Below are 57,671 nucleotides of genomic sequence, written 5' to 3' on the forward strand. Positions count from 1 at the left end.
GGTTGCCGCTCACCAGGTTGAAGGCGGCTGGAACAAAGGCGGCAAAGGGCCAAGCATTTGCGACGTATTAACCGGCGGCGCACACGGCGTACCGCGCGAAATCACGCAGGACGTGGTGCCGGGGAAATATTATCCCAATCATGAGGCGATTGATTTCCACGGCCATTACAAAGAAGACATCAAGCTGTTTGCCGAGATGGGCTTCAAGTGTTTCCGCACGTCTATTGCCTGGACGCGTATCTTCCCGAACGGTGACGAAACGCAGCCAAACGAAGAAGGGCTGAAGTTTTACGACGACATGTTCGATGAGCTGCTGAAATACAACATCGAACCGGTGATCACCCTCTCCCACTTCGAAATGCCGCTGCACCTGGTGAAGGAGTACGGTAGCTGGACCAACCGTAAAGTGGTCGATTTCTTTGTGCGCTTCGCGGAAGTGGTCTTCGAGCGCTACAAAAACAAGGTCAAATACTGGATGACCTTCAACGAAATCAACAACCAGCGTAACTGGCGCGCGCCGCTGTTCGGCTACTGCTGCTCGGGCGTGGTCTATACCGAACATGAAAATCCGGAAGAGACCATGTATCAGGTCCTGCACCACCAGTTTGTGGCCAGCGCCCTGGCGGTGAAAGCCGCGCGCCGCATCAACCCTGAGATGAAAGTCGGCTGCATGCTGGCGATGGTGGCGCTCTATCCGTTCTCCTGCAAACCGGAAGACGTGATGTTCGCCCAGGAATCAATGCGCGAGCGCTACGTCTTTACCGATGTCCAACTGCGCGGCTACTACCCGTCCTACGTGCTGAACGAATGGGAGCGCCGCGGGTTCTCCATCAAAATGGAAGCGGGCGACGAGCAGATACTGCGTGAAGGCACCTGCGACTACCTGGGCTTCAGCTATTACATGACCAACGCGGTGAAGGCGGAAGGCGGTACCGGCGATGCCATTTCCGGTTTCGAAGGCAGCGTACCGAACCCGCACGTGAAGGCCTCCGACTGGGGCTGGCAGATTGACCCGGTAGGCCTGCGCTATTCCCTGTGCGAACTGTACGAGCGTTACCAAAAGCCGCTGTTTATCGTGGAAAACGGATTCGGCGCCTACGACAAGGTGGAAGAAGACGGCAGCATCAACGATGACTATCGCATCGACTACCTGCGTGCCCATGTGGAAGAGATGATCAAGGCCGTCACCCACGATGGCGTGGATCTGATGGGCTATACGCCATGGGGCTGTATCGACTGCGTGTCGTTTACCACCGGCCAGTACAGCAAGCGCTACGGCTTTATCTACGTGAACAAGCACGACGACGGCACGGGCGACATGTCCCGTTCCCGTAAGAAGAGCTTTAACTGGTATAAGGAAGTGATTGCCAGCAACGGCGAGACGCTGTGATTTTTTGCCCGGTGGCGCTGCGCTTACCGGGCCTACACGAACAGTAGGCCGGGTAAGGCGAAGCCGCCACCCGGCTTTTATTTCCCGCCCGCTAACTCGATAAAACTGCCCGTCACGTACGACGCCTTTTCGCTCAGCAGCCAGACAATCGCCTGGGCGACCTCTTCCGGCTGGCCGCCGCGCTGCATCGGCAGCAACGATTTCACGCGATCCACTCGCCCCGGCTCTCCGCCGGAAGCATGGATATCGGTATAGATCAGACCCGGACGGACGCAGTTAACGCGAATGCCCTGCGCCGCCACCTCCAGCGATAGCCCGGTTGTCAGCGAATCCACCGCCCCCTTGGACGCGGCATAATCCACATATTCACCCGGCGCGCCCAGACGCGACGCCGCAGAGGAGACATTCACTATAGCCCCACCCTTGCCGCCATGTTTGAAGGACATGCGTTTTACCGCTTCCCGGCAGCAGAGGAAGTAGCCCGTGACGTTGGTCGCCAGGACGCGGTTAATGCGCTCGGCGGAGAGATTCTCAATGGTGGACTGCTCAAACAGAATCCCCGCATTATTGACCAGCGCGGTCAACGGCTCGCCTTCACGATCGAGGCTGTCAAACATCGCCAGCACCTGAGCTTCATCACTGATGTCTGCCCGAACGGCAAAGACTTTACCGCCCGCCTCAACAATCTGGTTGATCACATCCGTTGCGGCCTTAATGTTGTGATGATAGTTCACCGCCACGGTGTAGCCTTCGCGAGCCAGCTGCAGCGCGGTGGCTTTCCCGATGCCGCGGCTGGCGCCGGTGACCAGTGCAATTGCCATTATCTTCTCCCAATAAAAAAGCCGGGTGGCGGCTTCGCCTTACCCGGCCTACGTTACTACAGCAGCAATGTTACTGGTATTCGCTCATCGGCACGCAGGAGCAGAACAGGTTACGGTCGCCGTAGACGTCATCGAGACGCTTCACGGTCGGCCAGTATTTGTTCGCCACACCTGCCGGGAAGACCGCCAGCTCGCGGGAATAGCCGTGGTTCCACTCTGCCACCATCTCGTGCTGGGTGTGCGGAGCGTTGACCAGCGGGTTATCTTCCAGCGTCCACTCACCGTCCTGTACGCGGTCGATCTCCATGCGGATGGCCAGCATCGCGTCGATAAAGCGGTCCAGCTCAGCTTTGCTTTCGGACTCCGTTGGCTCCACCATCAGCGTGCCCGCAACCGGGAACGACATGGTAGGCGCGTGGAAGCCGTAGTCGATCAGACGCTTGGCAATGTCCAGCTCGCTAATGCCGGTCTGCTCTTTCAGCGGACGAATATCAAGGATGCACTCGTGCGCCACGCGACCGTCGCGGCCGGTATAGAGCACCGGGAAGGCAGACTTCAGGCGCGTCGCAATGTAGTTGGCGTTCAGAATGGCCACCTGGCTCGCCTGCTTCAGCCCTTCCGCGCCCATCATGCGGATATACATCCAGCTGATTGGCAGGATAGAGGCGCTACCGAACGGTGCCGCAGAAACCGCGCCCTGACGGGTCAGCATGCCTTCAATCTGAACCACGCTGTGGCCCGGCACAAACGGCGCCAGGTGCGCTTTCACGCCGATTGGGCCCATGCCCGGGCCGCCACCGCCGTGCGGAATGCAGAAGGTTTTGTGCAGGTTGAGGTGCGATACGTCCGCGCCGATAAAGCCCGGCGAGGTAATGCCCACCTGCGCGTTCATGTTTGCGCCGTCGAGGTATACCTGACCGCCGAACTGGTGCACCACGTCGCACACTTCACGGATGGTCTCTTCGTACACGCCGTGGGTGGACGGATAGGTCACCATGATGCAGGAGAGTCTGTCGCCCGCCTGCTCGGCTTTCTCGCGCAGGTCAGCCAGGTCGATGTTGCCGTTCTTATCGCACGCCACCACCACCACTTCCATGCCCGCCATCTGGGCAGAGGCCGGGTTGGTGCCGTGGGCTGAGCTTGGGATCAGGCAGATATCGCGATGGCCTTCGTTACGGCTTTCGTGATAGTGACGGATTGCCAGCAGGCCCGCATATTCACCCTGCGCGCCGGAGTTCGGCTGCATGCAGAGCGCGTCGTAACCGGTCAGCTTCACCAGCCAGTCGGAAAGCTGGTTGATCATCACGTGATAACCTTCCGCCTGCTCTGGCGGGCAGAACGGGTGCAGCTCGGAGAATTCAGGCCAGGTGATCGGGATCATCTCTGCCGCGGCGTTCAGCTTCATGGTGCAGGATCCCAGCGGGATCATCGCCTGGTTCAGCGCCAGATCCTTGCGCTCCAGAGAGTGCATGTATCGCATCATCTCGGTTTCGCTGTGGTAGCGATTAAAGACCGGGTGCGTCAGGATGGCGTCGTTACGCAGCATGCTGTCCTGAATGGAGCGGCTGTCGAGCGCAACTTCTTTGTCGAGCGCATCAATGTCCAGACCGTGCGCGTCACCCAGCAGCACGCTGAACAGGTTCAGGATATCGTCGCGGGTGGTGCTTTCATCCAGCGTAATGCCGACGGCGTTGTGGATGTCGCTGCGCAGGTTGATCTTTGCCGCGTCCGCGCGGGCCAGCACGGCGGCTTTGTCCGCCACGTCCACGCACAGGGTGTCGAAGTAGTGGGCATGGCGCAGCTTAAGACCTTTTTGCTGCAGGCCGCAGGCCAGGATATCGGCCAGGCGGTGAATGCGGCTGGCAATGCGTTTCAGACCAGCCGGGCCGTGGAACACGGCGTACAGGCTGGCGATATTCGCCAGCAGCACCTGTGAGGTACAGATGTTGGAGTTCGCTTTCTCGCGGCGGATATGCTGCTCGCGGGTCTGCATCGCCATGCGCAGCGCGGTATTACCGGCAGCATCTTTGGAGACGCCGATAATACGTCCAGGCATGGAACGTTTGAATTCATCTTTCGCGCCGAAGAACGCCGCGTGCGGGCCGCCGTAGCCCATCGGTACGCCGAAGCGCTGTGCTGAGCCGAATACGATATCCGCGCCCTGTTTGCCCGGCGCCGTCAGCAGCACCAGCGCCATAAAATCGGCGGCAACGCTCACAACCACCTTGCGGGATTTCAGCTCGGCAATCAGCGCGCCGTAGTCGTGAACTTCACCGGTGGTGCCCACCTGCTGGAGCAGCACGCCAAAGACATCCTGATGATCCAGCACTTTGTCAGCGTCGTCGACAATCACGTCAAAGCCGAAGGTTTCCGCACGGGTGCGCACCACGTCCAGCGTCTGAGGATGCACGTCCGCCGCCACGAAGAAGCGGTTAGCGTTTTTCAGCTTACTCACGCGCTTAGCCATCGCCATCGCTTCGGCGGCAGCTGTCGCTTCATCCAGCAGAGAAGCGGAGGCGATATCCATGCCGGTCAGGTCCAGCGTCACCTGCTGGAAGTTCAGCAGCGCTTCCAGACGGCCCTGGGAGACTTCTGGCTGATACGGCGTATAGGCGGTGTACCAGCCCGGGTTTTCCAGCATGTTGCGCAGGATCACCGGCGGCAACTGCACGTTGGTGTAGCCCATGCCAATGTAAGACTTATAGCGCTTGTTCAGGCCGGCGATGGCCTTCAGCTCCGCCAGCGCGGCGAATTCCGTAGTGGCTTCCCCCACCTGAGGCGGCGTGGCAAGCTGGATGTCTTTTGGCACAATCTGGCCGATCAGTGCGTTTAATGAATCCGCGCCAACTGTCTTTAGCATCTCCTGCTGTTGCTGAGCATCCGGCCCAATGTGACGTTCGATGAAGGCGCCACGGTTTTCAAGCTGGCTTAAAGTCTGTGTCATGAGCGATGGTTCCTGAAACGTGCAGTGAATGTGTTTTCTCCCTCTCCCTTAGGGAGAGGGCTGGGGTGAGGGTGTCGTCTGTTCCCCTCACCCTACCCTCTCCCCAAAGGGGAGAGGGATAATGGCTTACTCGTCTTCTAACAGTGCTTCGTATGCGGTCGCATCCAGCAGCGCGGCAACCTGGGATTCGTCGCTGGCTTTGATCTTGAAGATCCAGCCGCCTTCATAAGGCTCGCTGTTGACCAGTTCTGGCGAATCGCTCAGCGCGTCGTTGACGGCAACAATTTCACCGCTTACCGGCGCGTAGATATCGGATGCTGCTTTTACGGACTCCGCCACGGCGCAGTCGTCGCCCGCGCTCACGGTCGTGCCCACGTCAGGCAGGTCAACAAACACCATGTCGCCCAGCAGCTCTTGCGCGTGCTCGGTGATCCCTACGGTGTAAGTGCCGTCCGCCTCTTTGCGCAGCCACTCGTGTTCTTTGCTGTATTTCAGTTCTGCTGGCACATTGCTCATTGAAGTTCTCCTAATAAAAATGATTAGGCGACCGGCTTACCGGCGCGAACAAAAATCGGTTTGGTCACGTTGACCGGCATTTCGCGGTTGCGGATTTGCACCACCGCCGTTTCGCCAATTCCCGCCGGCACGCGTGCCAGTGCAATACTGTAGCCCAGCGTCGGTGAGAAGGTTCCGCTGGTGATCACGCCTTCGCGAGGATTGCCGTCAGCATCGGTAAAGCGCACCGGCAGTTCGCCGCGCAGCACGCCCTTCTCGGTCATCACCAGGCCCACCAGTTGTTCAGTGCCCTTCTCGCGCTGCATCTCCAGCGCTTCACGGCCAATAAAGTCACGGTCAGCCGGTTCCCACGCGATGGTCCAGCCCATGTTGGCGGCCAGCGGAGAGACGCCTTCGTCCATCTCCTGACCGTAGAGGTTCATGCCCGCTTCCAGACGCAGCGTATCGCGCGCGCCCAGACCCGCAGGCTTCACGCCCGCTTCTACCAGCGCACGCCAGAAATCAGCGGCCTTCTCGTTTGGCATCGCAATTTCGTAGCCCGCTTCACCGGTGTAGCCGGTGGTGGCGATAAACAGATCGCCCGCCTGCACGCCAAAGAACGGCTTCATGCCAGCGGTGGCGTTGCGCTGCTCGTCGTTAAACAGAGAGGCGGCTTTCGCCTGCGCGTTTGGTCCCTGCACGGCGATCAGCGACAGATCGTCACGGACGGTGATGTCGATGGCATAAGGTTCGGCGTGTTGGGTGATCCAGGAGAGGTCTTTTTCGCGGGTGGCGGAGTTTACAACGAGGCGGAAGAAATCTTCAGTGAAGTAATAGACGATAAGGTCATCAATCACGCCGCCCGAGGCATTCAGCATGCCGGTATAGAGCGCTTTACCCGGCGTCTTCAGTTTGGCGACGTCGTTTGCCAGCAGATAACGCAAAAACTCCCGGGTGCGGCTACCGCGCAGATCGACAATTGTCATGTGGGACACGTCGAACATACCGGCATCGGTGCGCACCGCGTGGTGCTCATCAATCTGCGAGCCGTAGTGCAGCGGCATCATCCAGCCATGGAAGTCCACCATGCGGGCGCCGCATAACACGTGTTGTTCGTACAAAGGAGTCTGTTGAGCCATCTTGTCCTCGTTGAAAAATTCACCGTGAAACCCGGTATCGGCCCCGCGTTCGGGCACCGACGCAAACGTTCTCTTTTACCTGAACTTACCACCGAAACCGGCGGTTAACCATAAGGCAAAATGGGTCATCACATTAGCTTATGACCAAAAAACGCTAAAAAGCCTACAGAGTTATTCACTGGAAAAATGCGATTAACCCCGCACAAAATTAACAATGATCTAACAGGATTTAGCACATGGTGATATTTCATGCGGAAAATCGGGCCGAATTTCCGTAACGAGAAAAACGCGACATTAGATTATCTAATGCGAAAAATGACGTGAAATTAGAATATTTCAAACGAGGGAATTTCCCCGGCGCAGAGGCCGGGAAAATAAAGTGTGACGGGGATCTAAGTTAGCGCAGCCAGTCAGGGAGATCGTTAAGACCCATCGCCTGACGGAGAAGTTGAGGTTTGACGCCAGGAAGCGTATCGGCCAGTTTAAGACCGATATCGCGCAGCAGTTTTTTCGCCGGATTTGCCCCGGCAAACAGCTCGCGGAAGCCCTGCATCCCCGCCAGCATCATCGCCGCACTGTGCTTGCGGCTGCGCTCATAGCGACGCAGATAGAGATGCTGGCCGATGTCTTTTCCTTCGCGATGCAGGCGACGCAGCTCCTCGACCAGCTCCGCCGCGTCCATAAAGCCAAGGTTAACGCCCTGCCCGGCCAGCGGATGAATGGTATGCGCCGCATCCCCCACCAGCGCCAGACGGTGCGCCGCAAACTGACGCGCGTAGCGGCCGGTTAACGGGAACACCTGACGCTCGCTCTCAAGCGTGCACAGGCCAAGGCGGTTATCAAAGGCCACGCACAGCGCCTGGTTAAAGGCCTCCGGCGTCGCCTCATGCATCTGCCGGGCTTTGTCCGGCACCAGGGACCAGACGATCGAGCACAGGTGCGGATCGGCAAGCGGCAGGAACGCCAGTATGCCGTCGTTGTGGAAAATCTGGCGCGCCACGCCGCCGTGCGGCTCTTCGGTGCGGATCGTCGCGACCAGAGCGTGATGACGATAGTCCCAGAAGGTCAGCGGGATATCGGCTCTATTACGCAGCCAGGAGTTGGCACCGTCAGCACCGACCACCAGGCGCGTGGTCAGCATGTCGCCGCTCTGCAGGGTGATAAACGCCTCGTTTTCGCCCCACGCCACCTGCTGGATCTGCGCAGGCGCAATCAGCGTCACGTCGCTGCACTGCTGTGCTTTCTGCCACAGCGCGTGGTGGATCACCGCGTTTTCAACGATGTGGCCCAGATGGCTATAGCCCATGCTTTCATCATCAAAAGCAATATGACCAAAGCTGTCCTTATCCCACACTTCCATGCCGTGATAGCAACTGGCGCGGTTCGCCACAATATCTGACCAGACGCCAAGGTGCGTCAGCAGCTTTTCGCTGGCCGCATTAATGGCCGAGACGCGGAGTTCCGGCGGCGCATCCGGGGCAACGGGCTGGGGCTGTTTTTGCTCCAGCACCGCCACGCGCAGGCCGCTGCCCTGTAATCCACAGGCCAATGCCAGTCCGACCATTCCGCCGCCAACGATGGCGACATCAACATTTTGCACGGTGATAACTCCTTAACGCGCAACCCAACCCAGGGTCCGCTGCGCCAGCACGTCACGTGCCGGAATGAATAGTTCCATCGCCATCAGCCCGAGATTGCGGCCCGCAACCAGCGGTGCCCAGCGATTGGCAAAAAGATGGACCAGGCCATCGGTCACACCGATGGTGGCTTCTTTATCCGCCTGACGGCGCTTCTGGTAATAACTCAGCACCGAATACGCCCCGCAGTCTTTTTGCTCGCCCCATGCCTGCGCCAGTGATTCGGCCAGGCTCATGACGTCGCGTAAGCCAAGGTTAAAGCCTTGCCCCGCGATGGGATGCAGCGTTTGCGCGGCGTTACCGACAAGCGCCAGACGATGGGAGATGGACTGAGAAGCCGTGGTCAGCGAAAGCGGATAGACCGTCCGCTTGCCGGCATGGATAATACGCCCCAGCCGCCAGCCAAAGGCTTTCTGCAGCTCGGTACAAAAACGTTCGTCGGACCAAGCCTTCACCTCTTCAGCCTTATCCTGCGGATGACACCAGACCAGGGAACAGCGCCCGTCCGACATCGGCAGCATCGCCAGTGGGCCATGCTGCGTAAAGCGCTCAAACGCCCTGCCGTTGTGGTCAGCTGCGGTAGCGACGTTCGCAATGACCGCCACCTGGCCGTAAGGCTGCTGGCGCCACTCCACGCCACACTGGGTGCCGAGCGATGAGCGCGAACCGTCCGCAGCGACCAGAAGCTGGCCTTCAAGAACAGAGCCGTTTTCCAGCGTCACGCTGACCGACGCTTCACTTCGGCTTACGCTGGCCACGCGCGCGGGGCAATGCAGCGTGACGCCCGGCGCGTCCTGGAGCAGGCGGAACAGACGCAATCCGACGTCGTGTAGCTCAACAACCTGACCCAGGGCATCAATCCGGTAATCCTGCGCGTCCAGCGTGACAAAGCCCGCATGGCCGCGATCGCTGACGTGAACGGTCCCGATCGCCGTAGCACGGTCGGCAATCGCCTGCCAGATCCCAATGCGGGAAAGCTGCTGGCAGGTGCCCTGCGCCAGCGCGATGGCGCGGGCATCAAAACCGGGATGGTTGGACGCCTCTGGCGCAACGGCTTCCACCAGGTGCACCGGAAGCTGCCCCTGCGTCAAATGCGAAATGGCCAGCGCCAGCGTGGCCCCGGTCATTCCGCCGCCAACGATAATCACGCTCATGCGCGCGCCGCTGCCATCAGCGCCTCGATATCGTCAGCGTTTTTCACGACGCTGGCGGTAAGGTTTTCGTTACCGGTCTCGTTAATCACGATGTCATCTTCAATACGAATACCAATCCCGTGGTACTCTTCAGGCACGTCGGCATCCGGCGCGATATAGAGACCCGGCTCCACGGTTAACACCATGCCCGGCTCCAGCACGCGGGAACGGTCGGTGCCGTAGGCGCCAACGTCATGCACGTCCAGCCCCAGCCAGTGGCTCAGGCCGTGCATAAAGTACGGTCGATGCGCATTTTCAGCAATCAGGGTATCTACGTCCCCTTTAAGGATACCGAGCCTGACCAGACCGGTAATCATGATGCGCACCACTTCACCGGTCACTTCCTGGATGGAGGTACCTGGACGATACAGCCTGAGTGCCGTCTCAAGGGATTCGAGAACAATGTCGTAAATTGCGCGCTGTGCCGGCGAGAATTTACCGTTCACCGGGAAGGTCCGGGTGATGTCCCCCGCATAGCCCTGATATTCGCAACCGGCGTCAATCAGCACCAGATCGCCGTCGCGCAGCGCGCTTTCGTTTTCGGTGTAGTGCAGAATGCAGCCGTTTTCCCCGCCACCGACAATGGTGTTGTAGGAGGGATAGCGCGCGCCGTGGCGGTTAAATTCGTGGTGAATTTCGCCTTCCAGCTGGTATTCGAACATCCCGGGTCGGCATTTCTCCATCGCGCGGGTATGCGCCAGCGCGCTGATTTCGCCCGCGCGGCGCATCACGTTCAGCTCTTCTTCAGACTTGAACAGGCGCATCTCATGCACCACCGGACGCCAGTCCGTCAGCGTGGCCGGTGCGGACAGGTTCTGCCGCGAGCCTTTGCGCAGCTTATCCAGCGCGGTGAAGACAATCTCATCGGCGTAAGCATATTCGCCCTGGGCGTGATAGAGCACGTCGAGGCCGTTAAGCAGCTGGTAGAGCTGCTGGTTGATTTCGCTAAACGCCAGCGCACGGTCGACGCCCAGCTTTTCCGGTGCGGCCTCTTGCCCTAAGCGGCGACCAAACCAGATTTCGGCCGTCAGATCGCGCACGCGGTTGAAAATCACGCTGTGGTTGTGGGTGTCATCACTCTTAATCAACACCAGTACCGCTTCCGGCTCGTTAAAACCGGTGAAGTACCAGAAGTCGCTGCTCTGGCGATAGGGATATTCGCTGTCGGCGCTGCGCGTCACTTCGGGCGCGGCAAAAATCAGCGCGGCGCTGCCCGGCTGCATTTTTGCCAGCAGCGCCTGACGGCGGCGCGAATACTCTTGACTCGAGATAACCATGACACCCTCCTGTGCGTTATTTTTCTTAATGTAAGGTTGGCTTGCGGACTTCCGGCGCAGTCGGCTGTGAGCGCGTAAAGTTGTCGTGGCACAGCAGTGCCGCCACGCGCACGTACTCGATGATCTCTTCGAGAGACATTTCCAGCTCTTCCTGGTCTTCGTCTTCATCGTAGCCAAGCTGGGCGATGTTGCGCAGATCGTCGATCGCTTCACCCGCTTCACCGGTGACTTTATCCAGTTTAGGCTGCGTGACGCCCAGACCCAGCAGATAGTGATTTACCCACCCCGCCAGCGCATCGGCGCGATCGAACACGCTGACGTCGTCGCCTTCAGGCAGATAAAGCTGAAAAAGGAAGCCATCGTCTTCCAGCGAATCACTGATGGCGGCATGCATTTTACGCAGCGCTTCCGCCAGCTCGTGACCAAACGCCAGACCTTCATTCGTGAGGTCGTGGATCAGCGGCTGCCATGAGCTGTCGCTGTTTCCGCCGCACAGCATGCCACTGATCAGACCGTGCATTTCGGCAGGGGTTAAACCGACTCCCTGCTGGTTCAGTAACTGGTTTAAATCCTTGTAACCAGGCATTTCGTTCTGTATAGACATGCGCATTCGTCATCATTGGGGGGAAGTTTCATGATATGCTACCACTTTGGACCCTGGTGATACCAGAAAAGGGCTTGTATCTTCACATCAGGGTAGCTATAGTGTCGCCCCTTCGCAGCCCCCGGGGCATCAGGCGAAGGCAGCGCAGTCAATCAGCAGGAAGGTGGCATGTCTGCACAACCCGTCGATCTCCAGATTTTTGGCCGTTCACTGCGAGTGAATTGTCCGCCTGAACAAAGGGATGCTTTGAATCAGGCTGCGGACGATTTGAATCAGCGGTTGCAAGATCTAAAAGAACGCACTAGAGTCACAAATACTGAGCAGCTGGTTTTCATCGCCGCGTTGAACATCAGCTATGAACTGACTCAGGAAAAAGCGAAGACCCGCGATTACGCGGCAAGCATGGAGCAGCGCATTAAAATGCTCCAGCAGACCATAGAACAGGCATTGCTTGATCAAGGTCGCAATCCCGAAAGACCGGGACCCAAGTTTGAATAACACTTCTCAGTTGACTATGGTAGAGTAACTGTGAAGACAAAATTTCTCTGAGATGTTCGCAAGCGGGCCAGTCCCCTGAGCCGATATTTCATACCACAAGAATGTGGCGCTCCATGGTTGGTGAGCATGCTCGGTCCGTCCGAGAAGCCTTAAAACTATGACGACACATTCACCTTGAACCAAGGGTTCAAGGGTTACAGCCTGCGGCGGCATCTCGGAGATTCCCTCTCTTTTCTTCTACCGACTACCATGACTCAATTCCCTGAAGTTTCGGCTTCACGCCAGGACATTCGTCAGCTCATTCGTCAACGCCGTCGTGCGTTAACCCCCGTTCAGCAAGCGCATTTTGCCCAGCAGGCCGCCGCCCGTATGATGGCGTATCCCCCTGTCGTGATGGCGCGCACGGTTGCCCTGTTTCTGTCATTTGATGGAGAACTGGATACCCAACCGCTAATAGAGCAACTCTGGCGCGCCGGGAAGAAGGTATACCTGCCGGTGCTGCACCCGTTCAGTGAAGGCAATCTGCTGTTTTTACACTATCACCCGCACAGCGAGCTGGTGGTGAATCGTCTGAAAATCACTGAACCGAAACTCGACGTGCGCGACGTGCTCCCGCTGTCACAGCTGGATGTACTGATTACGCCGCTGGTCGCGTTTGATGAGCAAGGACAGCGCCTGGGAATGGGCGGTGGTTTTTACGACCGGACGCTGCAAAACTGGCAGCAATATGGGTTGCAGCCGGTGGGCTACGCGCATGATTGCCAGGGCGTGGAGGCGTTGCCGGTAGAAAAATGGGATGTGCCGTTACCGGCGGTAGTGACGCCCAGTAAAACCTGGACCTGGTAGAATAAAGCCGGGTGGCGGCTACGCCTTACCCGGCCTACATAAATCCTAGAACATTGTAGGTCGGGTAAGCGTAAGCGCCACCCGACACACAGACCGCACGACCATTGTAGGTCGGGTAAGGCGTAGCCGCCACCCGACACCACAGACCGCACCATCAGTACAGCAGACGCGCGCGAATCGTCCCCGGAATGGCCTTCATGCTCAGCAGTGCTTTCTCGGCCACATCGTCATCCGCTTCGATATCAATAACCACATAGCCCATCTGCGAGTTGGTCTGCAGATACTGCGCGGCAATGTTAACGCCCTGCTCGGCAAAGATCTGGTTAATCGCAGTCAGCACGCCTGGACGGTTTTCGTGGATGTGCAGCAGACGACGACCGCCGTGCAGCGGCAGCGACACTTCCGGGAAGTTCACCGCAGAGAGCGTAGAACCGTTGTCGGAGTATTTACTCAGCTTACCCGCCACTTCCAGACCGATATTCTCCTGCGCTTCCTGAGTTGAACCGCCGATGTGTGGCGTCAGGATCACGTTGTCGAACTCGCACAGCGGAGAGGTAAACGGATCGCTGTTGGTCGCAGGCTCCGTCGGGAAGACGTCGATGGCGGCGCCCGCCAGATGCTTACGCTTCAGCGCATCCGCCAGTGCCGGGATATCGACAACCGTACCGCGCGCGGCGTTAATCAACAGTGAGCCCGGCTTCATCAGCGCCAGCTCTTCTGCACCCATCATGTTTTTGGTGGACGCATTTTCCGGCACGTGCAGGCTCACCACGTCACTCATGTTCAGCAGGTCAGACAGGTGTTGAACCTGGGTGGCATTGCCCAGCGGCAGCTTGCTTTCGATATCGTAAAAATAGACATGCATACCGAGAGATTCCGCCAGAATCCCCAGCTGGGTACCGATGTGGCCATAGCCGATGATACCCAGTTTTTTTCCACGGGCTTCGTAGGAGCCCGCCGCCAGTTTGTTCCAGACGCCGCGGTGTGCTTTGGCGTTAGCCTCCGGAATGCCGCGCAGAAGCAGCAGCAGTTCGCCAATCACCAGCTCCGCCACGGAACGGGTGTTGGAGAACGGGGCGTTGAAGACAGGAATACCGCGTTTCGCGGCAGCATTCAGGTCAACCTGGTTGGTACCGATGCAGAAGCAGCCGATAGCCACCAGCTTTTCCGCCGCGGCAATCACATCTTCAGTCAGGTGAGTACGGGATCGCAGGCCAATGAAGTGGGCATCACGGATGGACGCTTTCAGCTCTTCGGTATCGAGCGCGCCTTTGTGAAATTCGATGTTGGTGTAACCTGCCGCACGAAGGCTATCGATTGCTTTTTGATGCACGCCCTCGACCAGCAGGAATTTAATCTTGTCTTTCTCCAGTGATACCTTTGCCATTTACCCGACCCTGTTTTTGTCTGAACTGATGTTGTGCTGGATATAAATCCGCTGTAGCCAACATATCAAAAAAAACTATTGCAGCAATATGAACGTTTGCGTCGGCACGCTGAAGGAAAGTCATACAGCGCAAAATGGCAGAGGAAAATGCTATGGAAATTTACAAACGCGGAAGGATCGGCAAAAGAGGCATAAAAACGTGACACAAGTCACCGAATTTAGCGTATCAAAAATTTTTTAGCGGGGGGAGGACTCCCCCCGTCAGATCATTTTACGATGGTTTTCACGCCGTCAGCGGTGCCGATCAGCGCCACATCCGCGCCACGGTTGGCGAATAGCCCTACGGTTACGACGCCAGGAATGGCGTTGATGGCATTTTCCAGCGCAATCGCGTCGAGAATTTCCAGACCGTGAACGTCGAGGATCACGTTACCGTTGTCGGTCACTACGCCCTGACGATATTCCGGGCGACCGCCCAGCTTCACCAGCTGACGGGCAACCGCGCTGCGGGCCATCGGGATCACTTCAACCGGCAGCGGGAAATTCCCCAGAATGTCTACCTGCTTGGAGGCGTCGGCGATGCAGATAAACTTGTCCGCAACGGAGGCGATGATCTTTTCACGCGTCAGCGCCGCGCCGCCGCCTTTGATCATCTGCATGTGGCCGTTGATTTCATCCGCACCATCAACGTAAATCCCCAGACGATCCACTTCGTTGAGATCGAAAACGGTAATGCCGAGGCTTTTCAGCTTTTCCGTGGAAGCATCAGAGCTGGAAACCGCGCCCTCGATCTGCCCCTTCATCGTGCCCAGCGCATCGATAAAGTGTGCCGCGGTTGATCCCGTACCGACACCGACAATGGTACCCGGCTGTACGTACTGGAGAGCGGCCCATCCTACTGCTTTTTTCAGTTCATCCTGCGTCATGATCGTTTTGCCTGTGGTGTGAAAACTCAGGGCGCATTATAGAACACGTCGAATGGAATTCGTCTGCCACAAAGGGAAAATTGTGTCATAGTGCAGAATAAGCAAAATTAAGGAGCCAGCCAGAGCAATGAAACGTCCGGACTACAGAACACTACAGGCACTTGATGCAGTTATTCGTGAACGAGGTTTTGAGCGCGCGGCGCAAAAGCTTTGCATCACGCAGTCCGCCGTCTCTCAGCGTATCAAACAGCTTGAAAATATGTTCGGCCAGCCGCTGCTGGTGCGTACCGTGCCGCCACGTCCAACCGAGCAAGGACAAAAGCTCCTCGCTCTGCTGCGCCAGGTTGAACTGCTGGAAGACGAGTGGCTGGGTGACGAGCAAACGGGCTCTACGCCGCTGCTGCTCTCTCTGGCGGTCAACGCCGACAGTCTGGCAACCTGGCTTCTGCCGGCCCTGGCGCCGGTTCTCGCGGACTCCCCTATCCGCCTGAATTTGCAGGTTGAAGACGAAACCCGCACCCAGGAGCGCCTGCGTCGCGGTGAGGTAGTTGGGGCGGTCAGTATCCAGCCTCAGGCGCTGCCAAGCTGTCTTGTCGATCAGTTAGGCGCCCTGGATTACCTGTTTGTGGGTTCAAAAGCCTTTGCCGAGCGCTACTTCCCGAACGGCGTCACCCGCGCGGCGCTGCTGAAAGCCCCTGCCGTGGCGTTCGACCATCTGGACGATATGCATCAGGCGTTCCTGCAGCAAAACTTCGACCTGCCGCCGGGCAGCGTGCCGTGCCATATCGTTAACTCGTCTGAAGCCTTCGTGCAGCTTGCGCGCCAGGGCACGACCTGCTGCATGATCCCGCACCTGCAGATTGAGAAAGAGTTGAAAAGCGGTGAGCTGATTGACCTGACGCCGGGGCTGTATCAGCGCCGGATGCTCTACTGGCACCGTTTTGCGCCGGAAAGCCGGATGATGCGCAACGTCACCGACGCGCTACTGGCGTACGGACATAAGGTATTGAGACAGGATTAAAAAGAAAAGCCGGGTGGCGGCTACGCCTTACCCGGCCTACAGATTACTGAGCCGGCTTCGGCTGTGCTGCAACGGGTTCCAGCTGGAACACCACATCCACCTGATCGTCGAACTGAATGGTTGGCTGCTCGTAAGTTTCCTGAGCGGACACCGGGGCGGCATCAGCCTTCATCATACGAACCATCGGGCTTGGCTGGTAGTTAGAGACGTGGTAACGCACGCTGTAAACCGGACCGAGCTTGCTCTTAAAGCCAGAAGCCAGCTGTTCCGCCTGGTGAATGGCATCATCGATCGCCGCTTTACGCGCTTCGTCTTTGTATTTCTCCGGTTGCGCAACGCCCAGCGACACGGAACGGATCTCGTTCAGGCCCGCCTTCAGCGCACCGTCCAGCAGCGAGTTAAGCTTATCCAGCTGACGCACGGTCACTTCAACGGTACGCACGGCACGGTAGCCTTTCAGGATGCTTTTGCCATTCTGGTAGTCGTAATCGGGTTGAGTACGCAGGTTCGCAGAGTTGATATCTTTTTTACCGACACCGTTCTGCTCGAGGAAAGAGAGGTATTGCGCAACGCGATCGTCAGCCTGCTTCTTGGCCGTCGCCGCATCTTTCGCCGCCACATTCACTTCGATTGCCAGGGTTGCAACATCGGGTACCGCGTCCACGCTTGCGGTGCCTGACGTGACGATGTGCGGGCCATCCGGCAATTCGCTTGCCTGCACCGACACCGCACCGAAACTCACTAATGCCGCCAGGGCCATCACTTTAAACTTCACTGTCATTCCTCCATGTTGCGAAGAGTGCCCATTAACAGGGCGCATGCCAGCAAGCTTAGCGGGTCTTGTTCAGTTGTCCATAAGACAAGGATTAGTTGAACAATTCCTGAACGTGATGAATCCCCTCTTTTGCCAGTTGGAAAGCGATAAACCACATCACCAGGCCGACCAGGGTATTAATGATGCGCTGGGCTTTGGCCGTACGCAGACGAGGAGCCAGCCATGCCGCCAGAATGGCGAGACCGAAGAACCACAGGAACGAGGCGCTGACCGTTCCGAGCGCAAACCAGCGTTTCGGTTCAACGTCCAGTTGACCGCCCAGACTGCCCAGCACGACGAAGGTGTCGAGATAGACATGAGGGTTTAGCCAGGTCACCGCCAGCATGGTGACGATAATCTTCCAGCGGCCCTGCTTCATGACCTCCGCGCTCGCCAGTTCGAGGTTGCTGCTCATCGCCGTTTTCAGCGCGCCGAATCCGTACCAGAGCAGAAACGCCACGCCGCCCCAGGTGACCAGCTCCAGCAGCCACGGAGACTGCATCAGCAGCGCGCTGCCGCCAAAAATCCCGGCGCAGATCAGCAGCAAATCGCTTACCGCGCACAGCAGGGCAATCATCAGATGGTACTGGCGGCGGATGCCCTGATTCATCACGAACGCATTTTGCGGTCCGAGCGGAAGGATCATGGCTGCACCTAAGGCAAGCCCTTGAAAATAATAAGATAGCATGACGATTTTCTCGCAGTGTTGTTCTGGAAACCGACTATACTGCGCGAATTACATAAGAGGAAATGGATAATATTAATTGGGTATTAGCGGAGCTTATGAAAGTAAAGCCCGGTGGCGCTAGCGCTTACCGGGCCTACGGGTGACGTTATTCTGCTTCTTTGACTTTTTTGACGTTTACGTCCATCTGCGGGTACGGAAAGCTGATGCCGTTGGCGTCGAAGTCGCGCTTAATGCGTTCCAGCACGTCCCAGTACACGTTTTGCAGATCGCTGCTCTTGCTCCAGATACGCACCACGAAGTTAATCGAGGACGCGCCCAGTTCATTCAGGCGAACCGTCTGCTCTTTGTCTTTCAGGATACGATCGTCTGAAGCAATGATGTTGGTAATCAGCGACTTCACCTGATCGATGTCGGAGTCGTATGCCACGCTGATAATCAGTTCGTTACGACGCACCGGCTCACGGGAGAAGTTAATGATGTTGCCCGCGATAATTTTCCCGTTCGGCACGACCACGATGCGGCCATCGACGGTGCGCATGGTCGTTGAGAAAATTTGCACCTGCAGCACGGTTCCGGCAATGCCGCCAAGGTCAACGTACTCGCCGGAGCGGAACGGACGGAAGGTCACCAGCAGAACGCCTGCCGCCAGGTTTGAAAGCGAGCCCTGCAGCGCCAGACCAATAGCCAGACCGGCGGCACCGAGAACGGCGATGACGGAGGCGGTTTGCACCCCAACACGGCCCAGCGCCGCAATCAGCGTAAAGGCGATAATGCCGTAACGCACCAGTGCGGAGAGGAAGTCAGCCACCGTGGCGTCAATGTGACGGGCCAGCATCACGCGGTTAACCGTATTCGAGACAATACGCGCCACGATCATCCCGACGATGATGATGGCAATCGCCGCGACGATGTTCACGGCATAGCTCAGCAGCAGGGCCTGGTTACGCACCAGCCAGTTACCGGCGTTATTGATGCTGTCTACAACATCGAGTTGTTCCATTTATTCTTCCTTTTGTTAAACCAAAACACAAAATCCATCCCCCATGGAGACAGGCAGGTCTGTAAAGGGTAAACAAAAAGCACCGGTTTTGCCAAACAGATCACAAAAGCAGGTCTGGCAGGGTATTGAAAAAGCATAAAAAAAGGCCCGCATTTGCGGGCCTTCTGATGCTGTTAGCAGCTCAAATTACAGAACGTCGATCGCGTTCAGTTCTTTGAAAGCCTGCTCCAGACGGGTCACCATGGACGTCTGCGCTGCGCGCAGCCATACGCGTGGATCGTAGTATTTCTTGTTCGGCTGGTCTTCGCCTTTCGGGTTGCCCAGCTGGCCCTGCAGGTAAGCTTCGTTCGCTTTGTAGTACTGCAGGATACCGTCCCAGGTTGCCCACTGGGTGTCGGTATCGATGTTCATTTTCACAACGCCGTAGCTTACGGAGTCTTTGATTTCCTGAGCAGAAGAACCGGAACCGCCGTGGAAGACGAAGTTCAGGCTGTTGTGCGGCAGGTTGTGTTTCTTGGAAACGTATTCCTGAGAATCACGCAGGATGGTTGGGGTCAGAACCACGTTGCCTGGTTTGTAAACGCCGTGTACGTTACCGAAGGACGCTGCAATGGTGAAGCGTGGGCTGATTTTGCTCAGCTCGGTGTAAGCGTAATCAACATCTTCTGGCTGGGTGTACAGTGCAGAAGCGTCCATGTGGCTGTTGTCCACGCCGTCTTCTTCACCACCGGTGCAACCCAGTTCGATTTCCAGGGTCATGTCCATTTTGGCCATGCGCGCCAGGTACTTAGAGCAGATTTCGATGTTTTCGTGCAGTGACTCTTCAGACAGGTCGATCATGTGAGAAGAGAACAGTGGCTTACCGGTTGCCGCGAAGTGTTTTTCACCCGCGTCCAGCAGACCGTCGATCCACGGCAGCAGTTTCTTCGCGCAGTGGTCAGTGTGCAGGATAACTGGAACACCGTAATGCTCAGCCATCTGGTGAACGTGGTGCGCACCAGAGATAGCGCCCAGGATTGCAGCACCCTGAGGAATGTCAGTTTTCACGCCTTTACCTGCGATGAACGCAGCGCCACCGTTAGAGAACTGAACGATAACCGGTGCTTTAACTTTTGCAGCGGTTTCCAGTACGGCGTTGATGGAGTCGGTACCCACGCAGTTAACTGCTGGCAGAGCGAAGTTGTTTTCTTTAGCTACCTGGAACACTTTCTGTACGTCATCACCAGTGATAACGCCAGGTTTTACGAAATCAAAAATTTTAGACATGTTGCTTAGTCCTGTATCTTCGGCCGTTAGAAAAGGTGCGAGCTCTTAAAAGCGCGCTGAAAATTGGGCAGGTTTCCCTGCCCTTAAATGGCTTACTTCTTAGCGCGCTCTTCGAGCATTGCTACTGCTGGCAGTACTTTGCCTTCCACGAATTCGAGGAATGCGCCGCCACCAGTGGAGATGTAGGAGATCTTGTCAGCGATACCGAACAGGTCGATTGCTGCCAGGGTGTCACCACCGCCTGCGATAGAGAACGCTTCGCTGTCTGCGATAGCGTTAGCAACGATTTCAGTCCCTTTGCGGAAGTTCGGGAATTCGAACACGCCAACCGGACCGTTCCACAGGATAGTTTTTGCGTTTTTGAGGATTTCAGCCAGTTTCTGTGCAGAAACGTCGCCCAGATCCAGAATCTGCTCTTCGTCTTTAATGTCGTTAACAGACTTCAGAGTCGCGGTTGCGGTTTCGGAGAACTCGGTCGCGACGCGAACGTCAGTTGGAACCGGGATATCACAGGTACCCAGCAGGCGTTTGGCTTCGTCAACCAGGTCTGCTTCGTACAGGGATTTACCCACGTTGTGGCCCTGAGCGGCAACGAAGGTGTTCGCGATACCACCACCAACGATCAGCTGGTCAGCGATTTTAGACAGGGAATCCAGAACGGTCAGTTTGGTGGAAACTTTAGAACCACCAACGATAGCGACCATCGGACGAGCAGGTTCTTTCAGTGCTTTACCCAGCGCTTCCAGTTCGTCAGCCAGCAGAGGACCGGCACACGCAACGTCTGCGAATTTACCGATACCGTGGGTAGACGCCTGAGCACGGTGCGCCGTACCGAAGGCATCCATCACGAACACGTCGCACAGTGCGGCGTATTTTTTGGAAAGGGTTTCGTCGTCTTTCTTCTCGCCTTTGTTGAAGCGAACGTTTTCCAGAACAACCAGTTCACCGGCTGCAACGTCAACGCCGTCCAGGTAATCTTTCACCAGGCGAACCGGGTTGGACAGTTTGTCTTTCAGGTAATTAACCACTGGCAGCAGAGAGAACTCTTCGTTGTACTCGCCTTCAGTTGGACGACCCAGGTGGGAGGTGACCATCACTTTCGCGCCCTGCTTCAGAGCCAGCTCGATGGTTGGCAGAGATGCACGGATACGCGCGTCGCTGGTCACTTTGCCATCTTTAACCGGTACGTTCAGATCGGCACGGATGAAAACGCGTTTACCAGCCAGATCCAGATCGGTCATCTTAATTACAGACATGGTGAATCCTCTCGTTGATTCTTAAAGTTTTGCAGACGCACGATGCGTCTTACCTGAAACCTTGAGCAGCCATTGCTAACGTGGTGTCGAGCATTCGGTTAGCAAAGCCCCATTCGTTATCACACCAGACCAGCGTCTTGATAAGGTGTGCGCCACTGACCCTCGTTTGCGTGCCATCGACGATGGCGCTGTGTGGGTCGTGGTTAAAATCTACTGAGACCAACGGTAATTCCGTATAGTCAACTATACCATGAAATGCCCCCTGTGCCGCTTTTTGCAGCAACAGGTTGACTTCACAGGCTTTTACCGGTTTTTTCACCGTCACGCTAAGGTCGATTGCGGTGACGTTGATCGTTGGGACACGCACGGCAATCGCTTCAAAACGGTCATTGAACTGCGGAAAAATTCGGGTGATCCCTGCCGCCAGTTTCGTATCCACCGGAATGATTGACTGGCTCGCTGCACGCGTGCGCCGTAAATCCGGGTGGTAAGCGTCAATGACCTGCTGATCGTGCATGGCGGAGTGAATCGTGGTCACGGTGCCGGACTCAATGCCATACGCATCGTCTAACAATTTGATGACCGGAATAATGCAGTTGGTGGTACAGGAGGCGTTGGAAACAATGCGGTGTTCGGCCTGCAGCTCATGCTGGTTGACGCCAAACACGACGGTCGCGTCGAGGTCGTTACTGCCGGGATGAGAAAACAGAACTTTTTTCGCGCCGGCTGTCAGATGCGCTTCGCCATGTTCGCGATTGCCATACACACCGGTACAGTCAAGTACGACATCCACACCCAGTTCACGCCAGGGTAGCCCGGAGATGCTGTTCTCATGCAGCACACGAATCGCGTCATCACCCACAAAAAGCTGATCTCTTTCCTGGCGCACATCCCAGGCAAAGCGTCCGTGGCTGGTGTCATACTTCAATAAATGCGCCATGCCCGCAGCATCCGCCAGTTCATTGATTGCCACCACGGTTATTTCCGCCCGACGTCCGGATTCATACAAAGCACGAACCACATTACGCCCGATGCGACCGAAGCCATTAATCGCTACGCGTACGGTCATAGATCTCCTGCAAAGCAATCCCTGAGTGTGAGGTGGCTGAAAGAGTAATCCAGCTACGCCCGAAGGGGAATCCTTGCTGTCACAAACTGCGATTGATTGGTCAATTGTCGAACATTTAATCGACTGAAACGCTTCAGCAAGAATAAGCGAATCGGGGAATAAAAGGAATGTCTGTCCAGATGAATAAGCGAGCTATATGACTTGCGTCACATTTTCGGTGGAATAATGACGCAAAAAAAGCCGGGTGGCGCGCTAGCGCTTACCCGGCCTACTTTCGAGCCATTTGTAGACCCGGTAAGCGTAGCGCCACCGGGCAAAACGGCGATTACAGCAGTTCTTTCGCTTTCGCGACAACGTTCTCAACGGTGAAGCCGAACTCTTCGAACAGCTGCTCTGCCGGAGCAGACTCACCGAAGGTGGTCATACCGACGATAGCGCCGTTCAGACCCACGTATTTGAACCAGTAGTCAGCGATACCCGCTTCCACTGCCACACGCGCGGAAACCGCTTTAGGCAGTACGGATTCACGGTAAGTGGCATCCTGCTTGTCGAACGCGTCGGTAGACGGCATGGAGACCACGCGCGCCTTCACGCCTTCGGCAGTCAGTTTTTCCCATGCGGCAACAGCCAGCTCAACTTCAGAACCGGTAGCGATGAAGATCAGCTCTGGCTGGCCCGCGCAATCTTTCAGCACGTAACCACCGCGAGCGATGTTCGCCAGCTGCTCTGCCGTACGCTCCTGCTGTGCCAGGTTCTGACGGGAGAGGATCAGCGCGGTAGGACCGTCCTGACGCTCAACGCCGTATTTCCACGCTACCGCGGATTCCACCTGGTCACACGGACGCCATGTGCTCATGTTCGGGGTCACGCGCAGGGAAGCCACCTGCTCTACCGGCTGGTGAGTTGGACCGTCTTCGCCCAGACCGATGGAGTCGTGGGTGTAAACCATCACCTGACGCTGTTTCATCAGCGCCGCCATACGCACGGCGTTACGCGCATATTCGACGAACATCAGGAAGGTAGAGGTGTACGGCAGGAAACCACCGTGCAGGGAGATACCGTTGGCAATTGCAGTCATACCGAATTCACGTACACCGTAATGGATGTAGTTACCGGCAGTGTCTTCATTGATTGGCTTAGAACCGGACCACAGGGTCAGGTTAGATGGCGCCAGGTCAGCGGAGCCGCCGAGGAATTCCGGCAACAGAGGACCAAACGCTTCAATGGCATTCTGAGACGCTTTACGGCTCGCGATTTTAGACGGGTTCGCCTGCAGCTTAGCGATGAACTCGTTCGCTTTTGCGTCGAAGTCAGACGGCATGTCACCTTTCATACGACGGGTGAATTCAGCCGCTTCCTGTGGGAAGGCTTTCGCGTAAGCCGCGAACTTCTCGTTCCACGCCGCTTCTTTCGCCTGGCCTACTTCTTTTGCATCCCACTGAGCATAGATCTCAGATGGGATTTCGAATGCAGGGTATTTCCAGCCCAGCGCTTCGCGGGTCAGTGCGATTTCCGCGTCGCCCAGCGGCGCGCCGTGGGAGTCGTGCGTACCCGCTTTGTTCGGAGAACCGAAGCCGATGATGGTTTTGCACATCAGCAGGGACGGTTTGTCCGTCACAGCGCGCGCTTCTTCTACTGCACGTTTAATCGAGTCAGCATCGTGGCCATCAACGCCACGCACAACGTGCCAGCCGTAAGCTTCGAAACGTGCAGCGGTGTCGTCAGTGAACCAGCCTTCAACGTGACCGTCGATGGAGATACCGTTGTCGTCATAGAACGCAACCAGTTTACCCAGCTTCAGGGTACCTGCCAGGGAGCACACTTCGTGAGAAATGCCTTCCATCATGCAGCCATCGCCCATGAACGCGTAGGTGAAGTGGTCAACGATGTCGTGGCCAGGACGGTTGAACTGCGCCGCCAGGGTCTTCTCAGCGATCGCCATACCCACAGCGTTAGCAATACCCTGACCCAGCGGGCCGGTGGTGGTTTCTACGCCAGCGGTGTAGCCCACTTCCGGGTGACCTGGAGTTTTGGAGTGCAGCTGACGGAAGTTTTTCAGCTCTTCGATAGGCAGATCGTAGCCGGTGAGGTGCAGCAGGCTATAGATCAGCATAGAGCCGTGGCCGTTAGACAGTACGAAACGGTCGCGGTCAGCCCATGACGGGTTCTGCGGGTTGTGGTTCAGGAAATCGCGCCACAGGACTTCGGCGATATCAGCCATACCCATAGGGGCCCCTGGGTGGCCGGATTTGGCTTTCTGTACTGCGTCCATGCTCAGCGCACGAATAGCATTAGCAAGCTCTTTACGTGAGGACATTTTAACTCCAGATCGGACTGTTAAAGGCCATGCCCTTGACGACAGCGCGTTTTGGGCTACGCCGGAAAAAAGTGCCAACAATGTAACCCAAGCGGCATGCCATGTACATGGACCATTCTTTTGCAGCTTAAGAAATCTCTGGATCATGCTCGCATGTTGCGCAATCTGCTCGCCCGGCCCTGTAGATATTCCTTATACTTAGCGCGACACCGGCTTCGCTGACGGTGCACTTTTCGGATTTTATTCAGATTAACGAGTACGGAAGCAACCTCATGAAAATGCGTGCAATAGTGCTGGCCCTGGGTACAACGCTCCTGCTGAGCGGCTGTCAGAATATGGATTCTAACGGCCTGATGACCTCAGGCGCAGAGGCCTTTCAGGCCTATTCCCTGAGCGATGCGCAGGTAAAAGCGCTGAGCGACCAGGCCTGTAAAGATATGGACGGAAAAGCCACGCTTGCGCCGGCTAACAGTACCTACACGCAGCGTCTGAATAAGATTGCTTCCGCGCTGGGCGATAACATCAACGGTCAGCCGGTGAACTACAAGGTTTACATGGCGAAAGACGTCAACGCCTTCGCGATGGCGAACGGCTGTATCCGCGTTTACAGCGGCCTGATGGATATGATGACCGACAACGAAGTGGAAGCGGTCATCGGCCATGAAATGGGCCACGTTGCGCTGGGCCACGTGAAGAAAGGGATGCAGGTTGCCTTAGGCACCAATGCCATCCGCGCAGCGGCGGCCTCAGCAGGCGGTATCGTTGGCAGCCTGTCCCAGTCACAGCTTGGCGACGTGGGTGAAAAACTGGTGAACTCCCAGTTCTCCCAGCGTCAGGAGTCCGAAGCGGATGACTACTCCTACGATCTGTTGCGCAAACGCGGCATTAATCCATCCGGTTTAGCCACCAGCTTTGAAAAACTGGCCAAACTGGAAGCAGGACGTCAAAGCTCTATGTTTGACGATCACCCTGCCTCAGAAGAGCGCGCACAGCATATTCGCGACCGTATGGCCGCTGACGGAATTAAATAATTTCAGAAGGAGGCAGTTTTGCCTCCTTTTTATTTCGCATGAATTGTTAACTTAACAGCACGTATCGATAACACCCCTGAAAGCCCCGCCAAATCTACCCTGTCACATTGAAACGTCTGGTCACATAATTATTGCAAAGGTCACTTTTTCCGGTAATTATCACCCCTGCAGTTATTCAATTAATATATCCAGACAGAGACGTTCCCTCCGTGAAAAAAGAATTATCATTAATTGCTTTAAGTTTATTTTCCGCATTACCTGCCGCTGCAAGCCAGCAATCCGACAGCCAGGGTTTTATTGACGACAGCCATCTGGACCTGTTTTTACGCAATGCGTATATCAGCCGTGATTATCATCAGGGCCAGCAGGACAAAGCCGAATGGGGTCAGGGTATCATCGCCACGTTTGCATCCGGCTATACCGAAGGGCTGGTGGGCTTTGGTGTGGACGGTATTGCTCAATACGGCGTGCGCCTGGACGGCGGTCGCGGCAAGAGCGGCGCAGGCGGCATCGACTTCTTTAAGCAGGAAGACGACGGCCGGGCAAAATCCGATCTGGCAAAGTTTGGCGCAACCGCCAAAATGCGCATCTCGAATACCGTACTGAGCTACGGGAATCAGCGTCCTGAGCTGCCCATCGTCAATGCCGACAGCTCTCGCCTGCTCTTTGAAAGCTACACCGGCACCCTGCTGACCTCAAAAGAGATCGACGGTCTGGAAATCAACGCCGGTTATTTCACCGACGAGCAACGTAAAAGTGACGACCGCCACGACAGCGGGCTGAAGAGCCTCTCCTTCGGCGGCGCGAGCTACCAGTTCAACGATCAGTTCAGCGGCGCGTTTTACGCCTCTCACAATGAAGAGGTGATGAACAAGCAGTATCTGGGCCTGAACTTCAAACAGCCGTTCAGCACCGGGCAGCAGCTGGTGCTCGACTTCAACGGCTATAACTCCCGTCTCGATCAGAGTTACGCGGACAGCCTCGATACGGGCCGCAGCAACGCTATCTGGAGCCTGGCGGCGAGCTACATCTGGGATATTCACACGTTCAAAGTGGCGTACCAGCAGAGCAGCGGCAGCACCGGCTACAACTACGGCGGCTACCGCGACCAGGGCGGCGTGGGTGATGGCGGTAACACCATCTGGCTGGCAAACTCCTACTGGTCTGATTTTAACGGCGAAGATGAACGTTCCTGGCAGGCATCCTACGGTCTGGACTTTGGCGGCCTTGGCCTGCCGGGTCTGAGCTGGACCACCGCCTACGTGCGCGGGGACAACATCAAAACCGCGGAAACCAGCAACGGCAAAGAGCACGAGTGGTTTAACCAGATCCAGTACCAGGTGCAGGATGGCCCGGCGAAGGATCTGAAACTGAAACTGCGCTATTCCGTGCTGCGCGTCTCCAGCAACGCCAGCGACTATAACGTGGGCGGGGACGAGATCCGCGCTTACGTGGAATACCCGTTTAACGTGTTCTAAAGGCAATAAAAAACCTCTCCAGCGAGAGGTTTTTTTTACGCCAGAAGAGGCTTATTCGCCTTTTTTGGCTGCCTGGATGTAGAGCATTTCCAGTGCCAGGGTCGCTGCGGCCAGCGCAGTGATCTCGGACTGGTCATACGCAGGCGCCACTTCCACCACGTCCATCCCGACAATGTTGAGATCCTTCAGGCCGCGCACCAGCTTGATGGCGCGGTCTGAGGTCAGGCCGCCGATTACCGGGGTACCGGTACCCGGTGCAAATGCCGGATCGAGGCAGTCGATGTCGAAGGTCAGATACACGGGCATATCACCCACGATCTGCTTCACCTGCGCGAGGATGTCATCCACGCCGCGGTCGTTAACCTGACCCGCATCCAGCACGGTGAAGCCGTTATCTTTGTCGAACTCAGTGCGAATACCGATCTGCACGGAGTGGTTCGGGTCGATCAGACCTTCGTTCGGCGCGGTAAAGAACATGGTGCCGTGGTCAAACTCACAGCCGTTCGCGTAGGTGTCGGTATGCGCATCAAAGTGTACCAGCGCCATTTTACCGAAGTGCTTCGCGTGGGCACGCAGCAGCGGCAGGGTCACGAAGTGGTCGCCGCCGAAGGAGAGCATGCGCTTACCGGCTGCCAGCAACTTCTCGGCGTGGGCCTGCAGCTTTTCGCTCATCTCACGCGCGTCACCAAAGGCATACACCAGGTCACCGCAGTCCACCACGTTCAGGCGCTCGCGCATGTCGAAGTTCCACGGGAAACGGTTGTGCTCCCAGGCCAGGTTAGTGGAAACCTGACGGATCGCCGCCGGGCCATGACGCCCACCCGCACGGCCTGACGTTGCCATGTCGAACGGCACGCCGGTGATCACCCAGTCCGCGTCACTGTCGTACGGCTGGAAGTTCATCGGAAGGCGTAAAAAACCAAACGCGTTAGATACCAGAGAGTTATCGTACTGATGACCTAAAGTGCTCATGTCCTGTCCTCGTATCATAGATAGACGATCGTTGCTAAAGGTGAAAAAAAATCCCTTCCGCGTCGTTAAGCCCGACGAGGAAGGGATCGTTTCATATCGTAATGCTGTTTGGCGCTAAGAATAGCGCCTGAATCCATTAAATTCAAGCAACTCATAAATACAGATTATATAGCAAACCACTACCATTCATCAAATAAAACAATAGCCATAAAAATATTATAACCTTTTCAAACGGGATATTTTCCCAATGAATATTTTAATTCCCGCCCCAGCGGCATCCTCCTTGAAATTCAAGGCCCAAAAGTCCCCATAACACACTCATATATACATAAAAAGCATAAGACAATCCGGATTAGGATTTTATTTAGATTTTGCGTGTGGTTTTCTCTTTTCTTACTCCCTACAATCCCGCCGCTTTATTACAATTTATTTCTAAATGGAATTATTTATGAACAAATATTTAAAAATAGGTCTTTTTACCATTCTGGCGGGAGCAGGTACTGCAGCAGCTGCAGATGATGGCACTATTACCTTTGACGGTACTATCAGTGACGCAACCTGTGCTATTACAGGCGGTGATGCACAGGGTGAATCCACCTCTCCTGATTTCACCGTGCATCTGCCAAGCGTCAGCACCACCGCGCTGGCAACAGCTGGTCAACGCGCGGGTGACACGCCATTCTTCATTAAACTGAGCGGTGCAAATTGCACCAACAACAAAGTCGCCAGCGTCTTCTTCGAACTGGCACAGAGCACCAATATCAACGCCACCACCGGTAACCTGAGAAACACCGTCACGACGGGCGGTGCCGATAAAGTTGAAATCGGCCTGTTAGATTCCAGCAAAGCGGTTATGAACCTGAACACCGCAAACAACAGCCCGAAAACAGCGACCATTACAGGTAATACCGCTCGCTTCGACTACTGGGCGCAATACGTTGCCACCGGCGGTGCGGCAACGGCCGGTAAAGTCACCACTGACGTCGTTTATTCCATTAAGTACCAGTAATACCTCTAAGCAGTGGGATTTATCCCACTGTTTTCCCTGCCACATTTAGGAACGTTGAGCCTGATGGTCAGTAATATTTTCAAAGTGATGTTAATGGTGACATTGACGTGGTTCCCCTGCGCCAACGCCACTATACAAATTTTAACGACTCGCGTGGCATTCAATGCAAACGAGAGTGAACAAACCGTTCGCGTGAATAACCTCAGCAAAAACCCGGAGCTGGTGCAGGTCTGGCTTTCCAGCACCGATAAAACCGATGGATCGGAGAAGGAGAACCTTCCGTTCTTTATCAACCCTCCCGCTGCGCGCGTTAACGGTCAAAAAGGGAAAGTTTTCCGTATTTTCCAGACAGCGGAAGCCGCAGGAAAATATCCGAAAGATCGCGAAACACTGCTCTGGCTAAACGTGCTGGATATTCCACCGGAACTGCCTGAAGAGGCGGATCAGAACCAGATAAAAATGGCGTTCCGCACAATGATCAAATTTTTCTATCGCCCAGCAGGCCTGAAGGGCAATCCCATGCAGGCGGGCGACGATCTGAAGTGGGAATTGCGTAAAGCGGCAAAAGGCTACGACGTGGTGGGAACCAATAACTCACCTTTCCACGTGAGCATGACCAGCGTCTGGCTGACGAATGCCGACAATAAAGACATCGAGATCCCGGGTGACATGATTGTCCCTTATGGAACGCTGGTTTATCACTTTCCGCAGGTCAGCGCAGTGAGCGGACGCGGCATATTTAAATACAACTATATCACTGATTTAGGCGCATATATTAAGCGCACTTATAACTTTTAATATTTTATACGTTCTACCTTTGGGAAGGTTAAATGTCCGCACGCCATAATAAATACAGGCTTCTCAAAAAAGCGAAAAGTACCCTTGGCCAGATCATTATTCTGGCATTGTGCGTTTCAGGCCAGGCTAACGCCGAAGCAGAGAAAAAAGCGGTAAGCTTTTCTCGCGGCTTTATGAATTTCTATAACAGTGGGTTAGACCTTAGCCAGTTCGACGGGGTAGATAAAATCCAGCCCGGAGATTACAAACTGGAAGTATTTAGCAACCTGCGGAAATTAGGCACCTGGCCCATTTCATTTATTCCGGCAAAAAATAAGCAGGGCGTAAATGCCTGCATGACGCCGGAAATGATTATCCGCTTTGACGTCGACACCCGCAAACTGCCGGAAAACTGGAAGACGGGCCGCTGCCTGATCCTTGAAACGCTTGTGCCCGGCGCAACCGTGACCTACAACCAGGATGATGAGCGTCTGGACGTCACCGTCCCTCAGGCGATGCTGCTTAATACGCCGGAGGGATACATCAGCCCTGAGCTATGGGACGACGGTGAACCTACCCTCATGGCCTCCTATGCACTGAGTGGTTCAAGCACGCGCAACCGTGAGTTGGGCGAAACCAGCAACTATCTCTTTGGTAACCTGCAAACGGCGATGACCCTCGGGGCGTGGCGTTTTGTGACCTATGACACCCTGAACCTCGGCAATGATATTGACGATGAGGGGGTCGATCATCTGCAGGCATTTGCCAGCCGGGGGATTGCAGCATTGCAGTCTGAAGTGGTGCTGGGCGATCTCAACACCAGCGGGGAGATGTTTGATACAACGGCCATTCGCGGCGCAAAGCTTGCCACCGACGATCGCATGCTGCCGGACTCCGTGCGCTACTACGCGCCTGTTGTACGGGGTTTTGCCAACAGCAACGCCACGGTCACCATCAAGCAGTCCGGCAGCACCCTCTACGAAAAAGTGGTGCCGCCGGGTGAGTTTGCCATCAGCGATCTCTATGCAACAGGCTACAACGGCGATCTGGAGGTCACCGTCAAAGAGACGGATGGCACCATCAATACCTTTACGGTCCCCTACTCCAGCGTTCCGCAGCTGCTGCGCGAAGGTTACTTCCGCTATTCGCTCTCGTCGGGGGAAATACGTAATACGTATCTTGCCGATGCGCCATGGATGACCGAGGGCACGCTTCAGTACGGTCTGCTGAATAATCTGACGGGTTACGTGGGTGCGCAAACCGCGTTTGATGGCGACTACAACGCCCTGCTGGGTGGTGTGGCCATCAATACCCCGCTCGGGGCATTAGGTCTGGACGTTACCCGCTCTTATACGAACTTTAACACAGGTATGGGGAGCGATGACTGCGGTTCACTGTGTGACATGTCCCTGCGTATCAGTATTGCTAAAAACCTTTCAGAAACCGGGACAAATTTCAGCCTGGTAGGTTACCGCTACTCCAGTAAAGATTACTACTCGCTGGCGGATGCCGTCAGCGTGAAGCAGGCGCTGGAGCACGGTAACGACCGATATTTACCCGAGCGCTACCGTGAACGCCTGGAAGCAAACATCAACCAGATGCTGCCTGCGGGCTGGGGAAGTTTTTACGTCAGTGGTTTCATCGGCAACATCTGGAACGATGAACTGGGCCGCACGGAAAAATCCAACTACGCGCTGGGATACAACAACCGGTTTGGCACGTCGACCTGGGGTATTTCACTTGGCCGAACCAATAATGAAGACGGTGGTCATGACGATACGATCTACCTGAGCGTATCCATGCCGCTTGGCCATCGTTATGAAAAACAGGCCCGACTGGGGGCGAACTTTAGCTACAACAGCGATGAGGCCACCATTCGCACCTCGCTCAGCGGCTCGGCCGGCGAGCGTTCACAGTATGGCTTCAGCGGCTACTTCAGTGAGTCCAGCAGGCCGGAAACCAATTTCGGTACCAACCTTTCTTACGTGGGCGATAGCGCTTCCGGCGGCGTCGCGTTCAGCCAGTCCCTCCACAGCTTCATGGGCGGTCTGAATATGAACGGTGGCGTGGTTGTGCACCGTGGCGGTATCAATTTGACCCCAACGTTAGGCGACACCATTGGCGTAATCGAGGCCAAAGGCGCTGAAGGGGCAAGAGTTTACCCTGATTCAAATGCGGTCATTAAAGATAACGGCTACGGCATTGTCGGCTATCTGACGCCTTACCGATACAACGATGTCTTCATTGATCCAAAAGGTACATCAATGAGCGTCGACGTCGAGGATACGCGTAAGAGCATTGTGCCCACCGCGGGTGCCGCCGTGCATATCAAAATGGAAACGCAGCAGAAGCAACAGACCTTTGTCCGCTTCACACATGCCTCCGGGCAGAAGATCCCCTTCGGCGCATCCATTACCGACGGTAGCGACGCCACGCTCGGTATGGTCGGCCAGGGTGGTCTGGCAATGTTGACCTTGCCTGAATCTGGCAAGCCGATCGTTATTAAATGGAATAGCAATAAGGTGATGAACACGTGCTCAGCAGAGGTCAATCATCTTTCTGATCACAGAAAAAACCGCAACATGAATAAAGCCGCCTCCTTTGATGCAATAGATATTATCTGCAAAGGCCTTTAAGAGAAAATGAATAAATACATTACGACTCTGCTTTATCTCCTTTTATTATCCCTGTTGTGGATATTTAGCCTTGAAGTAAAAGCCTCAGCGTGCAGAATCGACGGTGTGGAAAAGGTGTTAAATATCACAGACAACATTACGCTGAACCCTGCGGATAAAGGCTCCGCAGGAACGGTATTATGGTCTAAAACGTATACTGCACCTAATATCAAATATAGCTGTGATGAATCAACGCAAACGCAGTGGCACACTGCATACAGCCGAAATTATCTCTCTTCCTCGATAGATAAAGTCTATGCAACCGAAATCCCGGGAATTGGTATTCGGATGAAGTGGCCAGCCAATACCGGAAACACCTGGGTGCCGGGTAACTCCGGCTCTCCTGTGACCTGTAGTCCGAGTTGTTCAATCGATAACAGCACGGTGCTGCTGGAGTTTGTTCAGATCGGCACCATTAATCAGGGTGAAACCGAGATCCCTGCCGGAGAAATGGTTAACGTAAAAGTCAAACCTTTGCTCACACCAGAGGATGAGCTTCGTATTCTTACTATCAATTTATCAGTACCGATTAAAGTGAATACGCGTTCATGTTCCATTTATCCCTCGTCAACAAACGTCAATCTGGGGACCTACAGTATTGCCTCATTCCAGAACACGCAAAATTACCAGGGCGATAAAAAAGACTTTTCTATTACCATCACATGCCCGGAACAGGAACAGGTTGGCTTAACAATCTCTTCTATGATCGGGACAAAATTCGCCTCATCGAGTGGTCTGCTGGGCGTTGAGACCGGCGAAGGCTACGCCCAAAACTTCGCGATTATGGTTTACGAAAAATCAAGCCCATATGTCTCAACATCCCTTGTTCTTGGGAAAGAAATTGTTTTCCCGGTTTCATCCCGAGTAACGAAAAACTATCAGGCTCAGATATTCGTTCCTGCAGAAGTTAATCGTGAGAATTCATTAAGTGCTGGCAGGGTGGTCGGCGCAATTCAATACACCATGGCTATAAAATAATTATCAAGGAGAGATTCGTGCTTCAGCGTTTTTCAAAATATGCGCTTTTATTAGTGCCGCTCATGCCTGTGGTTCACGCTACGGCGGCGCTTCCCGGCCAGCAAAATAAACAGGAACTGGATCGTCTCGAAAGACAAACCAGCCAGGCATTAATAGAAGAAGCCAAGCGGACCGAACGGTTAATCCAGCAACAAAAAAAATTGCGTGAAGCCGGAGAAGAAACCCTGACCAGCAGCGACTCGAGCTGGCGATTTCAGATCAATCATATCGTTATTCTTGATGATGTCCTGTTTGACGGTTCGCCACTGCGTCAGGCGATTATCGATCGCTATGAGGGCAAAATGCTCGGCAGAACAGAAATATTTGAACTGGTTAAAGAGCTGACCGATTTTTATATTTCCCGCGGTTATGCCACAACGCTGATTGGTATTGAGCCAGGCAATATCAAAACGGGTACGCTCTCTCTACGGGTGCTGTGGGGGAAAATAAACAATCTTAAGGTTAACGGGCATGAACCGTCTCTCCGTGAACGCACGCGCCTGTTCACTGCCTACCCCTTTGCGAAAGACAAGATTCTGAACATGCAGGATATCGATCAGATGGTCGAAAACCTGCTGCGCGTTTATCCCAAAGACAATATTGATATTCAGCCGTCGATTGTAAACAGCTATTCCGATCTTAATTTGCTGCATGAGCCTGAATTCCCCCTTTCCGTCGCCGCGGGCCTTAACAACTCTGGCATTAAGGCTGACGGCTGGCAGCAGTATTATGGCAGCGTAACCGCTAAAAACATTGCCGGTATCAATGATATTTTCAACGTATATTATTCATGGAATAACCTGAAAAATAACCAGGATAATCAGGATTCGTGGTCAACGAGTTACAGCATCCCGCTGGGTTACTGGTCATTCGACGCGCTTTATTACAAATCCAGCTACGATAAAACCCTTGCCGGCAATAACGCCAGCTACGCGTCTGACGGAGATTCAGACCGCGCTTCACTGCGTATCAGCCGCATGCTGGGCCGTAACGCCACGGGTAAAACCAGCTGGTGGGCAAAAGTCGAAAGACGTAACAGCGACAACAGCATTGAAAACCACCGTATAGACGTGAGCTCTAAAACCTATACCGCGATTTCGTCAGGCGCAACGTGGGTCGGCGCCCTGATGAACGGCTGGTTCTATGGCGATGTGGGCGTGACGGCGGCGGTTCCCTGGTTCGGTTCTGCCTGGAAAAACGATGCCGACCTGAAAGGATTTGACCTTGATTACGTCAAGTACAACGGCATTGCCAGCTGGACGCGTCCGCTTTTTCAGGCTGGCCGTCTGGGTGGCGTCTATGAACTCAACGCCGGGTTCCAGTACACCCCGCACGTCCTGGTCAGCGATGCAAAATTAACGCTGGGCGATGAATTCACCGTGCGCGGATTTAAGGACGATAGCCTGCTGGTTGATAGCGGCGGCTGGATCGCCAATACGCTGCAGTTTCCTTTTGATATTGGCATCGGCGGTATTTATCAGCTTATTCCCTATTTAGGTTATGACCTGGGCTTTGCCAAAGATAATTGCCCTAAAGGTGTCAACGTATGTGACAGCCAATTCATGATGGGTGGCTCGGTCGGAATTAAAGCGACCGGTAGCCATTTCTCAACATATGTCCTCGCGGGCTGGCCTATAAAAAAACCAGATTCACTGGAAGAGAATACCGTCGATAACACGGTCGTTTATTACAAGATGGAAGTAACTTTCTAATTTAAGGAATTTTTATGAGCAATAATAAAACTTCAAAAACGAAGCTAACCGCTGGGAATTTGCATAAACACCTTTGTCCCCTTTTTATTTCGATAGCGGGTATTCTCGCCGCTAATGCCGAAGCCGCGACGGTGCCGGATGCCAGCCAGAGCAAAGGGCCAACCATGGGCCAGGCGGCTAACGGCACGCCAGTCGTGAATATCACCGATCCGAATGCGAAAGGTGTTTCACTGAATAAATTTGACCAGTTTAACGTTGATAAAAATGGTCTGATCTTTAACAACAGCATGCAGGATGGCGTGTCTAAGATCGGGGGCTATACGGTTAAAAACGCCCAGCTTGAGCATGAAGCAAAAGCCATTATCAGTGAAGTAACGGGTGCCCAGGCCTCCTATATTAACGGAACGATGGAAGTCTTTGGCAGAAAAGCGGACGTGATCGTTGCCAACGAAAACGGCATTAGCGTTAACGGCGCCACCACCATTAATGCCAACAGCCTGACGCTGAGTACCGGTAAGGTACAGATGAAAGAGGACGGCAACTATAAACTTGCGGTTGAGAAAGGTAACGTTTCTGTCACGGGACAAGGTATTTCTACCGAAGGGCTGACTTACTTCGACATCGTCAGTCGCAGCGCTCAACTGGAAGGTGAAATTGCGGGTCAGGCCGACCTCAAGGTTGTTGCGGGCCAGAACGACTACGACCTCTCCAGCCGCCTGCATACTGTTCGCAATGCGGGTGACGGACACGCACCGGATGTCGCGATTGATGGTCGGGCAATGGGGTCGATGTACGGCGGTAAAATTCAGCTTATCAGTACCGAGTCCGGCGCGGGCGTCCGTCACCAGGGCAGTATCATCGCCACGGATGATATTGAGATCAGCGCTAACGGCGACGTGACGCTGACGGGCATACGCAGCGACAAAAACGTCACTGTCAGCGGCAACAATATTGCCCTCAATAAAAACAGCAGCGGCGCCGGGAGCACCGAAGCGCAGAATAATATTATCCTGCATGCCCTCTCCGGCCTGACGGTGAATAACGACCTGATCTCCCGTACCGGTACCATCCGCATTGATGCGTCTACCCTGCTGCAAAACACGGCGGCGATCCTCGCGCAAAACAGTGCGACGACAGCGGTTCCCGCGATTCAGATTAATGTTGCCGGGCAGTACACCCTTTCCGGCAATCTCAAGGCGCTGGATGCTAACGGAGCCGTCATTTCCGGTGGCGTCGTTACGTTAAAAAATGGCGATTTTGTCGTCATTCAGAATGGCCAGCAGGTGCCATTCAGCACCCTCGTCTCCGACGCGGAGGTGGTCAGCAACAGTGGTGATATCAACATCACTGCGGGCAGCATGACCAACAATGAAGGCGTTATTCTCGCGAAGAAAGGCACGCTTCAGTTCAACCTGACCGGCGCGTTTGAAAACAAGGGTTCCGTCAGCGCCACAGGGGATATCCGGATTGCATCAGGTTCGATGAAGAACAATGGCATTCTCTATGCCAGCAACGCCCAGACGCTGTCTGTCGGTCATCTTGACAATGCAGGCCGCCTCTACGCGGATAACAATCTGGTCATGACCGCCAGCGCCCTTAATAACAGTGGTCATATCGGTGCGGATAGCGGTGAGGTGCGCATTAACGTCAACGGTGATCTGTCAAACAGCGGTACCCTGAGCGGTAACGATGCGCTGATCTTTATTGATGCCGACGGTAATATCGTCAACGACGGCACCATTGCCAGCAACAAGCATGACGTGACGCTGGCATCCGGCGGTGACACCCTCAGCAATACCGGACGTATTGCAGGGCGTAATATCTCCGCCAGTACCCGTAAGGCCGGTGCAACCGTCAGTAACCGCGGCAACGTCAGCGCGAGCGAGAAGTTGACCATCGCCACCGCGAATCTGAAAAACCAGGGCGGCACGCTGAGTGCGGCCACAGACATGCAGCTTGATGTCAAAAAAGCACTGCTGAACAGTCAAAAAGGCAGCATTGTTGCCGGAAAGAATCTGACCCTAAATGGCGACGGCGCACTGGCTGTAAACAATAACGATGGGCTGCTCCAGGGCGAAAATGTCCATGCCAGCGGAATTTCCACCCTCGCCAACACGCATGACGCGCTGATCGCGGCAAGAGAAAACCTCTCCGTTTCAGCAACATCGTTGCTTAACGACGCCTCAACGATTCAGGCCGGTAGCCTGACGCTCGATCGCGTTAGCGCCGTCGATAACCTGAACGCCGCCACGCTGTATGCCAGCAAGACGCTGCAACTGGCCCATCTCAACACGCTCAATAACACCGGCAGCTTTGTGATTTCTGACGGCACGCTGTCACTGTCCGATGTGCACACCCTCAATAACACTGAAGGTGCAACCCTGTTCGGCGCAGAAAACACCGCGCTGAGAAACGTAGGTACCCTGAATAACAGCGGCGCCTCAATGATTAAATCGGATGCCGCCCTCTCCCTCGCGGGAGCAACCACGCTTAACAACAGCAGCGATGCGGTAATTGCCTCTGCTGGCGATCTGACTATCAGCGGCGTGAAGACGTTAAACAACCGCGCCGTTATGATCGGGAATGGCACCATTGCGATCGACGACATTGACGATCTGAAAAACGAAGGTGTGGTTCAGGCGGGCCTGGATCTGATCATCCGCAACGTTAAAAACCTGACCAACAAAGGCGAAGATCATGTGTTGGTTGCGCTGCGTAATCTGACGATTGAAGACGTTGAGTCCCTCGTCAACAGCGACAGCGCGGTGATCTCCGCCAATATGAAAACGGTCCTGAACGCCATTGGCGTTGTGACAAACCGCACTGCGGGCATCATCCAGGCCGTTAATGGACCGCTGGAGATTGTTGCCGACACGCTGAGCAATCTCGGCAGCATCACCGATGATGATGGACAGCAGTCAGTATCCACTATCGTGGCGGGCGGCGACATTACGATTAACGCGCATAACATGGCCAACACCGAGCAGGCGGTGATTGTGTCGACGCAAAACGATCTGTCAATTAACGTCGATCACAATCTGATCAACGCCGACGCTACTGTGATCTCGGGGGCAAAAAACACCAACCTTAACGTTGCCGAAGGGACAATTACCAATGAAAGAAATGGCCTGATCGCCGGTAATAACGTCACGATCAACGCGTCAAAATTGAATAATTATGACGCTGCCGTAACGGTCGCCAGAAACGACATGAATATCAACATTGACACGCTAAATAACGCCAGCGGCATCCTCGAGGCGGGTCATGATTTAATGCTCAAGGTGAAAGACTCCCTCACCCTGGATGACCTTAACCGCGATATTCGCGCGGGCCATGATATGACGCTGAGCACCGAAGGCTCCTTGTTCAATAACACCATGATGGAAGTCATTGGCAACCTGACCCTGCAGGCGGACGGTAAATTTGTCAACAGCAAATCTGTCGTGACGGGCGGGGATATGCACATCCATGCCGCTGGGATGACGAACAACAGTAATAGCCTGCTTTGGTCACTGGGTCAGATGGATATCGATGTCCGCAATGGCACCTTTGTTAACGACTTTACGGGCAACATTCTGAGCATGGGCGACATGTCGCTCATCGCGAAAAGCCTGATTAACTACGCCGGGATCATTCGCTCCGAGCAAAATATTAATATTGATGCAGCCTATCTGGAAAACCAAAGCACCTATACGGGCGGCACGATCTCGCAAACCCAAACGCAGGACGCAGTGGGCAAATGGTCCGGTGTAGATAACGTGATGACGCAGGTCAGCATCACCACGGAGCTGCACATTCCGGTACTGAGCTCCGATATCGCTATGGACAAACTTGGCGAAATCAGCGCGGGAAAAGATATCAATATCAACCAGCGCGATATCTTCGCGGACAAAGAGATTAAAAATACCGGCGGCCTGATCCAGGCGGGACGTGATATCACCGTCACGGGTAATCTTCTGAACTCGCCAAAATACTCTTCAGAATCGCTGTATGATTATCTGCACCTCACGCTCAATGAACCGATCGTACTCACCGACTTCTGGAAGGTAGCGGTTGATCATTACACTACGCTGACCTTCAGCTCGCTGTATCAATACCTCGACTTCGTCTTTGGCGACGGCCAGCCCGAGACCAAAACCGGCAAAGAGGATCCGAACAGAGACCGTAGCTATAAATCTCTGATCGACGCCGCAAATACCTCAACCCAGCTCAGCTATGTCATGAGCAAAGTGTTTGGCGAAACGTGGAACGCGCAGGAGCACGGCACCCTGAGCGCAGCATGGCACAGTCTGACCGACGGTGATGCCAGCACTAACTCGCTGAAGAAAAATATGATCTACTTTGTGCCGTCTGAAAAAGGCGAAATCACGGCAGGTCGTAACTTCACGCACAATGGCGGCACCCTGGATAACGGCCTGGCCAATGCAGGTACGATCAGAGAGAACGCCACTATCCAGAATATCGATGTGGGTGACTACAGCGTCGATACGGTCATTGCGGGCTATGATGTTGCCGTCAATACCAAAACGCTGGAAGAGCTGGCCATGGGGATCAGCCCGCTGCCGACCATAAAGGATTTGGTCTCCCTGCCGGGCATGTTTGAAGTCACTGATGAATTCAAAAAAGCCTCCGCGGCGGCGAAAAACGGCACTGAGTACAGCGGCCCGGCCAACCACATCATTCCGATTTTCGAAACGCGCCCGGAAATGATCGACCAGAGCCAGTACAGCGGTTCTGACTACTATTTCGACAAGGTGGATTACACCACCACCGAAACCGTTAACGTCATTGGGGATAACTACTTCATCTCCGAATTGATTCGTCGAGAGATCAGCCGCTCCGTGGGCAGCATGTTTGCGATACGAGACGGTCTCGAAGGCGATGCGCTGGTGCAGAATCTGATGGATAACGCCGGTAATGCGGCGAAAAACAGCGATCTGAATCTGGTGGTGGGCCAGCCCCTGAGCGAAGAGCAACGCAATGGGCTGACCCAGGATATCGTCTGGTTCGTGAGCCAGAACATCAAAGGGACGGAAGTGCTGGTGCCGGTGGTCTACCTTTGCCCTGAAACCCTTCGCCAGATGGCTTCCGGTGATATCAGCAATGGCACAGCATCTATCGCGGCCGGGAATAGCCTGTCTGTTGATGCCACCGCCATCAACAACGTGAACGGTACCCTCTCCTCCCGGGGTGACGTTACGCTGGTGGCCGAGGGTGATATCAAAAACATCAGCAACGCGACGAATGCCGGCATCTCTGCGGGTAATAACGTCTCAATGACGTCGGAAAAGGGCAGCATTGCCTCTAACGGTGCGGCAGTGAACGCCGGTGGCGACATTGACATGAAGGCTGAAAAGGGCGACATCACTCTGACCGCGTCGGTCGGCCACGGCGAAGACGGCAAGCAGATGATTCATGCGCACGATGATGGCGTCACCGCTGGCGGCAGTATCAATATGCAGGCGAAAACTATCACCTCCAACGCGGCGGATATTACGGCAGGTCAGGACGTGACCATGAAGGCAAGCGAAGGTGACGTCACCTTCAACGACCTGCATCAGATTGATTCTACCCGTACCATCAATACCGAGATCACCGGTCTGTCCAGCTATACCACCACCGACACCAAAACGGTCAGCGGCGAGGCCATCGGCTCAACCGTCAAGGCTGGCGGTAACGTTCAGATTGATGCCAGCAAGAATGTGGTTATGGAAGGCGGCAGCATTAACGCCAACGGTGGCGCCATCAATGCGGCAGAAAACGTTGAGATAAAAACCTCTGAAAACGTGTCCGTTCAGGAACAAACCACACAGTCTCGCCAGTTTATTGCTGATGCCTCAATCAGCGGCGGCGGTAAATCTGCTTCGATCTCCTACGGTAAAAACGAGGGCACCACAAAAAATACCACCTCAGGCGACTACTCCAGCGCGGGCGGTAGCTCTGAAACCTCCGCGATTGGTGCCAAACCGGGCCGTGCACCGATCACCGATACGGCAGGTTTCAGGGTGGGTATGGAAGACACGACCGATACCGTGTCGACCCAGAGCAAGCAGAACACCAACGCGTCCATTAATTTTGCCGATTCCGGTTCCGTGAATGCGGGAAAAACGGCGGATATTGGCGGCGCTGACCTCTCCGCCGGCGATAAGCTCAGCATTAACGCTCAGGATGTCGCCAGCACCAAATACGAGGATGAAACCAAAACCACCACCACACACAAAGACCGCTTTGTCGGTATTTCAGGTGAGGCCCACAGTGCCGTAGCTGACGCTATCGACAAAACCGGTAATCTGATTGATAAATCGCAGAAAGGCCAGTCGATTAACGGCGGAACCACGACGGCGGAAGTGCTGGGCGATGTGTCCAACATCCTGTTGAACGATCTTGCTGGCGCCTCCGTCACTATCGGCGGTAATACGACAAAAACGACAGAAACGAGCACCGCAACGGCGGAGAACATCACCAATATTAATGCTAAAAACGTTAGCATTAATTCGGCCAACGATACCACGCTCAACGGCGTGAACGTGAACTCGCAGAATACGGACATCAATGCGGGTGGTGACGTGGACATCAACGCGGCGAAATCAACGAGCTCGTTCACCAGTAAAACCGACAAACACAAAGGCGGTATTACCGCAGGCGTGGGCGTGGATATTACCGGCGTAAGCGGCGGCGTTTCGGTTGATTACAACGGCAGTACGGAGCACGGCTCCGGCAACTCAACGTCGTACCAGAATAGCACCCTCAACGGCGAAAATGTGACGGTGAACGCTGGCGGTGATATGAACATGAAGGGGGCTAACATCGATGCTGGAAAGGCCGATGTTAACGTCGCTGGCGATATGAATATCACCTCCGTACAGGATACCGAGCACAGCGAAAGCAGCCGCGGTAACTGGGGCGCCTCGGTGGGCATTTCTGCAGCGGCAACAGGCGTCATCCCTAACGTATCCGTAAACGGGGGCGGTGGCTCTGAAAGTTACGATTCGGCTAAAACAGCGAAGCAGTCCGGTATCAATACCGCGGGCGAACTGAATGTGAAAACCGGCGGCGACCTGAACATGACCGGGGCCAACCTGGTGTCTCAGGACGGCACGGGCTCGGTGAACGTGGCAGGCGATATCAATGCGAAAACGCTGGAAGACCACGTTGAGCAGGATGGTTTGTACGGCGGCGGCGGTATCGGTCTGAGCGTCAAGGATAAAAAGACTGTCGTGCCGTCTGCGAATATCTACGTCGATACCGTGGATGAAATTCACTACAACGAAACGCAGAAATCCACCATCGCAGTGGGTGACACGACCAGCGCAGCGGTAAAAGGTGAGCTCAACGCCGATAAAGAGGCAATGTCGACCGTAACGCGTGATGAGAAAGAAGCCGGAAATAACATCTCCTACACGCTCGCCGATCCGGGCATCCGCAAGAAGAAGAAAAACGGTGCTGACGCAGACAGCGATACGCCAGCGGTGCCGGATGACGGTCATACGGGCGGTGGCGGTTGTCCACACAAGTGTACGCCGACTAAGCCAGGCTCAACGCAGCAGACCACGACAACGACGACGCGAACCACGTCCGATTCTCAGCACATGACGGTTGAGAAAACGACGGCGTCAACGACCTCCACGTCCGCCTCTTCGGTGGTGCATAAAGAAACCGTCGCGTCTGAAACAGCACACAGTGAAGCCGTGCCGAAAGTCGTGCCGTCAGCGTCTCAGCCGTTGACGCCAAAAGCAAAACCAGAGGCCGCAACGGTCACGCCAGTGAAGAAATGGGCCGTACCGGAAACTCGCTATCCGGTGCTTTCTCCGGGCTCCGCGACGGCTAAAACCGGTAAAGACATGCCGAAAACACCGGACCACAGGAAGTGGAATGGCGACATGACCAACGGCGTTGCGCCGTCCAGCAACACCAAAGGCGATGACGTCAAGCTCTCTCCGGGGTCGTCCACCGGCCAAACCGGGATGGATATGCCGAAAACGCCGGAGCACAAGCAGTGGAATGGCGACATGACCAATGGCGTTGCGCCGTCCAGCAACACCAAAGGCGATGACGTTAAGCTCTCTCCGGGATCGTCCACCGGTCAAACCGGGATGGATATGCCGAAAACGCCGGAACACAAGCAGTGGAACGGCGACATGAGCAAAGGTGCGATGAACGCGCGTCCCCAGTGGAAGGCGTTGCAAATCGATCGACCGATTAATATCTATGCCCCGGTGACCATCACCTTCACCGACCAGCAGTACAGCTAAAACAAAAGGGTCTGACTTTCGTCAGACCCTTTTTTTAACGCCCCATTCGTGCGTTATTCGTCTTCCAGGTACGTATAACCGTACAGACCCGCTTCAAACTCTTCCAGGAACTGCTGCTGCAGCGCATCGTCCAGCCCGGTGTTTTTCACCTGGTCGCGGAACTGCGTCAGCAGGGTTTTCGGATCGAGCTGAACGTATTCCAGCATGTCCGCCACGGTATCCCCTTCGTCAGACAGCTCAACTTCCACGCTGCCGTCAGGGAAGACAAACACGTCCACCGCCTCGGTATCACCGAACAGGTTGTGCATGTTGCCGAGGATCTCCTGGTACGCGCCGACCATAAAGAAGCCCAGCATCGGCGGGTTCTCCGGGTCGTACTCCGGCATTGGCATCGTCGTTGCGATACCGTCGCCATCAACGTAGTGGTCGATTGCGCCGTCAGAGTCACAGGTGATGTCCAGCAGCACCGCGCGACGTTCCGGGGCGTGGTTCAGCCCTTCCAGCGGCAGAACCGGGAACAGCTGATCGATACCCCAGGCATCCGGCATCGACTGGAACAGCGAGAAGTTGACGTAGATCTTATCCGCCATTCGCTCCTGCAGCTCGTCGATAATCGGACGGTGCGCACGGTTGCTCGGGTCGAGCTGTTTCTGCACTTCATGGCACATGTTCAGATAGAGCTGCTCCGCCCACGCGCGCTCCTGCAGGCTGAAGGTGCCTGAAGAGTAGCCGACGTGAATGTCGTGCAGGTCCATCTGGCTGTCGTGCAGCCATTCGCGCAGGGAACGACGCGTGCCCGGCTCGTGCATCTCCTGCCAGGTTTCCCACATGCTCTGCAGGGAACGCGGCGCATCGTCTGCCGGCGGCGTCGCTTCGGTGGTTTCGCTGCGCTCAACGCCGATGATGTTCGAGACCAGCACCGTATGGTGCGCGGTGACCGCGCGACCGGATTCGGTGATCACCGTCGGGTGCGGCAGGCCGTTCTCTTCACAGGCATCGCCGATCGCCCAGATAATGTTGTTCGCGTATTCGTTCAGGCCGTAGTTCACGGAGCAGTCAGACTGCGAGCGGGTCCCTTCGTAGTCCACGCCCAGGCCGCCGCCCACGTCGAAGCACTGAATATTCACGCCAAGCTTGTGCAGCTCAACGTAGAAACGCGCTGACTCACGCACGCCGGTCGCAATATCGCGAATGTTGGCCATCTGCGAGCCGAGGTGGAAGTGCAGCAGCTGAATGCTGTCCAGACGCCCGCGCTCGCGCAGAATTTCTACCAACTGCAGCACCTGGTTCGCCGCCAGGCCGAACTTGGATTTTTCGCCGCCGGAGGACTGCCATTTTCCGGAACCCTGTGACGCCAGACGCGCACGCACGCCAAGGCGCGGCACCACGTTCAGACGCTCGGCCTCTTCCAGCACGATGGCGATTTCAGTCATCTTCTCGATAACCAGATAGACCTTGTGGCCCATCTTCTCGCCAATCAGCGCCAGACGAATGTATTCACGGTCTTTATAGCCGTTACAGACGATCACTGAACGGGTCATGCCCGCATGGGCCAGAACCGCCATCAGCTCCGCTTTGGAGCCGGCTTCCAGACCCAGCGGCTCGCCGGAGTGGATCAGAGATTCGATCACGCGGCGGTGCTGGTTAACCTTGATGGGGTAAACCAGGAAGTAGTCGCCTTTATAGCCGTAGGATTCACGCGCGCGCTTGAACGCGGCGTTAATAGAACGCAGGCGATGTTGCAGGATCTGCGGGAAGCAGAACAGTGCAGGCAAACGCTGGCCCTGAGCTTCACGGGCTTTCACCAGTTTGGCGAGATCCACGCGCGCTTCAGGGACGTCCGGATCCGGGCAGACGCTGATGTGGCCCAGTTCGTTGACGTCGTAGTAGTTATTGCCCCACCAGGCAATATTGTAAGTGCGCAGCATCTTGCTGGCTTCCTCGGAGCTCATCGCAACCTCCTGCATAGAACGTAGTACACCCTGTTCGCCCGCTGACGAAGGCGAAAAAGAAGACATGTCGTCAGACATAGCGAACCTCAACTCTTTGTATTAAGTGTAAAACAGTTGACTACTATCGCAGCGTTATACGGCGATAACAACCCATAAACGGCTCCGTTTCCCAGCAGAGTATGCTGAAATCCAGACCGTGCGACCGGTTTCTTATTCATATCATTGTAAAACACGTATCCGAACTCTGTATGACAAGGTTCGGCGAAACCACGAGAAAACTCTTGTATTAACAAGAGCGCCCTTGTTCAGTTTTCACAAAGCGTGACCGGCCCTGGAATCCTGAGAAGCGCCGAGATGGGTATAACATCGGCAGGTTTGCAGACTAGAAATGCGGGTTGCGGGAATCAAATGCACGCCAGAACGGCTGCGCTGAATTAGCGGAAAACGATGGTTCATTATCTCGTATCACCTCCACGGCCGCCTCTGCTGAAACGGACCCCAAGCCAAAGCTAAAAGTTCACTGCTTTACCCGGCTGGAAGTGGCGACACGATGAGTTCATCGAGCGCTTATTTTATATGAGCCGCGCGCCGCGTTTTATACCGAGAAGGGGGCTAAAAAGCAAAACAAAAATGCGCGTGTTGCCGGGGCCGTCAGGAATTATTGCCAGCAGCAATTTCAACTGAGTGAGAGGTTAGTCAAAAAAAACTGGAAATCGGGCGAAGAAGTGACCTAAAATAGCCATCCAGATGTTAATCCATCTATACTGATTAACACTCATACTGCCAGTGTCAAAAACCTGCAGGCCTTGGTAGAATTATCTCCTTTGGCTATTCCACACAGCAGCTTGAGCTAACCAAATTCCTCTTAGGTGAAATAAAACATGGCAAAACACCTGTTTACGTCCGAGTCCGTATCAGAAGGACATCCTGATAAAATTGCTGACCAAATCTCCGATGCGGTGCTGGATGCGATCCTGGCGCAGGATCCAAAAGCGCGCGTAGCGTGTGAAACCTATGTCAAAACCGGCATGGTTCTGGTTGGCGGTGAGATTACCACCAGCGCATGGGTTGATATCGAAGAGATCACCCGTAACACGGTGCGTGAGATCGGCTATGTGCATTCTGATATGGGCTTTGATGCCAACTCCTGCGCGGTACTGAGCGCGATTGGCAAACAGTCTCCAGACATCAACCAGGGCGTTGACCGAGCCGATCCGCTGGAACAGGGCGCGGGCGACCAGGGCCTGATGTTCGGCTATGCAACCAACGAAACCGACGTGCTGATGCCAGCGCCGGTCACCTACGCGCACCGTCTGGTGCAGCGTCAGGCTGAAGTGCGTAAAAACGGCACCCTGCCGTGGCTGCGTCCGGATGCAAAAAGCCAGGTCACCTTCCAGTACGACGACGGTAAAATCGTCGGTATTGATGCGGTCGTTCTGTCCACCCAGCATTCCGAAGAGATCGATCAGAAATCCCTGCAGGAAGCAGTGATGGAAGAGATCATCAAGCCGGTTCTGCCAACCGAATGGCTGAGCAGCGCCACCAAATTCTTCATCAACCCAACCGGACGCTTTGTGATCGGCGGCCCAATGGGTGACTGCGGCCTGACCGGTCGTAAAATTATCGTTGATACCTACGGCGGCATGGCGCGTCACGGTGGCGGCGCATTCTCCGGTAAAGATCCATCAAAAGTGGACCGTTCTGCAGCGTACGCGGCACGTTATGTGGCGAAAAACATCGTGGCTGCCGGCCTGGCGGACCGCTGTGAGATTCAGGTTTCCTACGCTATCGGTGTGGCTGAACCCACCTCCATCATGGTGGAAACCTTCGGTACCGAGAAAGTGCCTTCAGAACAGCTGACCCTGCTGGTGCGCGAGTTCTTCGACCTGCGTCCATACGGCCTGATTCAGATGCTGGATCTGCTGCACCCAATCTACAAAGAAACCGCTGCATACGGTCACTTTGGTCGCGAACATTTCCCATGGGAAAAAACCGACAAAGCCGCTTTGCTGCGTGAAGCTGCCGGTCTGAAGTAATCGACTACCCGCTGCTTTATAAAAGGCCAGCCTTCGGGCTGGCCTTTTGCATTTGTGCGGTCATCTTTGCCCGGCGGCGCTTCGCTTGCGCGGGCCTACGGGTTTTGCGTTATTTGTAGGCCGGGTAAGGCGCAGCCGCCACCCGGCTGAAAGGCGCACCGTTTGGAACCGATTACACCGCAGCGGATGTCTTCCGCTTTCAGAATATTCTCTTTGCGTGATCGCCTTTCTTCTGCTGTTACATTCCCTTTCAGTTAAGTCTGAAATGTGTCCTTTCGCGATGCGCATCACCTCATTTACCTCTATATTTTCAAAGCCTTAATTTTATTTACGGTTACATACGAGTGTAACCGATTACACCAATGTGATTAATCTCACATATTTTTACGGGTCGCTCACCTACCCTTAACATCAATAAAACTGATAACCCAACTGGAGGGCATAATGCCTGACAATAAAAAACAGGGGCGTACGTCCAACAAGGCGATGACATTCTTCGTCTGTTTCCTCGCCGCCCTGGCAGGATTACTTTTTGGCCTGGATATCGGCGTGATTGCCGGCGCATTACCTTTCATCACTGACGAGTTCCAGATCAGCGCTCACACCCAGGAGTGGGTGGTGAGCTCCATGATGTTTGGCGCGGCCGTCGGGGCCGTCGGCAGCGGCTGGCTCTCCTTCAAGCTCGGACGTAAAAAGAGCCTGATGATCGGCGCGATCCTGTTCGTTGCCGGCTCACTCTTCTCTGCCGCAGCGCCTAACGTTGAGGTCCTGCTGGTTTCACGCGTGCTGCTCGGTCTGGCCGTGGGCGTGGCGTCCTATACCGCCCCGCTTTACCTGTCTGAAATCGCGCCGGAGAAAATCCGCGGCAGTATGATTTCGATGTACCAGCTGATGATCACCATCGGTATCCTGGGCGCGTACCTTTCCGATACGGCGTTTAGCTACAGCGGCGCATGGCGCTGGATGCTCGGCGTGATCATCATCCCTGCTGTTCTGCTGCTGATTGGCGTCTTCTTCCTGCCGGACAGCCCGCGCTGGTTTGCTGCAAAACGTCGCTTCCACGATGCCGAACGCGTGCTGATGCGCCTGCGCGATACCAGCGCGGAAGCGAAAAACGAGCTGGAAGAGATCCGCGAAAGCCTGAAGGTCAAACAGTCCGGCTGGGCGCTGTTTAAAGAGAACAGCAACTTCCGTCGCGCCGTTTTCCTTGGCGTGCTGCTGCAGGTGATGCAGCAGTTCACGGGGATGAACGTCATCATGTACTACGCGCCCAAAATCTTTGAGCTGGCGGGTTATACCAACACCACCGAGCAGATGTGGGGGACCGTCATCGTGGGTCTGACCAACGTGCTGGCGACCTTTATCGCCATCGGTCTGGTGGACCGCTGGGGACGTAAGCCAACCCTGACGCTGGGTTTCCTGGTGATGGCGGCCGGTATGGGCGTCCTCGGTACCATGATGCATGTGGGCATTCACTCCCCAACCGCCCAGTACTTTGCGGTAGGCATGCTGCTGATGTTTATCGTCGGGTTTGCGATGAGCGCCGGTCCGCTAATCTGGGTGCTGTGCTCTGAGATCCAGCCGCTGAAAGGGCGTGATTTTGGTATCACCTGCTCTACCGCAACCAACTGGATTGCTAACATGATCGTCGGCGCAACGTTCCTGACCATGCTCAATACCCTGGGCAATGCGAACACCTTCTGGGTCTACGCAGGTCTGAACATCTTCTTTATTGTGCTGACCATCTGGCTGGTTCCAGAAACCAAACACGTGTCTCTGGAACATATTGAACGTAACCTGATGAAAGGTCGCCCTCTGCGCGAAATCGGCGCCCACGACTGATCCTCTTACGGGAGGCGCCTCTTGCGCCTCCCCGCTTCGCGCTTTATGCTCTGCCCCTATGAAAGCACCCCGTCTCCCCATCGCCATTCAGCAGGCCGTTATGCGCAGCCTGCGGGAAAATCTCGCCCAGGCGAACCTGAAGCTCGGTCGCAACTACCCTGAACCCAAACTCGTCTACCAGCAGCGTGGTACCTCGGCGGGCACCGCCTGGCTTGAGTCGTATGAGATCCGCCTTAACCCGGTGCTGATGATGGAAAACCAGCAGGCGTTTATCGATGAGGTGGTACCGCACGAGCTGGCGCACCTGCTGGTGTGGAAACACTTTGGCCGCGTCGCGCCGCATGGAAAAGAGTGGAAGTGGATGATGGAGGCGGTGCTCGGCGTTCCAGCCCGCCGCACGCATCAGTTCGAGCTGGAATCGGTACGCCGCAATACCTTCCCCTACCGCTGTCAGTGCCAGCAGCACCAGCTTACCGTCCGTCGCCATAATCGCGTGGTGCGCGGCGAGGCGACCTACCGCTGCGTCAAATGTGGCGAGCCGCTGGTGGCGGAATAATTATCTGAACTTTCAGGAACTTTCCTGATCTGACTGATTGCATACAGGAACAACATTCGCTACGTTGCGGGCTCGTTTTGACACGGAGTGTAAGATGTCCCGTAATTTTTCTCTTGCGGTCGCCTTTTTGACGACAGCGCTCTCAGGCCACGCCCTGGCCGACGGTATCAACAGTTTCTCTCAGGCCAAAGCGGCCGGTGTTAAGGTCAACGCCGACGTGCCGGGCGATTTCTACTGCGGCTGTAAAATTAACTGGCAGGGTAAAAAAGGGGTCGTTGACCTTGAATCCTGCGGCTACAAGGTGCGTAAAAACGAAAACCGCGCCAGCCGTATTGAATGGGAACATGTCGTTCCGGCCTGGCAGTTTGGCCACCAGCGCCAGTGCTGGCAGGATGGCGGACGAAAAAACTGTGCCAAAGACCCGGTTTACCGCCAGATGGAAAGCGATATGCATAACCTGCAGCCTGCGGTGGGCGAAGTGAACGGCGACCGGGGTAACTTCATGTACAGCCAGTGGAACGGTGGCGAAGGCCAGTATGGCCAGTGCGGTATGAAGATTGATTTTAAAGAGAAAGTCGCCGAGCCCCCTGCCCGCGCGCGCGGCAGCATTGCCCGCACCTATTTCTATATGCGCGACCGTTACGATCTCAACCTGTCCCGCCAGCAGACGCAGCTGTTCAACGCCTGGGACAAGCAGTACCCGGTGACGGAGTGGGAATGCCAGCGCGACGAACGTATCGCCAGAGTCCAGGGGAATCACAACCCTTACGTCCAGCGGGCTTGCCAGGCGCAAAAGAGCTAACCTACACTAGCGGCAATTCGCTTACATCGTATGAGACACGGAATTCTGACTATGCGCATTCCCCGCATTTACCATCCTGAACTGATTACCGCAGGCCGCGAAATCGCCCTGTCTGATGACGCCGCCAACCACGTTGGCCGCGTGCTGCGCATGGGCGCCGGTCAGGCAATACAGCTGTTCGACGGTTCGAACCAGGTTTTCGACGCCGAAATTACGCGGGCAGATAAAAAAAGCGTACACGTGAACGTCCTGCGCGGTGAAGTGGATGACCGGGAATCACCGCTGCACATCCATCTGGGCCAGGTGATGTCGCGCGGCGAGAAAATGGAGTTCACGATCCAGAAATCCATTGAACTGGGTGTAAGCCTCATTACGCCACTTTTTTCTGAGCGCTGTGGCGTTAAACTGGATGCGGAACGTCTGAACAAAAAGATCCAGCAGTGGCAGAAAATTGCCATCGCGGCTTGCGAACAGAGTGGCCGCAACCGGATTCCGGAGATCCGCCCGGCGATGGACCTGGAGGAGTGGTGTGCAGAAGAGGACAGTGGGCTGAAACTCAATCTTCATCCGCGCGCCAGCGCCAGCATCAATACGCTGCCGCTGCCCGTTGAGCGCGTTCGCCTGCTGATTGGCCCCGAAGGCGGCCTGTCGGCGGACGAAATTGCGATGACGGCACGTTACCAGTTTACTGATATTCTGTTGGGACCTCGCGTTCTGCGCACTGAGACAACGGCACTCACGGCCATTACCGCGCTACAGGTACGGTTTGGCGATCTGGGTTGACGCATTATTGGAGAGAAAGATGATCAAGCTCGGCATCGTGATGGACCCCATCGCAAACATCAACATCAAGAAAGATTCCAGCTTCGCCATGCTGCTGGAAGCGCAGCGTCGCGGCTATGAACTCCACTATATGGAGATGAACGATCTTTACCTGATCAACGGTGAAGCCCGCGCCCGCACCCACATCGTTAACGTCGAGCAGAACTACGACAAATGGTATGAGTTCGGCACCGAGCAGGACATTGCGCTGGCCGATCTCAACGTCATTCTGATGCGTAAAGATCCGCCGTTCGACACCGAGTACATCTACTGCACCTATATTCTCGAACGTGCCGAAGAGAAGGGAACGCTGATCGTCAACAAGCCGCAGAGCCTGCGCGACTGTAACGAGAAGCTCTATACCGCCTGGTTCTCTGACCTGACGCCGGAAACCCTGGTGACCCGCAGCAAAACGCAGCTGAAGGAATTCTGGCAGAAGCACGGCGACATCATCATGAAGCCGCTGGACGGCATGGGCGGCGCGTCGATTTTCCGCGTGAAGGAAAGCGATCCGAACATTGGCGTGATTGCCGAAACGCTGACCGAACTGGGCACGCATTACTGCATGGCGCAGAACTATATTCCGGCGATCAAAGACGGCGACAAACGCGTTCTGGTGGTGGATGGCGAACCGGTCCCTTACTGCCTGGCGCGTATCCCGCAGGGTGGCGAAACCCGTGGTAACCTGGCGGCCGGTGGCCGTGGTGAGCCGCGTCCGTTGACCGAAAGCGACTGGGAAATTGCCCGCCGCGTTGGCCCTACGCTGAAAGCCAAAGGCCTGATCTTCGTCGGACTGGATATCATCGGCGATCGTCTGACCGAAGTGAACGTCACCAGCCCGACCTGCATTCGTGAAATTGAGGCGGAATTCCCTGTCTCAATCACCGGCATGCTGATGGACGCTATCGAAAAACGTTTACAAAAATAACCTAACAATACTATTAGTGACAGCGCCTGAGTTTGTCCCCATACTGGGCGCTGTCGCTTTTTAAACCAGGAAACAGTACCTCTGACAATGAATTTACAGCATCACTTTCTTATTGCCATGCCTGCTCTCCAGGACCCGATTTTTCGCCGCGCCGTGGTTTATATTTGTGAATACAATGAAGACGGCGCGATGGGCATTATCATTAATAAACCGCTGGAAAATCTTCAGGTTGAAGGGATTCTGGACAAGCTGAAAATCCCGGCTGAAGCGCGACTGCCGGAAATCCGGCTTGATAAGCCCGTGATGCTGGGTGGACCTCTCGCAGAAGATCGCGGTTTTATCCTGCATACGCCGCCGGTATTCTCTTCCAGCATTCGCATCTCCGACAACACCGTTATCACGACCTCGCGTGACGTGCTCGAAACGCTGGGCACCGCAGAGCAGCCTTCTGAAGTGCTGGTGGCGCTGGGCTATTCGTCGTGGGAGAAAGGCCAGCTTGAGCAGGAGATCCTCGATAACGCCTGGCTCACCGCGCCTGCGGACATGAATATCCTGTTTAAAACGCCGATAGCCGATCGCTGGCGCGATGCGGCGAAGCTGATTGGTATTGATATTCTGACCATGCCTGGCGTAGCGGGGCACGCCTGATGAGCGGAACGCTTCTGGCCTTCGATTTTGGTACCAAAAGCATCGGCGTCGCCGTGGGACAGCGCATCACCGGTACCGCGCGCCCGCTTACGGCCCTGAAGGCCAACGACGGTACGCCGGACTGGAACCTCATTGAGCGCCTGCTCAAGGAGTGGCAGCCGGATGACGTGATTGTTGGGCTGCCGCTGAACATGGACGGTACCGAACAGCCGCTGACCGCCCGGGCGCGTAAGTTTGCCAATAAAATCCATGGCCGCTTTGGCGTCTCCGTGAAGCTGCACGACGAGCGTCTGAGCACCGTCGAAGCGCGCTCGGGTCTGTTTGAGCACGGCGGCTTCCGGGCGCTGAACAAAGGCAGCGTGGACTCCGCTTCTGCCGTCATCATCCTCGAAAGCTATTTCGAGCAGGGCTTTTAAGCACAGGGGCCTACAGCCGCCCCTGCGCCCGTCTCTCCGCCAGGCTCTGGTCAAAGTTCTGCATGCCTGCCTGCTGACCGGTTTGAATGATGCCGGGAAGTTGCCATGTTTTCCCTTCACGAATGAGATTCGCCGCCGCGGCGGTATTCACCAGCAGTTCATACAGCGCGACGCGCCCGCCCTGAAGATCGGGAAGCAGTTTCTGCGCCAGCACCGCACGCAGGCTGCCGGCCAGCTGGTTACGCACCGGATCTTTCTCCTGCGCCGGGAACGTATCGACCAGCCGCTCAATCGCCTGCGATGCCCCGCGCGTATGCAGGGTCGCCAGCACCAGATGCCCGGTCTCTGCTGCCGTTAGCGCCAGGCGGATCGTTTCGCTGTCGCGCAGCTCCCCGAGCAAAATCACGTCAGGATCCTGGCGTAAGGCGCTGCACAGCGCGTCGGCAAATGACGGGCTGTGCTGACCGATCTCCCGCTGCTGGATCAGGCAACGCTCGCTCTGGTAGATAAATTCCACCGGATCTTCGAGCGTGAGGATATGGCCGTCAGTGTGGTGGTTGAGAAAATCAACCATCGCCGCCAGCGTCGTGGATTTACCGCTGCCGGTCGCCCCCGTCACCAGAATCAACCCGGACTCATTGGTTAACAGTTCCGGGATGGCCCTCGGCGCACCCAGTGAAGCGAGCTGCGGACAGGTACGCGGCAACAGCCGCAGCGTCACAGAGACACCGCGCATCTGCTTAAAGGCACTGCCGCGCAGGCGCTGGCCTCCTGCCACCGTCGCGGCAAAATCCACCTGCCCGCTGGCCCACCATATCCCCTGCTGCTCATCGTTGAGCCACGCTTTTAACAACGCCCCGACATCGGGAGGAGGAAACGGTGCCGGTTCAAGGCGGCCCGTTCTGCGCCAGCGGGGTGGTGAATCACTGCACAGGTGTAGATCGGAGACGTTATGCTTTACACTAAGGGCCACAATTTCTTCCACATCCATAGACTACTCCTCGGAAAATGAACGACATTGCGCATAACCTGGCACAGGTCCGGGACAAAATCTCAGCCGCCGCAGCGCGTTGCGGCCGGGCTTCAGAAGAAATTACGCTGCTTGCAGTCAGCAAAACCAAGCCTGCGAGCGCCATCGCAGAAGCCATTGACGCAGGCCAGCGGGCATTCGGTGAAAACTACGTGCAGGAAGGCGTGGATAAAATTCGCTACTTCCAGGAACAGGGGAAGACGGATCTGCAGTGGCACTTTATTGGCCCACTGCAGTCGAACAAAAGCCGTCTGGTGGCAGAGCACTTCGACTGGTGTCACACCATTGACCGCCTGCGTATTGCGACGCGTCTGAACGACCAGCGTCCGGCAGAGATGCCAGCGCTTAACGTGCTGATTCAGGTCAACATCAGTGACGAAAACAGCAAGTCCGGCATTGCGCTGAGCGAGCTGGATGCGCTGGCAGCCGAAGTGGCCGAACTGCCGCGCTTAACCCTGCGTGGTTTGATGGCAATCCCGGCGCCTGAGTCAAGTTATGAAAGGCAGTTTGCCGTGGCACAGCAAATGGCTGTAGCATTTGAGGCGCTTAAAGCGCGCTATCACACGGTAGACACGCTTTCTCTGGGCATGTCGGATGATATGGAAGCCGCCATTGCGGCAGGCAGCACGATGGTGCGCATCGGCACGGCAATTTTCGGTGCGCGCGACTACTCAAAATAATAAGGAAACCTGAGGAACGCCATGAAGACGTTGACTTTCCTGCTCTCAACGGTCATTGAGCTGTACACGATGGCGCTTTTGCTGCGCGTCTGGATGCAGTGGGCCCGCTGTGATTTTTACAATCCGTTCTCGCAGTTTGTCGTGAAAATCACGCAACCTGTTGTCGGACCGCTGCGACGTATTATCCCGGCCATGGGTCCCATCGACAGCTCGTCTCTGCTGGTGGCGTTTATTCTGAGCGTTATCAAAGCGATCGTGCTGTTTATGGTCATCACCTTCCAGCCGATTATCTGGATTGCCGCCGTTCTGATTCTGATCAAAACCGTCGGCCTGCTGATTTTCTGGGTGCTGCTGGTTATGGCGATCATGAGCTGGGTCAGCCAGGGCCGTAGCCCGGTAGAGTATGCCTTGATTCAGCTGGCCGAGCCGCTGCTGCGTCCAATCCGTAACCTGCTTCCGTCTATGGGCGGCATCGATTTTTCGCCGATGATCCTGGTTCTGCTGCTCTATGTGATCAACATGGGGATCGCTGAACTGCTGCAGTCCACGGGCGATATGCTGCTGCCGGGGCTGTGGATGGCGCTATGAGTGCAGTAAGCACCTGCGCTGACGGGCTGGTTTTACGGCTGTATATTCAGCCGAAAGCCAGCCGTGACAATATTGTTGGACTGCATGGCGACGAGTTAAAAGTCGCCATCACTGCCCCGCCGGTTGACGGCCAGGCGAACGCGCATCTGACCAAATATCTGGCAAAACAGTTTCGCGTCGCCAAAAGCCAGGTCATCATTGAAAAAGGCGAACTGGGGCGACATAAACAGGTAAAAATCCTTAATCCGCAATCTATCCCGACGGAAGTCGCGGCTCTGACAGAACAGGACTAAACCATGCAGAAAGTTGTTCTCGCGACCGGCAACGCCGGTAAAGTGCGCGAGCTGGCCTCGCTATTAAATGATTTTGGTCTGGACGTGGTCGCCCAGACCGATCTTGGCGTGGATTCCGCCGAAGAGACGGGGCTGACGTTTATCGAAAATGCGATCCTCAAAGCCCGCCATGCCGCGCAGATTACGGGCCTGCCCGCGATTGCCGACGACTCCGGCCTGGCCGTAGACGCCCTCGGCGGCGCGCCGGGGATCTACTCCGCGCGCTATTCCGGCGTTGACGCTACCGACCAGCAGAATCTGGAAAAGCTGCTTGTCGCCCTGAAAGACGTTCCGGACGAGCAGCGCACCGCGCAGTTCCACTGCGTGCTGGTCTATCTGCGTCACGCGGAGGACCCGACGCCGATCGTCTGCCACGGCAGCTGGCCAGGCGTGATTACCCGTGAAGCGGCTGGCAACGGCGGCTTTGGTTATGACCCGATTTTCTTTGTCCCTTCCGAGGGCAAAACCGCTGCGGAACTGACCCGCGAAGAGAAAAGCGCGATATCCCACCGTGGACGCGCGCTGAAACTGTTACTGGAAGCACTGCGTAATGGCTAATTTGCCACCTCTGAGTCTTTATATTCACATCCCGTGGTGCGTGCAGAAATGCCCGTACTGCGATTTCAACTCGCACGCGCTGAAGGGCGAAGTGCCGCACGATGACTACGTGGCGCATCTGCTGGCCGACCTGGACGCCGATGTACCTTACGCACAGGGACGTGAAGTTAAAACCATTTTCATTGGTGGCGGTACGCCGAGCCTGCTGTCAGGCCCGGCGATGCAAACGCTGCTGGATGGCGTGCGTGCGCGCCTGAACCTGGCAGCGGATGCTGAAATTACGATGGAAGCCAACCCCGGCACCGTTGAGGCCGACCGTTTTGTCGACTATCAGCGCGCGGGCGTGAACCGCATCTCCATCGGCGTGCAGAGCTTTAGCGAGCCGAAACTGAAGCGCCTGGGGCGTATTCACGGCCCGGAAGAGGCGAAGCGCGCGGCAAACCTGGCGACCGGGCTTAATCTTCGCAGCTTTAACCTCGATTTGATGCACGGCCTGCCGGATCAGTCGCTGGAAGAGGCGCTGGACGATTTGCGCCAGGCCATTGCGCTGAACCCGCCGCACCTGTCGTGGTATCAGCTCACCATCGAGCCCAACACGCTGTTCGGTTCCCGCCCGCCGGTGCTGCCGGACGACGACGCGCTGTGGGATATCTTCGAGCAGGGCCACCAGCTGTTAACGGCTGCGGGCTATCAGCAGTATGAAACGTCGGCGTATGCGAAGCCGGGCTACCAGTGTCAGCACAACCTGAACTACTGGCGTTTTGGCGACTATCTCGGGATTGGCTGCGGCGCGCATGGTAAGGTGACTTTCCCGGACGGGCGCATTCTGCGCACCGCCAAAACCCGTCACCCGCGCGGGTATATGGAAGGCCGCTACCTGGAGCGTCAGCACGATGTAGAGGCGGCAGATAAACCGTTTGAGTTCTTTATGAACCGCTTCCGCCTGCTGGAAGCCGCGCCGCGCGCGGAG

Annotated in this window: 46 protein-coding genes, 1 other RNA gene and 1 pseudogene (2 of these 48 only partly in view); 26 read left to right on the plus strand and 22 right to left on the minus strand. The window is 55.6% G+C overall.

What is annotated here, in order from left to right:
* Positions 1 to 1,390 carry the 3' portion of a 6-phospho-beta-glucosidase BglA gene (bglA, locus tag ABFV38_RS17980; protein ID WP_045329218.1) on the plus strand. Its footprint begins 44 nt before the window's first position, so 1,390 of the gene's 1,434 nt are visible here — the last part of the coding sequence; the start codon falls outside the window, past its left edge; its stop codon occupies positions 1,388 to 1,390.
* A 77-nt stretch (positions 1,391 to 1,467) separates the two neighbouring features.
* Here the strand turns inward: bglA and ABFV38_RS17985 are convergent, their stop codons facing one another.
* The 8 genes from ABFV38_RS17985 to ABFV38_RS18020 form a co-directional block, all read right to left on the minus strand.
* On the minus strand, positions 1,468 to 2,211 hold the full coding sequence (locus ABFV38_RS17985; protein WP_348957681.1) for an SDR family oxidoreductase: 744 nt from the start codon (positions 2,209 to 2,211) through the stop codon (positions 1,468 to 1,470).
* Positions 2,212 to 2,281: 70 nt separating this feature from the next.
* The gene (gcvP, locus tag ABFV38_RS17990; protein WP_348957683.1) at positions 2,282 to 5,155 is read right to left on the minus strand and encodes an aminomethyl-transferring glycine dehydrogenase; all 2,874 of its coding nucleotides are present in this window, start codon (positions 5,153 to 5,155) and stop codon (positions 2,282 to 2,284) included.
* Between the two features lie 126 nt (positions 5,156 to 5,281).
* A complete protein-coding gene (gcvH, locus tag ABFV38_RS17995) occupies positions 5,282 to 5,671 on the minus strand; it encodes a glycine cleavage system protein GcvH (RefSeq protein WP_008499718.1) in 390 nt (129 codons plus the stop codon).
* Between the two features lie 23 nt (positions 5,672 to 5,694).
* Positions 5,695 to 6,789: a glycine cleavage system aminomethyltransferase GcvT gene (gene gcvT / locus ABFV38_RS18000; RefSeq protein WP_045910150.1), complete on the minus strand. Its 1,095-nt coding sequence runs from the start codon at positions 6,787 to 6,789 to the stop codon at positions 5,695 to 5,697.
* A 397-nt stretch (positions 6,790 to 7,186) separates the two neighbouring features.
* On the minus strand, positions 7,187 to 8,389 hold the full coding sequence (gene ubiI, locus ABFV38_RS18005; protein ID WP_348957685.1) for an FAD-dependent 2-octaprenylphenol hydroxylase: 1,203 nt from the start codon (positions 8,387 to 8,389) through the stop codon (positions 7,187 to 7,189).
* Between the two features lie 12 nt (positions 8,390 to 8,401).
* On the minus strand, positions 8,402 to 9,580 hold the full coding sequence (gene ubiH, locus ABFV38_RS18010; protein ID WP_348957687.1) for a 2-octaprenyl-6-methoxyphenyl hydroxylase: 1,179 nt from the start codon (positions 9,578 to 9,580) through the stop codon (positions 8,402 to 8,404).
* Entirely contained in the window at positions 9,577 to 10,890 is a 1,314-nt protein-coding gene (pepP, locus tag ABFV38_RS18015; protein WP_348959433.1) for a Xaa-Pro aminopeptidase, read from the minus strand. Before pepP ends, ubiH begins: the two co-directional genes overlap by 4 nt.
* Positions 10,891 to 10,921: 31 nt before the next feature.
* A complete protein-coding gene (locus ABFV38_RS18020) occupies positions 10,922 to 11,500 on the minus strand; it encodes a YecA family protein (protein ID WP_024906571.1) in 579 nt (192 codons plus the stop codon).
* A gap of 168 nt (positions 11,501 to 11,668) precedes the next feature.
* On the opposite strand from ABFV38_RS18020, the gene zapA reads away from it, so the two are divergent.
* From zapA to ABFV38_RS18035, 3 genes are all read left to right on the plus strand, one after another.
* On the plus strand, positions 11,669 to 11,998 hold the full coding sequence (gene zapA / locus ABFV38_RS18025; protein ID WP_006811891.1) for a cell division protein ZapA: 330 nt from the start codon (positions 11,669 to 11,671) through the stop codon (positions 11,996 to 11,998).
* Between the two features lie 41 nt (positions 11,999 to 12,039).
* Positions 12,040 to 12,223: non-coding RNA, 6S RNA (gene ssrS / locus ABFV38_RS18030), on the plus strand.
* 24 nt (positions 12,224 to 12,247) lie between these two features.
* On the plus strand, positions 12,248 to 12,844 hold the full coding sequence (locus ABFV38_RS18035; RefSeq protein ID WP_063622407.1) for a 5-formyltetrahydrofolate cyclo-ligase: 597 nt from the start codon (positions 12,248 to 12,250) through the stop codon (positions 12,842 to 12,844).
* Between the two features lie 154 nt (positions 12,845 to 12,998).
* Here ABFV38_RS18035 and serA read toward each other — a convergent pair whose 3' ends face one another.
* Both serA and rpiA read right to left on the minus strand, forming a co-directional pair.
* Positions 12,999 to 14,231: a phosphoglycerate dehydrogenase gene (serA, locus tag ABFV38_RS18040; RefSeq protein WP_032643292.1), complete on the minus strand. Its 1,233-nt coding sequence runs from the start codon at positions 14,229 to 14,231 to the stop codon at positions 12,999 to 13,001.
* A 266-nt stretch (positions 14,232 to 14,497) separates the two neighbouring features.
* Positions 14,498 to 15,157, minus strand: coding sequence for a ribose-5-phosphate isomerase RpiA (gene rpiA, locus ABFV38_RS18045; protein WP_014885151.1), 660 nt, complete (start codon positions 15,155 to 15,157; stop codon positions 14,498 to 14,500).
* A 127-nt stretch (positions 15,158 to 15,284) separates the two neighbouring features.
* On the opposite strand from rpiA, the gene argP reads away from it, so the two are divergent.
* The gene (gene argP, locus ABFV38_RS18050) at positions 15,285 to 16,178 is read left to right on the plus strand and encodes a DNA-binding transcriptional regulator ArgP (RefSeq protein ID WP_008499727.1); all 894 of its coding nucleotides are present in this window, start codon (positions 15,285 to 15,287) and stop codon (positions 16,176 to 16,178) included.
* A gap of 43 nt (positions 16,179 to 16,221) precedes the next feature.
* Here the strand turns inward: argP and ABFV38_RS18055 are convergent, their stop codons facing one another.
* From ABFV38_RS18055 to tkt, 7 genes are all read right to left on the minus strand, one after another.
* Entirely contained in the window at positions 16,222 to 16,953 is a 732-nt protein-coding gene (locus tag ABFV38_RS18055) for an oxidative stress defense protein (protein ID WP_008499728.1), read from the minus strand.
* 91 nt (positions 16,954 to 17,044) lie between these two features.
* Positions 17,045 to 17,680, minus strand: coding sequence for an arginine exporter ArgO (gene argO / locus ABFV38_RS18060; RefSeq protein ID WP_348957689.1), 636 nt, complete (start codon positions 17,678 to 17,680; stop codon positions 17,045 to 17,047).
* Between the two features lie 145 nt (positions 17,681 to 17,825).
* The gene (locus ABFV38_RS18065) at positions 17,826 to 18,680 is read right to left on the minus strand and encodes a small-conductance mechanosensitive channel MscS (RefSeq protein ID WP_039265487.1); all 855 of its coding nucleotides are present in this window, start codon (positions 18,678 to 18,680) and stop codon (positions 17,826 to 17,828) included.
* A 186-nt stretch (positions 18,681 to 18,866) separates the two neighbouring features.
* Entirely contained in the window at positions 18,867 to 19,946 is a 1,080-nt protein-coding gene (gene fbaA, locus ABFV38_RS18070) for a class II fructose-bisphosphate aldolase (protein ID WP_008499731.1), read from the minus strand.
* Between the two features lie 92 nt (positions 19,947 to 20,038).
* Positions 20,039 to 21,202, minus strand: a complete 1,164-nt coding sequence (pgk, locus tag ABFV38_RS18075) for a phosphoglycerate kinase (protein ID WP_008499732.1) — start codon at positions 21,200 to 21,202, stop codon at positions 20,039 to 20,041.
* Positions 21,203 to 21,251: 49 nt separating this feature from the next.
* Positions 21,252 to 22,271, minus strand: a complete 1,020-nt coding sequence (gene epd, locus ABFV38_RS18080; RefSeq protein ID WP_045909922.1) for an erythrose-4-phosphate dehydrogenase — start codon at positions 22,269 to 22,271, stop codon at positions 21,252 to 21,254.
* A gap of 325 nt (positions 22,272 to 22,596) precedes the next feature.
* Positions 22,597 to 24,588, minus strand: a complete 1,992-nt coding sequence (tkt, locus tag ABFV38_RS18085; protein ID WP_348957691.1) for a transketolase — start codon at positions 24,586 to 24,588, stop codon at positions 22,597 to 22,599.
* Between the two features lie 272 nt (positions 24,589 to 24,860).
* Here tkt and ABFV38_RS18090 point away from each other — a divergent pair, with 272 nt between their 5' ends.
* Together ABFV38_RS18090 and ABFV38_RS18095 are read left to right on the plus strand one after the other, a co-directional pair.
* Complete coding sequence (locus ABFV38_RS18090; protein ID WP_021242066.1) at positions 24,861 to 25,619, plus strand: M48 family metallopeptidase; 759 nt, start codon at positions 24,861 to 24,863, stop codon at positions 25,617 to 25,619.
* Positions 25,620 to 25,828: 209 nt separating this feature from the next.
* The gene (locus tag ABFV38_RS18095) at positions 25,829 to 27,097 is read left to right on the plus strand and encodes an OprD family outer membrane porin (protein WP_334756067.1); all 1,269 of its coding nucleotides are present in this window, start codon (positions 25,829 to 25,831) and stop codon (positions 27,095 to 27,097) included.
* Positions 27,098 to 27,148: 51 nt separating this feature from the next.
* On the opposite strand, the gene speB is transcribed toward ABFV38_RS18095, so the two are convergent.
* Positions 27,149 to 28,069 (minus strand): agmatinase, encoded by a 921-nt coding sequence (gene speB, locus ABFV38_RS18100; RefSeq protein ID WP_008499737.1) that lies wholly within the window; start codon positions 28,067 to 28,069, stop codon positions 27,149 to 27,151.
* Between the two features lie 448 nt (positions 28,070 to 28,517).
* Here speB and ABFV38_RS18105 point away from each other — a divergent pair, with 448 nt between their 5' ends.
* The 6 genes from ABFV38_RS18105 to ABFV38_RS18130 all read left to right on the plus strand — a co-directional run bounded on the left by ABFV38_RS18105 (position 28,518) and on the right by ABFV38_RS18130 (position 43,511).
* Entirely contained in the window at positions 28,518 to 29,078 is a 561-nt protein-coding gene (locus ABFV38_RS18105; RefSeq protein WP_348957693.1) for a fimbrial protein, read from the plus strand.
* A 63-nt stretch (positions 29,079 to 29,141) separates the two neighbouring features.
* Positions 29,142 to 29,876: a fimbria/pilus periplasmic chaperone gene (locus tag ABFV38_RS18110; RefSeq protein WP_348957695.1), complete on the plus strand. Its 735-nt coding sequence runs from the start codon at positions 29,142 to 29,144 to the stop codon at positions 29,874 to 29,876.
* Between the two features lie 32 nt (positions 29,877 to 29,908).
* The gene (locus ABFV38_RS18115) at positions 29,909 to 32,491 is read left to right on the plus strand and encodes a fimbria/pilus outer membrane usher protein (RefSeq protein WP_348957696.1); all 2,583 of its coding nucleotides are present in this window, start codon (positions 29,909 to 29,911) and stop codon (positions 32,489 to 32,491) included.
* Between the two features lie 6 nt (positions 32,492 to 32,497).
* Positions 32,498 to 33,508, plus strand: a complete 1,011-nt coding sequence (locus tag ABFV38_RS18120) for a fimbrial protein (RefSeq protein WP_348957697.1) — start codon at positions 32,498 to 32,500, stop codon at positions 33,506 to 33,508.
* Between the two features lie 17 nt (positions 33,509 to 33,525).
* The gene (locus tag ABFV38_RS18125; protein ID WP_348957699.1) at positions 33,526 to 35,259 is read left to right on the plus strand and encodes a ShlB/FhaC/HecB family hemolysin secretion/activation protein; all 1,734 of its coding nucleotides are present in this window, start codon (positions 33,526 to 33,528) and stop codon (positions 35,257 to 35,259) included.
* A 14-nt stretch (positions 35,260 to 35,273) separates the two neighbouring features.
* Complete coding sequence (locus tag ABFV38_RS18130; RefSeq protein WP_348957701.1) at positions 35,274 to 43,511, plus strand: hemagglutinin repeat-containing protein; 8,238 nt, start codon at positions 35,274 to 35,276, stop codon at positions 43,509 to 43,511.
* Between the two features lie 53 nt (positions 43,512 to 43,564).
* Here the strand turns inward: ABFV38_RS18130 and speA are convergent, their stop codons facing one another.
* From speA to ABFV38_RS18145, 3 genes and pseudogenes are all read right to left on the minus strand, one after another.
* Positions 43,565 to 45,541, minus strand: coding sequence for a biosynthetic arginine decarboxylase (gene speA, locus ABFV38_RS18135; protein WP_008499744.1), 1,977 nt, complete (start codon positions 45,539 to 45,541; stop codon positions 43,565 to 43,567).
* An 8-nt stretch (positions 45,542 to 45,549) separates the two neighbouring features.
* On the minus strand, positions 45,550 to 45,681 hold the full coding sequence (yqgB, locus tag ABFV38_RS18140) for an acid stress response protein YqgB (RefSeq protein ID WP_127312443.1): 132 nt from the start codon (positions 45,679 to 45,681) through the stop codon (positions 45,550 to 45,552).
* A gap of 94 nt (positions 45,682 to 45,775) precedes the next feature.
* Positions 45,776 to 45,865 (minus strand): annotated as a pseudogene (locus ABFV38_RS18145) (hypothetical protein); the annotation flags it as partial.
* Positions 45,866 to 46,344: 479 nt separating this feature from the next.
* On the opposite strand from ABFV38_RS18145, the gene metK reads away from it, so the two are divergent.
* The 8 genes from metK to ruvX all read left to right on the plus strand — a co-directional run bounded on the left by metK (position 46,345) and on the right by ruvX (position 53,513).
* On the plus strand, positions 46,345 to 47,499 hold the full coding sequence (gene metK, locus ABFV38_RS18150) for a methionine adenosyltransferase (RefSeq protein WP_014885184.1): 1,155 nt from the start codon (positions 46,345 to 46,347) through the stop codon (positions 47,497 to 47,499).
* A gap of 444 nt (positions 47,500 to 47,943) precedes the next feature.
* Entirely contained in the window at positions 47,944 to 49,341 is a 1,398-nt protein-coding gene (galP, locus tag ABFV38_RS18155; protein WP_008499747.1) for a galactose/proton symporter, read from the plus strand.
* 58 nt (positions 49,342 to 49,399) lie between these two features.
* Complete coding sequence (locus tag ABFV38_RS18160; protein WP_348957702.1) at positions 49,400 to 49,897, plus strand: SprT family zinc-dependent metalloprotease; 498 nt, start codon at positions 49,400 to 49,402, stop codon at positions 49,895 to 49,897.
* A 94-nt stretch (positions 49,898 to 49,991) separates the two neighbouring features.
* Complete coding sequence (endA, locus tag ABFV38_RS18165; protein WP_021242074.1) at positions 49,992 to 50,699, plus strand: deoxyribonuclease I; 708 nt, start codon at positions 49,992 to 49,994, stop codon at positions 50,697 to 50,699.
* Positions 50,700 to 50,750: 51 nt separating this feature from the next.
* A complete protein-coding gene (gene rsmE, locus ABFV38_RS18170) occupies positions 50,751 to 51,482 on the plus strand; it encodes a 16S rRNA (uracil(1498)-N(3))-methyltransferase (protein ID WP_021242075.1) in 732 nt (243 codons plus the stop codon).
* A 19-nt stretch (positions 51,483 to 51,501) separates the two neighbouring features.
* A complete protein-coding gene (gene gshB / locus ABFV38_RS18175) occupies positions 51,502 to 52,449 on the plus strand; it encodes a glutathione synthase (RefSeq protein WP_348957703.1) in 948 nt (315 codons plus the stop codon).
* An 87-nt stretch (positions 52,450 to 52,536) separates the two neighbouring features.
* Complete coding sequence (locus tag ABFV38_RS18180) at positions 52,537 to 53,097, plus strand: YqgE/AlgH family protein (RefSeq protein WP_008499752.1); 561 nt, start codon at positions 52,537 to 52,539, stop codon at positions 53,095 to 53,097.
* Positions 53,097 to 53,513 (plus strand): Holliday junction resolvase RuvX, encoded by a 417-nt coding sequence (gene ruvX / locus ABFV38_RS18185; RefSeq protein ID WP_235402081.1) that lies wholly within the window; start codon positions 53,097 to 53,099, stop codon positions 53,511 to 53,513. The genes ABFV38_RS18180 and ruvX overlap by 1 nt, the downstream gene beginning before the upstream one ends.
* Positions 53,514 to 53,523: 10 nt before the next feature.
* Here ruvX and ABFV38_RS18190 read toward each other — a convergent pair whose 3' ends face one another.
* Complete coding sequence (locus ABFV38_RS18190; protein ID WP_348957706.1) at positions 53,524 to 54,504, minus strand: type IV pilus twitching motility protein PilT; 981 nt, start codon at positions 54,502 to 54,504, stop codon at positions 53,524 to 53,526.
* A gap of 17 nt (positions 54,505 to 54,521) precedes the next feature.
* On the opposite strand from ABFV38_RS18190, the gene ABFV38_RS18195 reads away from it, so the two are divergent.
* The 5 genes in view from ABFV38_RS18195 to hemW are tightly spaced (at most 21 nt apart) and all read left to right on the plus strand, a layout consistent with a single transcriptional unit that may run on beyond the window.
* Positions 54,522 to 55,223, plus strand: a complete 702-nt coding sequence (locus ABFV38_RS18195; protein ID WP_045909932.1) for a YggS family pyridoxal phosphate-dependent enzyme — start codon at positions 54,522 to 54,524, stop codon at positions 55,221 to 55,223.
* A 21-nt stretch (positions 55,224 to 55,244) separates the two neighbouring features.
* Positions 55,245 to 55,811: a YggT family protein gene (locus ABFV38_RS18200; RefSeq protein WP_063622418.1), complete on the plus strand. Its 567-nt coding sequence runs from the start codon at positions 55,245 to 55,247 to the stop codon at positions 55,809 to 55,811.
* On the plus strand, positions 55,808 to 56,104 hold the full coding sequence (gene yggU, locus ABFV38_RS18205) for a DUF167 family protein YggU (protein ID WP_045909934.1): 297 nt from the start codon (positions 55,808 to 55,810) through the stop codon (positions 56,102 to 56,104). The genes ABFV38_RS18200 and yggU overlap by 4 nt, the downstream gene beginning before the upstream one ends.
* A 3-nt stretch (positions 56,105 to 56,107) precedes the next feature.
* On the plus strand, positions 56,108 to 56,701 hold the full coding sequence (locus tag ABFV38_RS18210; protein ID WP_025912468.1) for an XTP/dITP diphosphatase: 594 nt from the start codon (positions 56,108 to 56,110) through the stop codon (positions 56,699 to 56,701).
* Positions 56,694 to 57,671, plus strand: the 5' portion of a protein-coding gene (gene hemW, locus ABFV38_RS18215; protein ID WP_348957707.1) for a radical SAM family heme chaperone HemW. Its footprint extends 165 nt past the window's final position; the window shows 978 of its 1,143 coding nt (coding positions 1-978); its start codon is at positions 56,694 to 56,696; its stop codon lies beyond the right edge, outside the window. The genes ABFV38_RS18210 and hemW overlap by 8 nt, the downstream gene beginning before the upstream one ends.

Origin of the sequence: Enterobacter cloacae complex sp. Mu1197, assembly GCF_040059225.1 — a bacterium.
GTDB classification, from domain to species: domain Bacteria; phylum Pseudomonadota; class Gammaproteobacteria; order Enterobacterales; family Enterobacteriaceae; genus Enterobacter; species Enterobacter quasiroggenkampii.

Excerpts from the sequence above, each read along its gene's own strand:
- ABFV38_RS18195 (WP_045909932.1), top strand. The coding sequence starts at position 54,522 with ATGAACGACATTGCGCATAACCTGGCACAGGTCCGGGACAAAATCTCA.
- ABFV38_RS18190 (WP_348957706.1), bottom strand. The coding sequence starts at position 54,504 with ATGGATGTGGAAGAAATTGTGGCCCTTAGTGTAAAGCATAACGTCTCC.
- epd (WP_045909922.1), bottom strand. The coding sequence starts at position 22,271 with ATGACCGTACGCGTAGCGATTAATGGCTTCGGTCGCATCGGGCGTAAT.
- ABFV38_RS18120 (WP_348957697.1), top strand. The coding sequence starts at position 32,498 with ATGAATAAATACATTACGACTCTGCTTTATCTCCTTTTATTATCCCTG.
- ruvX (WP_235402081.1), top strand. The coding sequence starts at position 53,097 with ATGAGCGGAACGCTTCTGGCCTTCGATTTTGGTACCAAAAGCATCGGC.
- endA (WP_021242074.1), top strand. The coding sequence starts at position 49,992 with ATGTCCCGTAATTTTTCTCTTGCGGTCGCCTTTTTGACGACAGCGCTC.
- metK (WP_014885184.1), top strand. The coding sequence starts at position 46,345 with ATGGCAAAACACCTGTTTACGTCCGAGTCCGTATCAGAAGGACATCCT.
- ABFV38_RS18130 (WP_348957701.1), top strand. The coding sequence starts at position 35,274 with ATGAGCAATAATAAAACTTCAAAAACGAAGCTAACCGCTGGGAATTTG.
- ubiH (WP_348957687.1), bottom strand. The coding sequence starts at position 9,580 with ATGAGCGTGATTATCGTTGGCGGCGGAATGACCGGGGCCACGCTGGCG.
- ABFV38_RS18110 (WP_348957695.1), top strand. The coding sequence starts at position 29,142 with ATGGTCAGTAATATTTTCAAAGTGATGTTAATGGTGACATTGACGTGG.
- argO (WP_348957689.1), bottom strand. The coding sequence starts at position 17,680 with ATGCTATCTTATTATTTTCAAGGGCTTGCCTTAGGTGCAGCCATGATC.
- ABFV38_RS18210 (WP_025912468.1), top strand. The coding sequence starts at position 56,108 with ATGCAGAAAGTTGTTCTCGCGACCGGCAACGCCGGTAAAGTGCGCGAG.
- ABFV38_RS18115 (WP_348957696.1), top strand. The coding sequence starts at position 29,909 with ATGTCCGCACGCCATAATAAATACAGGCTTCTCAAAAAAGCGAAAAGT.
- ABFV38_RS18065 (WP_039265487.1), bottom strand. The coding sequence starts at position 18,680 with ATGGAACAACTCGATGTTGTAGACAGCATCAATAACGCCGGTAACTGG.
- speA (WP_008499744.1), bottom strand. The coding sequence starts at position 45,541 with ATGTCTGACGACATGTCTTCTTTTTCGCCTTCGTCAGCGGGCGAACAG.
- tkt (WP_348957691.1), bottom strand. The coding sequence starts at position 24,588 with ATGTCCTCACGTAAAGAGCTTGCTAATGCTATTCGTGCGCTGAGCATG.
- galP (WP_008499747.1), top strand. The coding sequence starts at position 47,944 with ATGCCTGACAATAAAAAACAGGGGCGTACGTCCAACAAGGCGATGACA.
- gcvT (WP_045910150.1), bottom strand. The coding sequence starts at position 6,789 with ATGGCTCAACAGACTCCTTTGTACGAACAACACGTGTTATGCGGCGCC.
- pgk (WP_008499732.1), bottom strand. The coding sequence starts at position 21,202 with ATGTCTGTAATTAAGATGACCGATCTGGATCTGGCTGGTAAACGCGTT.
- serA (WP_032643292.1), bottom strand. The coding sequence starts at position 14,231 with ATGGCAAAGGTATCACTGGAGAAAGACAAGATTAAATTCCTGCTGGTC.
- ABFV38_RS18160 (WP_348957702.1), top strand. The coding sequence starts at position 49,400 with ATGAAAGCACCCCGTCTCCCCATCGCCATTCAGCAGGCCGTTATGCGC.
- ABFV38_RS18180 (WP_008499752.1), top strand. The coding sequence starts at position 52,537 with ATGAATTTACAGCATCACTTTCTTATTGCCATGCCTGCTCTCCAGGAC.
- gshB (WP_348957703.1), top strand. The coding sequence starts at position 51,502 with ATGATCAAGCTCGGCATCGTGATGGACCCCATCGCAAACATCAACATC.
- yggU (WP_045909934.1), top strand. The coding sequence starts at position 55,808 with ATGAGTGCAGTAAGCACCTGCGCTGACGGGCTGGTTTTACGGCTGTAT.
- ABFV38_RS17985 (WP_348957681.1), bottom strand. The coding sequence starts at position 2,211 with ATGGCAATTGCACTGGTCACCGGCGCCAGCCGCGGCATCGGGAAAGCC.
- ABFV38_RS18090 (WP_021242066.1), top strand. The coding sequence starts at position 24,861 with ATGAAAATGCGTGCAATAGTGCTGGCCCTGGGTACAACGCTCCTGCTG.
- ABFV38_RS18020 (WP_024906571.1), bottom strand. The coding sequence starts at position 11,500 with ATGTCTATACAGAACGAAATGCCTGGTTACAAGGATTTAAACCAGTTA.
- fbaA (WP_008499731.1), bottom strand. The coding sequence starts at position 19,946 with ATGTCTAAAATTTTTGATTTCGTAAAACCTGGCGTTATCACTGGTGAT.
- argP (WP_008499727.1), top strand. The coding sequence starts at position 15,285 with ATGAAACGTCCGGACTACAGAACACTACAGGCACTTGATGCAGTTATT.
- gcvH (WP_008499718.1), bottom strand. The coding sequence starts at position 5,671 with ATGAGCAATGTGCCAGCAGAACTGAAATACAGCAAAGAACACGAGTGG.
- rsmE (WP_021242075.1), top strand. The coding sequence starts at position 50,751 with ATGCGCATTCCCCGCATTTACCATCCTGAACTGATTACCGCAGGCCGC.
- speB (WP_008499737.1), bottom strand. The coding sequence starts at position 28,069 with ATGAGCACTTTAGGTCATCAGTACGATAACTCTCTGGTATCTAACGCG.
- ABFV38_RS18105 (WP_348957693.1), top strand. The coding sequence starts at position 28,518 with ATGAACAAATATTTAAAAATAGGTCTTTTTACCATTCTGGCGGGAGCA.
- gcvP (WP_348957683.1), bottom strand. The coding sequence starts at position 5,155 with ATGACACAGACTTTAAGCCAGCTTGAAAACCGTGGCGCCTTCATCGAA.
- rpiA (WP_014885151.1), bottom strand. The coding sequence starts at position 15,157 with ATGACGCAGGATGAACTGAAAAAAGCAGTAGGATGGGCCGCTCTCCAG.
- yqgB (WP_127312443.1), bottom strand. The coding sequence starts at position 45,681 with ATGAATAAGAAACCGGTCGCACGGTCTGGATTTCAGCATACTCTGCTG.
- zapA (WP_006811891.1), top strand. The coding sequence starts at position 11,669 with ATGTCTGCACAACCCGTCGATCTCCAGATTTTTGGCCGTTCACTGCGA.
- ABFV38_RS18200 (WP_063622418.1), top strand. The coding sequence starts at position 55,245 with ATGAAGACGTTGACTTTCCTGCTCTCAACGGTCATTGAGCTGTACACG.
- ABFV38_RS18035 (WP_063622407.1), top strand. The coding sequence starts at position 12,248 with ATGACTCAATTCCCTGAAGTTTCGGCTTCACGCCAGGACATTCGTCAG.